This is a genomic window from Pseudomonas sp. 18058, from assembly GCF_902706155.1.
Classification (GTDB): domain Bacteria; phylum Pseudomonadota; class Gammaproteobacteria; order Pseudomonadales; family Pseudomonadaceae; genus Aquipseudomonas; species Aquipseudomonas rustica.
Genome location: NZ_CACSJY010000030.1, coordinates 1 through 57,671, shown reverse-complemented (window position 1 = coordinate 57,671; position 57,671 = coordinate 1). Strand labels below are relative to the sequence as shown.

The 57,671-nt window shown below is 58.4% G+C and carries 49 protein-coding genes and 1 pseudogene (1 of these 50 running past the window's edge); 37 read left to right on the top strand and 13 right to left on the bottom strand.

Going from position 1 to position 57,671, the window contains the following annotated elements; all coding sequences use genetic code 11:
* Nucleotides 1–450 carry the 3' portion of a peptidoglycan DD-metalloendopeptidase family protein gene (locus tag GVL50_RS17375; protein ID WP_159814462.1) on the top strand. The gene continues 447 nt to the left of window position 1, outside the view, so the window shows 450 of its 897 coding nt (coding positions 448–897); the start codon falls outside the window, past its left edge; its stop codon occupies nt 448–450.
* A 170-nt stretch (nt 451–620) separates the two neighbouring features.
* On the opposite strand, the gene GVL50_RS17370 is transcribed toward GVL50_RS17375, so the two are convergent.
* The 3 genes from GVL50_RS17370 to phoB form a co-directional block, all read right to left on the bottom strand.
* A complete protein-coding gene (locus tag GVL50_RS17370) occupies nt 621–1,961 on the bottom strand; it encodes a hemolysin family protein (RefSeq protein ID WP_053125129.1) in 1,341 nt (446 codons plus the stop codon).
* Between the two features lie 123 nt (nt 1,962–2,084).
* A complete protein-coding gene (gene phoR, locus GVL50_RS17365) occupies nt 2,085–3,371 on the bottom strand; it encodes a phosphate regulon sensor histidine kinase PhoR (protein ID WP_371926008.1) in 1,287 nt (428 codons plus the stop codon).
* A gap of 74 nt (nt 3,372–3,445) precedes the next feature.
* Nucleotides 3,446–4,135 carry a phosphate regulon transcriptional regulator PhoB gene (gene phoB, locus GVL50_RS17360; protein ID WP_007896474.1) on the bottom strand — a complete coding sequence of 230 codons (690 nt, stop codon included), beginning with the start codon at nt 4,133–4,135 and terminating at the stop codon, nt 3,446–3,448.
* A gap of 151 nt (nt 4,136–4,286) precedes the next feature.
* Between phoB and GVL50_RS17355 the strand changes: the two genes are divergently transcribed.
* Nucleotides 4,287–4,670 carry a hypothetical protein gene (locus GVL50_RS17355; protein WP_159814458.1) on the top strand — a complete coding sequence of 128 codons (384 nt, stop codon included), beginning with the start codon at nt 4,287–4,289 and terminating at the stop codon, nt 4,668–4,670.
* A 115-nt stretch (nt 4,671–4,785) separates the two neighbouring features.
* Here the strand turns inward: GVL50_RS17355 and ubiA are convergent, their stop codons facing one another.
* A complete protein-coding gene (ubiA, locus tag GVL50_RS17350) occupies nt 4,786–5,676 on the bottom strand; it encodes a 4-hydroxybenzoate octaprenyltransferase (RefSeq protein ID WP_159814456.1) in 891 nt (296 codons plus the stop codon).
* A complete protein-coding gene (locus GVL50_RS17345; protein ID WP_159814453.1) occupies nt 5,676–6,236 on the bottom strand; it encodes a chorismate lyase in 561 nt (186 codons plus the stop codon). Before GVL50_RS17345 ends, ubiA begins: the two co-directional genes overlap by 1 nt.
* Before the next feature lie 200 nt (nt 6,237–6,436).
* Here GVL50_RS17345 and GVL50_RS17340 point away from each other — a divergent pair, with 200 nt between their 5' ends.
* From GVL50_RS17340 to GVL50_RS17175, 33 genes are all read left to right on the top strand, one after another.
* A complete protein-coding gene (locus GVL50_RS17340; RefSeq protein WP_007954349.1) occupies nt 6,437–6,604 on the top strand; it encodes a rubredoxin in 168 nt (55 codons plus the stop codon).
* Between the two features lie 21 nt (nt 6,605–6,625).
* Nucleotides 6,626–7,774 carry an NAD(P)/FAD-dependent oxidoreductase gene (locus GVL50_RS17335; RefSeq protein ID WP_159814451.1) on the top strand — a complete coding sequence of 383 codons (1,149 nt, stop codon included), beginning with the start codon at nt 6,626–6,628 and terminating at the stop codon, nt 7,772–7,774.
* Nucleotides 7,775–7,966: 192 nt separating this feature from the next.
* Nucleotides 7,967–8,242 carry an HU family DNA-binding protein gene (locus tag GVL50_RS17330; protein WP_003213368.1) on the top strand — a complete coding sequence of 92 codons (276 nt, stop codon included), beginning with the start codon at nt 7,967–7,969 and terminating at the stop codon, nt 8,240–8,242.
* Nucleotides 8,243–8,883: 641 nt separating this feature from the next.
* Entirely contained in the window at nt 8,884–10,446 is a 1,563-nt protein-coding gene (gene tssA, locus GVL50_RS17325; protein WP_159814449.1) for a type VI secretion system protein TssA, read from the top strand.
* A gap of 32 nt (nt 10,447–10,478) precedes the next feature.
* Nucleotides 10,479–10,982, top strand: a complete 504-nt coding sequence (tssB, locus tag GVL50_RS17320) for a type VI secretion system contractile sheath small subunit (RefSeq protein WP_053125115.1) — start codon at nt 10,479–10,481, stop codon at nt 10,980–10,982.
* Nucleotides 10,983–11,008: 26 nt separating this feature from the next.
* Nucleotides 11,009–12,484, top strand: a complete 1,476-nt coding sequence (gene tssC / locus GVL50_RS17315; RefSeq protein WP_042561804.1) for a type VI secretion system contractile sheath large subunit — start codon at nt 11,009–11,011, stop codon at nt 12,482–12,484.
* A gap of 9 nt (nt 12,485–12,493) precedes the next feature.
* A complete protein-coding gene (tssE, locus tag GVL50_RS17310) occupies nt 12,494–12,901 on the top strand; it encodes a type VI secretion system baseplate subunit TssE (protein ID WP_053125113.1) in 408 nt (135 codons plus the stop codon).
* Nucleotides 12,902–12,912: 11 nt separating this feature from the next.
* A complete protein-coding gene (locus GVL50_RS17305) occupies nt 12,913–13,437 on the top strand; it encodes a PAAR domain-containing protein (protein WP_159814447.1) in 525 nt (174 codons plus the stop codon).
* 39 nt (nt 13,438–13,476) lie between these two features.
* A complete protein-coding gene (locus GVL50_RS17300; protein WP_159814445.1) occupies nt 13,477–14,442 on the top strand; it encodes a DUF6402 family protein in 966 nt (321 codons plus the stop codon).
* On the top strand, nt 14,439–14,852 hold the full coding sequence (locus GVL50_RS17295; protein ID WP_159814443.1) for a hypothetical protein: 414 nt from the start codon (nt 14,439–14,441) through the stop codon (nt 14,850–14,852). Before GVL50_RS17300 ends, GVL50_RS17295 begins: the two co-directional genes overlap by 4 nt.
* Before the next feature lie 7 nt (nt 14,853–14,859).
* On the top strand, nt 14,860–15,285 hold the full coding sequence (locus GVL50_RS17290) for a hypothetical protein (RefSeq protein ID WP_159814441.1): 426 nt from the start codon (nt 14,860–14,862) through the stop codon (nt 15,283–15,285).
* Complete coding sequence (locus GVL50_RS17285) at nt 15,282–15,635, top strand: hypothetical protein (RefSeq protein ID WP_159814439.1); 354 nt, start codon at nt 15,282–15,284, stop codon at nt 15,633–15,635. The genes GVL50_RS17290 and GVL50_RS17285 overlap by 4 nt, the downstream gene beginning before the upstream one ends.
* On the top strand, nt 15,632–16,015 hold the full coding sequence (locus GVL50_RS17280) for a hypothetical protein (protein ID WP_159814437.1): 384 nt from the start codon (nt 15,632–15,634) through the stop codon (nt 16,013–16,015). Before GVL50_RS17285 ends, GVL50_RS17280 begins: the two co-directional genes overlap by 4 nt.
* 62 nt (nt 16,016–16,077) lie before the next feature.
* On the top strand, nt 16,078–16,530 hold the full coding sequence (locus tag GVL50_RS17275; protein WP_159814492.1) for a hypothetical protein: 453 nt from the start codon (nt 16,078–16,080) through the stop codon (nt 16,528–16,530).
* 27 nt (nt 16,531–16,557) lie between these two features.
* The gene (gene tssF / locus GVL50_RS17270) at nt 16,558–18,345 is read left to right on the top strand and encodes a type VI secretion system baseplate subunit TssF (RefSeq protein WP_053125099.1); all 1,788 of its coding nucleotides are present in this window, start codon (nt 16,558–16,560) and stop codon (nt 18,343–18,345) included.
* Nucleotides 18,309–19,316 carry a type VI secretion system baseplate subunit TssG gene (gene tssG, locus GVL50_RS17265; protein WP_053125097.1) on the top strand — a complete coding sequence of 336 codons (1,008 nt, stop codon included), beginning with the start codon at nt 18,309–18,311 and terminating at the stop codon, nt 19,314–19,316. Before tssF ends, tssG begins: the two co-directional genes overlap by 37 nt.
* Nucleotides 19,317–19,327: 11 nt before the next feature.
* Complete coding sequence (tssH, locus tag GVL50_RS17260; RefSeq protein WP_159814435.1) at nt 19,328–21,985, top strand: type VI secretion system ATPase TssH; 2,658 nt, start codon at nt 19,328–19,330, stop codon at nt 21,983–21,985.
* A 10-nt stretch (nt 21,986–21,995) separates the two neighbouring features.
* Entirely contained in the window at nt 21,996–23,516 is a 1,521-nt protein-coding gene (locus GVL50_RS17255) for a sigma-54-dependent Fis family transcriptional regulator (protein ID WP_053125093.1), read from the top strand.
* 330 nt (nt 23,517–23,846) lie between these two features.
* On the top strand, nt 23,847–23,987 hold the full coding sequence (locus GVL50_RS17245) for a hypothetical protein (RefSeq protein ID WP_053125091.1): 141 nt from the start codon (nt 23,847–23,849) through the stop codon (nt 23,985–23,987).
* Between the two features lie 18 nt (nt 23,988–24,005).
* Nucleotides 24,006–25,202: a type VI secretion system-associated FHA domain protein TagH gene (gene tagH / locus GVL50_RS17240; RefSeq protein ID WP_159814430.1), complete on the top strand. Its 1,197-nt coding sequence runs from the start codon at nt 24,006–24,008 to the stop codon at nt 25,200–25,202.
* Nucleotides 25,203–25,207: 5 nt separating this feature from the next.
* Nucleotides 25,208–25,708: a type VI secretion system lipoprotein TssJ gene (gene tssJ / locus GVL50_RS17235; protein WP_053125087.1), complete on the top strand. Its 501-nt coding sequence runs from the start codon at nt 25,208–25,210 to the stop codon at nt 25,706–25,708.
* 2 nt (nt 25,709–25,710) lie between these two features.
* Nucleotides 25,711–27,042, top strand: a complete 1,332-nt coding sequence (gene tssK, locus GVL50_RS17230; protein ID WP_053125085.1) for a type VI secretion system baseplate subunit TssK — start codon at nt 25,711–25,713, stop codon at nt 27,040–27,042.
* A 5-nt stretch (nt 27,043–27,047) separates the two neighbouring features.
* A complete protein-coding gene (gene icmH, locus GVL50_RS17225; protein ID WP_053125083.1) occupies nt 27,048–27,923 on the top strand; it encodes a type IVB secretion system protein IcmH/DotU in 876 nt (291 codons plus the stop codon).
* A 13-nt stretch (nt 27,924–27,936) separates the two neighbouring features.
* Nucleotides 27,937–31,476, top strand: a complete 3,540-nt coding sequence (gene tssM, locus GVL50_RS17220) for a type VI secretion system membrane subunit TssM (RefSeq protein WP_159814428.1) — start codon at nt 27,937–27,939, stop codon at nt 31,474–31,476.
* Nucleotides 31,476–32,204, top strand: a complete 729-nt coding sequence (locus tag GVL50_RS17215) for a PP2C family serine/threonine-protein phosphatase (protein ID WP_053125079.1) — start codon at nt 31,476–31,478, stop codon at nt 32,202–32,204. The genes tssM and GVL50_RS17215 overlap by 1 nt, the downstream gene beginning before the upstream one ends.
* The gene (locus GVL50_RS17210) at nt 32,201–33,202 is read left to right on the top strand and encodes a serine/threonine-protein kinase (protein WP_159814426.1); all 1,002 of its coding nucleotides are present in this window, start codon (nt 32,201–32,203) and stop codon (nt 33,200–33,202) included. The genes GVL50_RS17215 and GVL50_RS17210 overlap by 4 nt, the downstream gene beginning before the upstream one ends.
* A 28-nt stretch (nt 33,203–33,230) precedes the next feature.
* On the top strand, nt 33,231–35,267 hold the full coding sequence (gene tssI, locus GVL50_RS17205; protein ID WP_159814424.1) for a type VI secretion system tip protein VgrG: 2,037 nt from the start codon (nt 33,231–33,233) through the stop codon (nt 35,265–35,267).
* A gap of 10 nt (nt 35,268–35,277) precedes the next feature.
* Entirely contained in the window at nt 35,278–36,291 is a 1,014-nt protein-coding gene (locus GVL50_RS17200) for a sel1 repeat family protein (protein ID WP_178124200.1), read from the top strand.
* A gap of 15 nt (nt 36,292–36,306) precedes the next feature.
* Complete coding sequence (locus tag GVL50_RS28775) at nt 36,307–39,423, top strand: hypothetical protein (RefSeq protein ID WP_256671879.1); 3,117 nt, start codon at nt 36,307–36,309, stop codon at nt 39,421–39,423.
* The gene (locus GVL50_RS17190; RefSeq protein ID WP_159814422.1) at nt 39,413–40,321 is read left to right on the top strand and encodes a type IV pilus biogenesis/stability protein PilW; all 909 of its coding nucleotides are present in this window, start codon (nt 39,413–39,415) and stop codon (nt 40,319–40,321) included. The genes GVL50_RS28775 and GVL50_RS17190 overlap by 11 nt, the downstream gene beginning before the upstream one ends.
* A 268-nt stretch (nt 40,322–40,589) precedes the next feature.
* On the top strand, nt 40,590–41,339 hold the full coding sequence (locus GVL50_RS17185; protein ID WP_256671878.1) for a lysozyme inhibitor LprI family protein: 750 nt from the start codon (nt 40,590–40,592) through the stop codon (nt 41,337–41,339).
* Between the two features lie 168 nt (nt 41,340–41,507).
* A complete protein-coding gene (locus GVL50_RS17180) occupies nt 41,508–42,902 on the top strand; it encodes a TIGR01777 family oxidoreductase (protein ID WP_159814420.1) in 1,395 nt (464 codons plus the stop codon).
* A gap of 9 nt (nt 42,903–42,911) precedes the next feature.
* Nucleotides 42,912–45,362 (top strand): alpha/beta fold hydrolase, encoded by a 2,451-nt coding sequence (locus GVL50_RS17175; protein ID WP_159814418.1) that lies wholly within the window; start codon nt 42,912–42,914, stop codon nt 45,360–45,362.
* A gap of 686 nt (nt 45,363–46,048) precedes the next feature.
* Here GVL50_RS17175 and GVL50_RS17170 read toward each other — a convergent pair.
* A complete protein-coding gene (locus GVL50_RS17170; RefSeq protein ID WP_256671877.1) occupies nt 46,049–47,473 on the bottom strand; it encodes a DNA sulfur modification protein DndB in 1,425 nt (474 codons plus the stop codon).
* A gap of 668 nt (nt 47,474–48,141) precedes the next feature.
* Nucleotides 48,142–48,513 carry a DUF6124 family protein gene (locus GVL50_RS17165; protein WP_159814416.1) on the bottom strand — a complete coding sequence of 124 codons (372 nt, stop codon included), beginning with the start codon at nt 48,511–48,513 and terminating at the stop codon, nt 48,142–48,144.
* Between the two features lie 583 nt (nt 48,514–49,096).
* On the opposite strand from GVL50_RS17165, the gene GVL50_RS17160 reads away from it, so the two are divergent.
* Nucleotides 49,097–49,480: a helicase gene (locus tag GVL50_RS17160; protein WP_016985803.1), complete on the top strand. Its 384-nt coding sequence runs from the start codon at nt 49,097–49,099 to the stop codon at nt 49,478–49,480.
* Between the two features lie 152 nt (nt 49,481–49,632).
* Here the strand turns inward: GVL50_RS17160 and GVL50_RS17155 are convergent, their stop codons facing one another.
* The 6 genes from GVL50_RS17155 to exbB form a co-directional block, all read right to left on the bottom strand.
* Nucleotides 49,633–51,033: an aminoacyl-tRNA deacylase and HDOD domain-containing protein gene (locus tag GVL50_RS17155; RefSeq protein WP_053125066.1), complete on the bottom strand. Its 1,401-nt coding sequence runs from the start codon at nt 51,031–51,033 to the stop codon at nt 49,633–49,635.
* A 79-nt stretch (nt 51,034–51,112) separates the two neighbouring features.
* A complete protein-coding gene (gene recG, locus GVL50_RS17150; RefSeq protein WP_053125064.1) occupies nt 51,113–53,188 on the bottom strand; it encodes an ATP-dependent DNA helicase RecG in 2,076 nt (691 codons plus the stop codon).
* Nucleotides 53,189–53,197: 9 nt separating this feature from the next.
* Entirely contained in the window at nt 53,198–54,127 is a 930-nt protein-coding gene (locus GVL50_RS17145; protein ID WP_053125062.1) for a hydrogen peroxide-inducible genes activator, read from the bottom strand.
* Nucleotides 54,128–54,385: 258 nt separating this feature from the next.
* On the bottom strand, nt 54,386–55,132 hold the full coding sequence (locus tag GVL50_RS17140; RefSeq protein WP_038359287.1) for an energy transducer TonB: 747 nt from the start codon (nt 55,130–55,132) through the stop codon (nt 54,386–54,388).
* Nucleotides 55,129–55,557, bottom strand: coding sequence for a TonB system transport protein ExbD (exbD, locus tag GVL50_RS17135; RefSeq protein WP_053125060.1), 429 nt, complete (start codon nt 55,555–55,557; stop codon nt 55,129–55,131). Before exbD ends, GVL50_RS17140 begins: the two co-directional genes overlap by 4 nt.
* Before the next feature lie 6 nt (nt 55,558–55,563).
* Entirely contained in the window at nt 55,564–56,535 is a 972-nt protein-coding gene (gene exbB, locus GVL50_RS17130) for a tonB-system energizer ExbB (protein WP_159814414.1), read from the bottom strand.
* Nucleotides 56,536–56,723: 188 nt separating this feature from the next.
* On the opposite strand from exbB, the pseudogene GVL50_RS17125 reads away from it, so the two are divergent.
* Nucleotides 56,724–57,551: pseudogene (locus GVL50_RS17125) on the top strand (SDR family oxidoreductase); the annotation flags it as partial.
* Nucleotides 57,552–57,671 lie beyond the last annotated feature (120 nt).

The window sequence follows — 57,671 nt, the reverse complement described above, 5'->3', positions numbered from 1 at the left end:
CCGCTACCGTGGCGCGGCGGGCCGTTTCGCTTGAGTCAGGGCGCTGAGGGGCAGTACAGCCACTTCGGGCCGAAGAATCGTTACGCGATGGACATCGCCATGCCGGTCGGCACGCCAATCATCGCGGCGCGCGCGGGCGTTGTGGTGAAAGTCGAAAACTCACAGAGCGGTCGCGGCACCGACCCGTCCGGCAACTTCGTGCGCGTGTTGCACAATGACGGGACGATGGGTGTGTACCTGCACCTCAAACAGGGTTCGGTGAGCGTCAGGGAAGGGCAGCAAGTGACGGTCGGCAGTCCACTGGCGCTGTCCGGCAACACCGGCAACAGCAGCGGCCCGCATTTGCACTTTGTGGTGCAGCGTAATACGGGGCAGGGGCTGGTATCGATTCCGTATCAGTTCAACCAGCCACTGGGCGCGTTGCCCAACTTTGCGTTGGGCAAACAGTGAAGGCAGAGGAGATCAACTGTGGCGAGGGGATTTATCCCCGATGGGCTGCGAAGCAGCCCCAAATCCTACAACCTCGCCATACCTGACAGATCGCGTTTGCTGGCTTTGGGAGGGCTGCGCCCTCCAACGGGGATAAATCCCCTCGCCACAAAAGCCGCCCGCCATCCTGATCAATCCAGCATCAACACCTTCGCCAGCACAATCTTCGGGCCTTTCATCTTTTTAATGATGATTCGCAGGCCTTCGACTTCCAGCACTTCTTCCTCTTCCGGCACGCGGTTGAGGGTTTCATAGACCAGGCCGGCGAGGGTTTCCGCTTCGATGTGATCGAGGTCGATGCCCAGCAGACGTTCCACCTTGAACAACGGCGTGTCGCCACGCACCAGCAGCTTGCCCGGCTGATAGGCGAGGATGCCGCGTTCAGCCTTGCGGTGTTCGTCCTGAATGTCGCCGACCAGCACTTCCAGCACGTCTTCCATGGTCAGGTAGCCGATGATGTTGCCGTCAGCCTCCTCGACCACGGCGAAGTGCGAGCCGCCCTTGCGGAACTGCTCCAGCAACTGCGACAGCGGCATATGGCGCGACACGCGCTCCAGCGGACGGGTGAGTTCAGCCAGGTTGAACGACTCGGGAATGTGATCCAGCGCCGCCAGTTCCAGCAGCAGATCCTTGATGTGCAGCAGGCCGACGAACTCCTGACGCTCGCTGTCGTACACCGGATAACGGCTGAATTTATGGCGACGGAACATCGCCAGAATTTCCTTCAGCGGCGCGTTGAATTCCAGCGAGATCAGGTCTTCGCGGGAGTTGGCCCAGTCGACCACTTCCAGCTCGCCCATTTCCACCGCCGAAGCCAGCACACGCATGCCTTGGTCGCTGGGGTTCTGGCCACGGCTGGAGTGCAGAATCAGTTTCAGTTCTTCGCGGCTGTAATGGTGTTCGTGGTGCGGGCCGGGTTCGCCCTGGCCGGCGATGCGCAGAATCGCGTTGGCGCTGGCGTTGAGCAGGTAAATGGCCGGGTACATCGCCCAGTAGAACAGGTACAGCGGCACCGCCGTCCACAGCGACAGCAGCTCCGGTTTGCGGATTGCCCACGACTTGGGGGCCAGCTCGCCGACGACGATGTGCAGGTACGAAATGATGAAGAACGCGGTGAAGAACGAGACGCCTTTGACGACCTCGGCCGATTGCACACCGACCGCGCTCAGCAGCGGCTCGAGGATGTGCGCGAACGCCGGCTCACCGACCCAGCCCAGGCCCAGGGAGGCGAGGGTGATACCGAGCTGACACGCCGAGAGGTACGCATCGAGCTGACTGTGTACGGTGCGCAGGATATGCCCGCGCCAGCCGTTCTGTTCAGCGATGGCCTCGACGCGGGTCGAGCGCAGTTTGACCATGGCGAATTCCGCCGCAACGAAAAAACCGTTGAGCAAAACCAGGATCAGAGCAAATAGGATCATGCCGAAATCGGCAAATATTGTTGCGAGGGACAAGCCAGGGGAAGGGTCCATGATGGAGTTTTGCGGGTTCCGTATGATTCAAAAGAAGGTAAAAGCCGCGCCTGAAAGGCAGGCACAAGTCAGCCAATGTAGCGGCTGACCGGGCGATTGCCTAGTGGCGCGTGCCGGGCGGCATCATTCGCTGGCGCTGATCGCCCGTGCATGTGCCACCTGAGCCGGGGCGAAATGGCAGGTGAACGTGCTGCCGTGGCCGGGCACGCTGCTGATCTCCATCCGTGCGCGGTGGCGCAGCAACACGTGTTTGACGATGGCCAGGCCTAGCCCGGTGCCGCCGGTGTTGGAGTTGCGGCTGGAGTCGACGCGGTAGAAGCGTTCGGTCAGGCGCGGCAGGTGTTTGCTGTCGATGCCGATCCCGGAATCCTGCACGCTCAGGTGCGCGCCTTGATCGTCGCCCGACCAGCGAATGCGGATATTGCCCTCGGCCGGGGTGTACTTCACCGCGTTGAACACCAGATTGGAAAACGCGCTGCGCAACTCCGCCTCGCTGCCCTTGAGCAAAATGCTCGCATCGGCTTCGAGGGTGATGTGCTGGTTTTTCGCGCCGGACAATTGCTGCGCATCGCTTTTGATCGATTGCAGCAACGTGTCGATCTGCACTGGCTGGTTGTCCGACGGGTAATCAGTGGCTTCCAGTTTCGCCAGCAGCAACAGGTCGTTGAGCAGCGTCTGCATGCGTCCGCCCTGTTGTTGCATCTGCTGCAGCGCTCGGCTCCAGCGCGGGTTCACTTCTTCGACGTTATCGAGCAGGGTTTCCAGATAGCCGCAGATCACCGTCAGCGGTGTGCGCAGTTCGTGGGAAACGTTGGCGATGAAGTCTTTGCGCATCTGTTCCAGCTGATGGATGCGCGTGACGTCGCGCACCAGCATCAAGTGTTCGTTGTTGCCGTAGCGGGTCAGATACAGCTGAATGCGCACGCGATCGTTGGTCGGCGAGGGGATTTCCAGCGGCTCGGCGTAGCTGTCCTGCTCGAAGTATTCCTTGAAGCGCGGATGCCGGACAAGGTTGGTCACCGGTTGGCCGCTGTCTTGCGGAGTCTTGAGGCCGAGCAAGGTTTCGGCGGCGCGGTTCCACCATTCCAGATTGCCGTCGCTGTCGAGCATGATCACCGCGTCTTTCAGCGCGGCGGTGGACTCCTGAACCCGGTCGATCACCGCTTGCAGGCGCCCGCGCACGCGTTGGTCGCGGCGTTGCAGGTGATAGATGCTGTCGAACACTTCGCCCCACAGACCGTAGCCGTCGGGCGGTGCTTCATCGGGTTTATGCAGGCGCAGCCATTCATGCAACCGCAGCAACTGCTTGAGCGTCCAGGCCAGATAAATACCCAGACCTGCAGCAAGGCTCCAGCCGTAATAGCCGGTGATCAGGCCGATCACCAGGCAGGCGGTGACCAGCAACAGCATGTGGCGAATCAGGGTGCCATGCCAGTTTTGATTCACGGAAAATACGATCCTTGTCAGCGAGTCTGGCGGTCGGGTCAGGCCTTGGTGGAAAACCGGTAGCCAGTGCCGCGCACGGTTTGTACCAGATTTTCGTAGGCGTCGCCGAGGGCCTTGCGCAGGCGGCGGATGTGCACGTCGACGGTGCGCTCTTCAACATAGACGTTGCCGCCCCAGACCTGATCCAGCAACTGGCCACGGGTGTAGGCGCGTTCCTGGTGGGTCATGAAGAATTGCAGCAGACGGTATTCGGTCGGGCCCATCTCGGCCGGTTTGCCGTCGATGGTCACGCGGTGGCTGATCGGGTCGAGCAGCAAGCCACCGACTTCAATCGGCGCTTCGCCATCGGTCGGGCCGGCGCGGCGCAGCACGGCTTTGAGGCGGGCGACCAGTTCACGCGGGGAAAACGGTTTGGTGATGTAGTCGTCGGCACCGACTTCCAGACCCTGGATCTTGTTGTCCTCTTCGCCCTTGGCGGTGAGCATGATGATGGGGATATCCCCGGTCAGCTCGTCACGCTTGAGGCGGCGGGCCAGCTCGATGCCGGACGTGCCGGGCAGCATCCAGTCGAGCAGGATCAGATCCGGCTTGCGGTCGACAATGATGGCGTGCGCCTGCTGCGAGTTCTCTGCCTCGAGGCAGTCATAGCCGGCCATTTCCAACGCAACGGCGATCATTTCGCGAATGGGCGCTTCGTCGTCGACGATCAGAATGCTCCTGCCAACCATGCCTTAATCCTCTTGTCATTTAACTGTCTTGCGCCGCATTAGATAACGGAATTATTGCAGTCGTGTGACAGTATTTTAGTCGCCCGGCGATTGGCGCGATCCTGAACTAAGCTTTAAGTCCGAATCCTGACAACCACAAAAGAAGGTTTCCATGACTCAAATGACTGTTTCTTTCAAAGCGCTGATGCTTGCCGCTGCCCTCGCATTGCCATCGATGGCATTCGCCGCCGACCCGGCAATGGAAAAGGATGGCATGTACACCGATCACAAGGGCATGACCCTGTACACCTTCACCAAAGACACTGCGGGCAAGTCGATGTGCAACGACAAGTGCGCAACCAACTGGCCGCCGTTGATGGCGACGGCGGGTGACAAGTCGATGGGGGACTGGACTGTCATCAAACGCGACGACGGCTCAATGCAATGGGCCTACCAAGGCATGCCGCTCTACACCTTCGTGATGGACAAAAAGGCCGGTGACATGACCGGTGACGGCAAAATGGACGGCGCCTGGAAAGTCGCCAAAGCCAAGTAACCGCAGTGCCTTTGTAGGAGCTGAGCTTGCTCGCGAAAGCGGTGTGTCAGTTAACGCATGTGCTGACTGACACGACGTCTTCGCGAGCAAGCTTTGCTCCTACAAGGTTCTATGTTTAGCGCAATGCGTAATCCAGCACGATCCCGACGAATATTGCCAACCCGGCCCAGTGGTTGTGCAAAAACGCCTTGAAACAGCGCATCCGGTCGCGATCCCGCGTGTACCAGAACTCCCACGCATAGCAACCGGCAGCGACCAGCAAACCAAGGTGAAACCACGTCCCCAACTCAAACTTCGACCCTGCCAGCAACAGGCAGCCCAACGACAACGCCTGCAAACTCAGGATGATCACCCGATCCGCTTCGCCAAACAGAATCGCCGTCGACTTCACGCCGATCTTTAAATCGTCGTCGCGGTCGGTCATCGCGTAATAGGTGTCGTAACCCACCGTCCACAGCAGGTTGGCGATCCACAGCAGCCACGCCGCCGCCGGCAGTTCGCCGGTCTCGGCGGTGAACGCCATCGGCATGCCCCACGAGAACGCCGCGCCCAGCACCACCTGTGGGTAATAGGTGTAGCGCTTCATGAACGGGTAAGTAAACGCCAGCGCCAGACCGCCCAGCGACAACCAGATGGTCGGCGCGTTGGTGCACAGCACCAGCAGAAAACTCACGCCCATCAACAGCGTAAAGAACACCAGCGCTTCTTTCGAACTGATTCTGCCCGCAGCCAATGGCCGTTGCGCGGTGCGTTTGACGTGGCCGTCGACCTTGCGATCGGCCCAGTCGTTGATCACGCAGCCGCCGGCGCGGGTGAGGATTACGCCGAGGACAAAAATCACCACGTTGGCCAGCGATGGCGAGCCTTTGCCGGCAATCCACAGCGCCCACAGGGTCGGCCACAGCAGCAGGTAAATGCCGATCGGCTTGTCCATCCGGGTCAGCTGAATGAAATCCCAGGCGCGCGGGTTCAAACGGTTCAGGGACTTGAGCAGGCTCTGATACATCAGCAGTTCTCCGGATGGGCGCGGGCGGTGCGCCACAGGCTCGGCAGGAAGATTTCCGCGACCAGCACGCTCAGCGCGCCACGGTCGAAACGCGAACGACGGCCCCACAGCTCAGGCGCTTTGGCGGCGGTCGGCAGCCATGCTTCAGGGTAGTGGCAGACTTCGAGTGCGCGGCGCTGGAAGGCCTGATCGCAAAACAGCAATTCGCCTAGTGAGCGGCTGCCGAGTTCGTCCATGTGCAAACCGTCGCCCTGCAACGCGGCGCGCGAAGCGACGCTGCGGGCGAACACCCAAGCCTCGCCATGGCCGCGCAAATACACCTCGCGCACCCAGCCTTCACTGCCTGCGGCCAGATCCAGCGCCGCGCATTCGTCGGCACGCAGGGTGTCCCAGCCTTCGAACAGGGGCGTCACGCTAAAGCCGTCGTTAGACAAACGGGTGAGTCGGCGGGTCAGAGAGCCTTCGTCGAACAGCCAGTCGAGGGTCAACGAATCGGGGAGGGGCGTCAGTCGGCTTTGAGTCAGCCAGAGCGGGGCCGGGGAGGAATTTGTCTGTTGCACAATGAGTCATTATTGGCCGCAAATGAGGCGGCGAGCTTACCATGGCGAGCTGCGATATTGAGCGATCCGGGTCGCCGTTGCGCCGAACAGGCTTGCATCTGCGCGGCTCCATCAGTACAAAACGCGCTGAGCCGGACGGCAGCGCAACACCCATCGACCGTCCGCGCCGGCAAAAGCCTGAACCCTGAGGAAGTACCTGAATGAAAAAGTGGCAATGTGTGGTCTGCGGCCTGATCTACAACGAAGCCGACGGCTGGCCGGATGACGGCATCGCGCCGGGCACTCTGTGGCAGGACGTGCCGGAAGACTGGCTGTGCCCGGACTGCGGCGTCGGCAAAATGGACTTCGAAATGATCGAAATCAACTAAGTAAATCCAAAGGAGTAAGGCATGAGCGCACCTGTCGTCATCATCGGCACCGGCCTGGCGGGCTATAACCTCGCCCGGGAATTTCGCAAGCTCGACAGCGAAACCCCGCTGCTGTTGATTACCGCCGATGACGGCCGCTCTTACTCCAAGCCGATGCTCTCTACCGGTTTCGGCAAAAACAAAGACGCCGATGGCCTGAGCATGGCCGAGCCGGGCGTCATGGCCGAGCAATTGAAAGCCGAAGTGCGCACCCACACGCGCATCAGCGGAATCGATGCCGGCCACAAGCGTCTGTGGATCGGCGAAGAAGCTGTCAGCTATCGCGATCTGATCCTCGCTTGGGGCGCGGAAACCGTGCGCGTGCCGGTCGAAGGCGATGGCGCCGAACTGGTGTTCCCGATCAATGATCTCGAAGACTACGCGCGATTCCGTGCCGCGGCCGCCGGCAAGCGCCGCGTGCTGCTGCTCGGCGCCGGTCTGATTGGCTGCGAATTCGCCAACGACCTGATCCTTGGCGGCTATGAAGTGCAACTGGTCGCGCCATGCGAGCAGGTCATGCCGACCTTGCTGCACCCGGCCGCTGCCGCCGCCGTGCAGGCTGGACTGGAAAGCCTCGGCGCCAAGTTCCACCTTGGCCCGGTGCTGACCCGTTTGCAGAAAGTCGCTGAGGGTCTGGAGGCGCACCTCTCCGACGGTCAGGTCATCGCCTGCGATGTGGTGGTCTCGGCCATCGGTCTGCGCCCGCGCATCGATCTGGCGGCAGCTGCCGGCGTGCAGGTCAATCGCGGTGTCGTGGTTGATCGCCATTTGAAGACGTCCCACGCCAATATCTACGCCTTGGGCGATTGCGCCGAGGTCGATGGGCTGAATCTGTTGTACGTAATGCCCCTCATGAGCTGTGCGCGTGCGCTGGCACAAACCCTGGCGGGAAACCCTACAGCGGTGACCTACGGCCCGATGCCCATCACCGTGAAAACCCCGGTGTGCCCTTTGGTTGTTTCGCCGCCGCCACGCGGTAGCGAAGGCGTCTGGACGGTCGAAGGGCAGGGCGCCGACGTCAAAGCGCTGTGCCATAACGCAGACGGCCAGTTGCTCGGTTATGCGCTGACGGGCGCGGCGGTGATGGAAAAACTCGCCCTGAACAAACAGCTTCCAGCCTTGCTGGCGTAAATACCGGTCGTTCTGTCGGAATCACCCCGCTTTTGCCCCCACAAAGATCCGGGTGAGACTGGCGCAGGCTTTAACCGCGTGCCATCCTCACTCCCGTCTGCCGCAGAGTAGAGCACCTGCGGCGCCTTGGGCGCTGTTCCAACGAGGACAGCACGGACATAACAACAAAAAACCGTCAAAGGGGCTTCACTAATGCGTAAACCAGAACTCGCCGCTGCAATCGCTGAAAAAGCAGATCTGACCAAAGAACAGGCCAACCGCGTTCTCAACGCCGTTCTCGAAGAAATCACCGGCGCTCTGCACCGCAAGGACAGCGTCACGCTGGTGGGCTTCGGCACCTTCCTGCAACGCCACCGCGGCGCCCGTACCGGCAAAAACCCGCAAACCGGCGAGCCGGTGAAAATCAAGGCCAGCAACACCGTTGCGTTCAAGCCAGGCAAATCGTTGAAAGACAGCGTCAATCCATAATTGCAACGAACTCCCTGAATAATGGGGAGAACGGTTGCGGAAAAATGGGCATACCGATTGAATCGGATGCCCATTTTTTATGCCTGATGGTTTCTACATATCGTTGTATGGCGATCGCCATTAATACTCTTGCAACAATATGCACATTGTATGCAATCCAGTCGGCTGATAATCCCTTCTATATAAAAGCCATCATTGTGATGGCACTTTTTTAATTGTCTGTTGTCACGCGGCGTTTAATTGAAACACCAATGAAGTCTTTCAGAATTTTCCTACATCGGGATTTTTCAAAACTTGTCATGCTCCGCTCTGCTTCCGGCGACTCGTCCGGCTCCTGTTTTCAAGGGCGCTGGCGACAGCTCTGGATCGAGGCCTTGCGGCCGGTTCGATCAGAGCGATGCTATTAAAATGGCATCGGGGATTCCCTGGCGGAATATAGGGAAAGCTCCTACGTGATTTAAAGAACACTTCGTCTTGTTGTTTAATCAGATGCTTGCTAGTGGCCATCATAGTGATTACGATGCGCGCACTTGAAAGAGCACAAACTCAATTGGATGAGTCCCGTACCCGCTCTTCGATACTGTCCCGCGCCGATGCAATTCCAATAGGCGCATGACCGTAATCCTTAATAAAGGCCATGGATGTCCTACTCAAGCAAACTTTCCGCTCATTACCTCGAACTCGCAAAAGTCTCTGTTTCCAAAGAGAATTTCGCGGGCGAAGACGTTCGTTTTTCGAGCGAATTCGAGGCATTGGAAAGCGAGCTGAGCAAAGCCTCGTCGATGCACGAAAGCGGGCAGATCGACTGGCTGAAAATCCGTGAGAACAGCGAAAACCTGCTGCGTACCCAATCCAAGGATTTGCGTGTCGGCGCCTGGCTGACCTGGTCGTTGTACCAGCGTGAATCCTTCCCCGGGCTGCTGGCCGGCCTCGGTTTGCTGCACCATCTGTCGGAAAACAACTGGGCCGACGTCCACCCGCTCAAACCCCGCACCCGTGCCGCCGCCATCGGCTGGCTGGTGCCGCGTCTTGAGCAGGTCATCACCGAAAACATTGCGATCAAAGAGCAGTTGCCGATGTTTCGGCAGCTCTCCGATCACCTGACTGGTCTTGAAGCCGCTTGCGCTGAGCACTTGGGCGACGAGTCGCCGTTGCTGCTGCCGATCTCCCGTCGCCTGAAAACCATGATCCAGCGCGCTGCCGACAACCAGCCGGCCCCCGGTGTGGTGGGCGCAGCGGTGGCGCAGGTCAAGCAGGCCGCGACCCAGTTGCTCACTCCAGGCGCGCCGATCGATAACGAAAAAGACGCGCACAAAGCATTGCGCGCCCAGCAAGACAGCGCTCGCCCGTTGTGTGCCTGGTGGCTCAAACAGAAAGCCACTGATCTTCGCGCCTTGCGTCTCAACCGCACGCTGTTGTGGATGACCATCGACGCCGTGCCTGAGCGCAACGCCGAGCAGATCACTGTGTTGCGCGGCCTGCCGGTCGACAAACTCAAGCTCTATCAGGATCGTTTCGATCAGGGCAAATACGCGGATTTGCTGGTGGAACTGGAGGCGAGCCTGGCGAAGGCGCCGTTCTGGTTCGATGGCCAGAGGATGGTCTGGGAATGTCTCCAGAACCTCAACGCCGAGCTGGCCATGCGCGAAGTGGAAATCCACTTCGCGCTTTTGGTTCAACGGCTGCCCGGCATTATCGAACTGCGTTTCCATGACGGCGCACCGTTTGCCGATCCCGCTACTCGGGCGTGGATCGCCGCTAACGTCATGCCGCATCTGCAAAGCGCCAGCGCGCCGCGCAAGGTCGAAAGTGACAACGTCGAAACCCAGCCTGCCTGGGAAAAAGCCCTCGAAGAGGTGCTGCCGATTCTGCGCAAGGAAGGCCTCAAGCCTGCTGTGCAGATTCTCAAGCAAGGACTGCAAGCCGCTCAGGGTGGGCGGGTGCGGTTCTTCTGGCAGTTCGCCCTCGCACGGTTGTGCTTCATGGCCAAGAAATACGAACTGGCCAAGAACCAGCTGGAAACCCTCGATCAGACATTACAGGACTCAGGCCTGCACGCCTGGGAGCCCGATCTTGCATTGGAAGTGCTGCATTTACTGCATAGCTGCTGCGAGTTGTTGCCGCAGAACCATGCCGTACGTGAACGCAAGGAAGAGATTTATCGCAGGCTGTGCCACCTCGATCTCGAAGTGGTACTCGAATAGGCCCCAGGGCCACAACCGCAAGGAGAAAAGCCATGGCCAAAGAAGGCTCGGTAGCCCCCAAGGAACGCATCAACGTCACCTTCAAACCCGCCACCGGCGGTGCTCAGGAAGAGATTGAACTGCCGCTGAAGCTGCTGGCAATCGGTGACTACACCCACCGCAAGGACGAACGCAAGATCGAAGATCGCAAGCCGATCAGCATCGACAAGGTGACCTTCGACGAGGTGTTGGCCAAGCAAGAGCTGAGCCTGTCGATGAACGTGCCGAACCGTCTGCAGGAAGAAGGCAGCACGGAAGAGTTGGGCGTGCAACTGCGCGTCAATTCGATGAAGGACTTCAACCCGGCCAGCCTGGTCGAGCAAGTGCCTGAGCTGAAAAAACTGATGGAACTGCGCGATGCGCTGGTGGCCCTCAAAGGCCCGCTGGGTAACGCCCCTGCGTTCCGTAAAGCCATCGAAGGCGTGCTCGCCGACGACGAATCCCGCGGTCGCGTACTCGGTGAGCTGGGCCTGAACGCCGCAGCCCCGGACGCCTGAACCCAGCAGCCAAGGAAGCCAACACAATGAGCACTAGCGCAGCACAAGAGAAAGGCGCCGCGAGCGGCGAGTACAGCATTCTCGACAGCATCATCGCCGAAACCCGTCTGACCCCGGACGACGAAGCCTACGACATCGCCAAACGCGGCGTGTCGGCCTTCATCGAAGAACTGCTCAAGCCGCAGAACAACGGTGAGCCGGTCAAGAAAGCCATGGTTGACCGCATGATCGCCGAGATCGATGCCAAGCTCAGCCGTCAGATGGACGAAATCCTGCACCACCCGGATTTCCAGGCGCTGGAATCGTCGTGGCGTGGTCTGCAGCTGCTGGTCGACCGCACCAACTTCCGCGAAAACATCAAGATTGAAATCCTCAACGTCTCCAAAGAAGACCTGCTGGACGATTTCGAAGATTCGCCGGAAGTCATGCAGTCGGGCCTGTACAAGCACATCTACACCGCTGAATACGGCCAGTTCGGTGGTCAGCCGGTGGGCGCGATCATCGCCAACTACTACATGTCGCCAAGCTCGCCTGACGTGAAACTGATGCAGTACGTGTCCAGCGTTGCCTGCATGTCTCACGCGCCGTTCATCGCTGCGGCCGGCCCGAAATTCTTCGGTCTGGAAAGCTTCACCGGCCTGCCGGATCTGAAAGATCTGAAAGACCACTTCGAAGGCCCGCAATTCGCCAAATGGCAGAGCTTCCGGACTTCGGAAGACTCCCGCTACGTTGGCCTGACCGTGCCGCGTTTCCTGCTGCGCAACCCGTACGACCCGGAAGAAAACCCGGTGAAATCGTTCGTGTACAAGGAAACCGTTGCCAACAGCCACGAGCACTACCTGTGGGGCAACACTGCTTACGCGTTCGGCACCAAGCTGACCGACAGCTTCGCCAAATTCCGCTGGTGCCCGAACATCATCGGCCCACAGAGCGGTGGCGCTGTTGAAGACCTGCCGCTGCACCATTTCGAAAGCATGGGCGAAATCGAAACCAAGATCCCTACCGAGGTTCTGGTCAGCGACCGTCGTGAATACGAACTGGCCGAGGAAGGCTTCATCTCCCTGACCATGCGCAAAGGCTCCGACAACGCGGCGTTCTTCTCCGCCAGCTCGGTGCAGAAGCCGAAGTTCTTCGGCATCAGCGCTGAAGGCAAGGCTGCAGAGCTGAACTACAAACTCGGCACTCAACTGCCGTACATGATGATCGTCAACCGCCTGGCTCACTACTTGAAAGTGCTGCAGCGCGAGCAACTCGGTTCGTGGAAAGAGCGTACCGACCTCGAGCTGGAACTGAACAAGTGGATCCGTCAGTACGTTGCCGACCAGGAAAACCCGAGCGCCGAAGTACGTGGCCGTCGTCCGCTGCGCGCTGCGCAAATCATCGTCAGCGACGTTGAAGGCGAGCCGGGCTGGTACCGCGTGAGCTTGAACGTGCGTCCGCACTTCAAGTACATGGGTGCCGATTTCACCCTGTCGCTGGTTGGCAAGCTGGACAAAGAGTAAGAGCGACTCATGGACGGATACGGCAGCCTTTTCGAACGCCTTAATGGCGACGCAGAAAAACGCAGTGGTTGGAGCCGCGAGGTTTCCGCCATGGCGTCCGTGGCTGCCCATCTGGCCAAAATGCTCAGCACCCGGGCCGGCAGCGTGCAAACGCTGTCCGACTACGGGTTGCCCGATCTCAATGACATGCGCCTGAGCCTGCACGACTCTCTGAGTCAGGCCCGCCTGGCCATCGAATGCTTCATCGAAGCCTACGAGCCGCGCCTGAGCAACGTGCGTGTCATTTCCCTGCCGCGTGATCACGATCAACTGCGCCTGGCCTTCAGCATCGAAGGCCTGCTGGAAGTTGATGGTTTCAAGCGACAGGTCAGTTTCGCCGCGCGCCTGGATGGCAGCGGTCAAGTGAAGGTCAACTAAGGAGATTCCCGATGTCTGGCAAACCCGCAGCACGCGTATCCGACCCCACCGCTTGCCCGCTCCCCGGCCACGGCACCAACCCGATCGCCGCCGGTTCCGGCGACGTGTTCTTCGACGGCCTCGCGGCCGCCCGCCAAGGCGATGCCTCGGCGTGTGGTGGTGCGATGTCGGGAGGTTTGGCGACCACTGTGTTGATCAACGGCAAACCTGCCGCGACGGTTGATTCGGTGGGGACACACGGCAACAAAGTTACAGCTGGATCCGGGACGGTGATTATCGGCAATTCGCATTCGCCTGTGGCGTTTGTGCCACCGTTGCCGGTGGAGATTCAGTGGCCGTTTAACGAGCACTTTGTGATCAATTGCCAAGAATCCGGGAAACCGCTGGCTGGTGTTGAATACACCCTCAAGACCTCCTCGGGAAAAGTTATCAATGGTGTGACTGGTGCAGACGGCAAGACTCAGAAAGTGTTCTCTGAAACGGCGGAAGCTGTGGAAATGATCATTCATCCGCAATCCAGGGTCGTGCTGGCTTAGGTTCCTTGAGCATCAACGGATATCAGAAAGGATTTTAAAATGGCGACAACAGTAGCATCGACCATGACTCCGGCTAACAATAAAACCGGACAGGCTGTAACTACGCGGCTGTATAAAATCACTGATATCCCGGACACCATGAATCAGATGAATTGGCCGGTCGCTGCTGCCTTGATGACGCATTGGTTCGAAGGGGAGCCGTGGCCAAATGAAGATGGCGGTATGGATGAAGAGGTAAAGAGTCATCGCCAGTTTGCGCCGCAAAAATATATCGAAGACTCTATCGTCAAAATGGATTGGGCGATGCAATTTGATCGAACAAAAAATGCGGTCGATCATCTGAGAAAGAACTGGAATAACACGCCGGCACTAAAAGAGATTAAAGCTAATATCAAGGCCGCCTTCGAGAGTAGCCCGGTTGGTGTTTATCCTCTTTCGTTTGGCGGCTCGGCAGTTAAGGCTGAAAAGTTTGGTTATTTTAACTTCGTTACAGTCAAGTTTGACCAGTGGGGCACTGATGATGTCAATGAATTAAGGGGCGCACTGGCAAACTTTAACGTTCATGTCATTGCAGAAGGGGCAGTTGAGGTTACGGAAAAGCGCATCGTGTTCATCCCGACCCAATTGGCTTTCTATCTTGAGGACTCCTATGACTTTAACGATGGCGGCATCGTAATCGTCAGCCAGGTATTGGGTTACTGGGGCTTTGGCGGATTAATCGCTGATCCTGTCGAAGGCATGAATACAAACCTGGAACTGAATAGAGAAATGAATAGTATCTACTTTGGTGCCGGTGCTGGCGCGACTCCCGAGCAGGTAGCCAGGAAAAAAGAAGACTCCGAGCGCCGATACCGTGAATTGGAAAGTAAACATTATCTGCTTGTGCAAAACAGTGACTTTCGCGAGTACCGGGACTCCGAGAAGAAGGGCGGTGATTTCCGTGTTTACTCGGATATTTTATATGAGCCTGTTGCAGCGGAACCCATAGAGATACTTGTCAAATGACCTCCACAAAAAAATACATTATGTGGGCAGTTGCCTGTGTTGTCGGGCTGGTTGCTTTTGCGGCGTTGGTGGTCATCGGTGTGTTAACGCGCGCGGCCTCTGTGTCAGATGTCAGTCCGTCCGGTAAATATATCATCGAGTCTGTCTCTGCAAGCTCTTTGCTTACGCCCAGGAACACCGTTTATTTGCGAATTAAAGATCGTGATCATGCGGATCAGGTTTACAGGTCGCCAATTTTTTCTCAAGACGCTCTTGATATGCGTTTTCGTGAAGATGAGGGGACGGTCGGAGTGGTATTTATTGAAATGGACAAAGCGACCAAAAAATACACGCTCTGGATATCGGGTACGGAAGAACATTGGCTGAATTTTGTTATCAGTAATACACCCTACGATATTTTGGAAAACTGATAGCCACATGAACAGCTACGTACGTCTCGCGTTATGCCTGTTAATTCACGTCATTGGATGCGTGGCTTACGTGTTTTTGAATGACGCGGTTGTTGTGGCCTACAAAGCATTCAACGGCGGGTTCACTACCCGTGGCGTGGGCATCGGTATCGCTCATTACATGTTTATTTATATTTTTTTCGCGGTGAACGCATTGGCCGCAGTTATCCCGAAATTATGGGCCAAGCTCGGTTTACTTGCGCTGATGGTTGCCTGGATTTTGTTCATGATGGCGCCCGACAACCCGTTGCGTGCGCTGTTCTACACCGTGGCCCAAGGCGGCGTCACGTTGTTGGCGATTTTGGTCACGCAGGTCATTGAGCTGCGCTGGGAAAAACGCGCGCTGATGCGGCAGACGTTGTCTGCGGGTCCTGTGCAGGAGGCGGTCGCATGAACCGCTCAAGTCGCCTCGGAATGATTTGGCTACAGCGCTTCGTAATGGCGATGGGCGCGCTCGCCTGTGTGCTCTATCTCGTGCTCAATAATTCTGTCACGCAGATGCTTTCCAACGCCTTGATGTTGCTCATGGACCGCGCCAATTTCATCCCGGCGGAGTCATCCATCTGGACCTTCGAACCATACGAAATCAATCAAGGCTCCTCATCCTACTGGCTCTATGGTGAGGATCGGGTCAACTTTTACTACTTTGCCTACACCCCCGAAAACGCTTACCGAGTGATCGCCAAAAGCAATCAATGTGCGGGCTTCGACAAGCGTGATGTGCGCACATGGTGCACGCCATGATGCCGTGGCTGCGGGTCTGGAAATGGCTCAATCACCTGCTGAGCCTGATCGGTGCGTTGGCCGTCATCGTGGTCGTGGTGTTCTGGGTCGGGTCGATTCGCAGCAAAGTTAAGCGAGTATTGCCCGAGTATCCCGATGCGGTGTGGCGCGGTGCGGAGGATGGTGGCGACTTCATCGAGATTACCCGGTCGGCGCCGCCGGACTATTTCGTTGAGGTTCGCTCAGAAGGCGGCAGTCTCGTCAGAGAAGGCTGGGTGCGCTTCGTCACCCACGATGACAAACCGTTGACGATGAACCGTGTCAGCGCTTCCGACGGTGAATACCTCTTCATCGACTCGTACGTGCCGATCACCGCAAGCAAGGGAGGGCAGACTCAGTGAAATTTCGCTCTTGCCAGACAGTGGTGCTGTCGGTTTGCCGAGCTGAGGATGGCGGCTCGCCAATGATCGACGCAGGGGACGAGATGCCCAAGCTCAGTCGCGCTCAACTGAGCTTCTTCATGGTCGCCTTGTGGTGGTCATTGTTGGTGGTGCTCGCGATTTCTTCCTACGACCTGTGGAGTGGCTTGTACACGACATACGATTCATCCCATACCTATTGGGAATTCCTCTTGTGGTGGGGTATTCCCGGGCTTTTGGGGTTTGCGCTCTGGATGTCTCGATCCGCGAAAAGCAGAACCGAACAACAAGCGCTGCGGATGGTCTGGTGGGCGCCCGTGAAGTTCATCCCCTTTTACATCGTGCCATGGGTGATTTATGGCGTGCGCTGTTTGATCGCTGGGCAGTCTCAAGACGCCTATATGGCGTTCGGCATGATCATGATTGTGCCTTACCTACTCATCGGCGGTTACGTGTGTGCCGCAGCAACGGTCGCGCTCTACAGGATATTTTTTTGATGCGTTCCACTACCAGGCAGGTACCCCGTGTCCTTTAACCACTACTACCAAAGCGAACTCACCGCACTGCGCCAACTCGGTCGCCGTTTCGCCGAGCGTAGTCCGGCGCTGGCACCGTATCTGGGGCAGGCCGGGCGGGATCCGGATGTGGAGCGGTTGCTGGAAGGCTTTGCGTTTCTCACCGGGCGTTTGCGCCAGAAGCTCGATGACGAACTGCCGGAACTCAGCCATTCGCTGATGCAATTGCTCTGGCCCAACTACATGCGCCCGCTGCCGGCGTTCAGCATTTTGCAGTTCGATCCGCTCAAGCGTTCGGGCCCTGCGCTGGTGGTCGAGCGTGATACGCCGGTGGAGAGCAAGCCGATCGAAGACGTGCGTTGCCGCTTCCGCACTTGCTACCCGACCGAGGTGTTGCCGCTGGATCTCGCGGCGTTGAATTACTCGGTGAAGGGCGACGGCTCGCTGCTGAGTCTGCGTTTGGAAATGAGTGCCGACGGCCACCTCGGTGAGTTGGAACTGAGCAAGCTGCGTCTGCACTTTGCCGGTGAGCGCTACATCAGCCAGATGCTTTACCTGAGCCTGCTGCGCAACCTCGAAGGCATTGAGCTGATCCCGCTCGACGGCGCCGGCAAGCCAATTGATGGCGTCAGCGGCAAGCCGATGGCGTTCAAGATTCCCGGTGACCGGGTCACCCCAGTGGGCTTTGCCGAAGAAGAAGCGTTGATCCCGTATCCACTGAACACCTTCCGTGGCTATCGCTACCTGCAGGAATACTTCGCCTTTCAGGACAAATTCCTCTTCGTCGACGTCAACGGTCTGGACATCCTCAACGCGCTGCCGCAGGACACCCTCAAGCAGATGCGCGGCCTGGAATTGCGCTTCGACATTCGCAAGAGCGGCATCCTGCGCATGCGCCCGACGCTGGATAACGTAAAGCTGTTTTGCACGCCAATCGCCAACCTGTTTGCCCACGATGCCTTGCCGATTCGTCTCGACGGCAAGCAGGACGAATACCTGCTGCTGCCGGCGGAATACGATCTGGAAAATTGCGGCGTGTTCTCGGTGGAAACCGTGACGGGCTGGAAGCCCGGCGGCCTCGGTTATCAGGAATACGTGCCGTTCGAATCCTTCGAGCACGACCCGAGTTTCGACGTGCCCAACAGCCGTCCGCATTACAGCATTCGCCAGCGCTCGTCCTTGCTGCACGACGGCCTCGACACTTATTTGAGCTTCGGCATTCGCCACACCGAAGCCCACGAAACCCTGTCGATCGAGCTGATTTGCACCAACCAGAATCTGCCGCGCAAGCTCAAGCTCGGCGACATCTGTGTGGCCTGCGAAGAGACGCCGGAGTTTCTCAGTTTCCGCAACATCACCCCGGCCACATCGAGTTTTGCGCCGCCGCTGAACCGTGACTTCCTGTGGAAGCTGATCAGCAACATGTCGCTTAACTATTTGTCGCTGGCCGACGTCAATGCGTTGAAGGTGATTCTCGAAACCTACGACCTGCCGCGCTACTACGACCAGCACGCAGAGAAGGTCAGCAAACGCCTGCTCGGCGGCCTGAAAAACATCAAGCATCACCACGTCGATCGCTTGCACCGTGGCTTGCCGGTACGCGGCTTGCGCACCGAGCTGACCATCGACCCGGAAGGGTACATCGGCGAAGGCGACCTGTTCGTTTTCGCTTCGGTTCTTAACGAGTTTTTCGCGCTTTACGCCAGTCTCAATTCATTCCACGAGCTGCGAGTAAAAAGCACACAGGGAGAGGTGTACCAATGGACACCACGTATGGGCCTGCAGCCCCTGCTTTAAGCGGGCTCACCAAGGCGATACGCGAGTACTCGCTGTTTCAGGCAGTGCTGCTGGTGATCGATCGGCTGCGCGAGGCACACCCGTACCTGAGCGAAGACGATTTGTACGATCAGCTGGAATTCCAGGCCAATCCGAGCCTGGGTTTTCCCGGCAGCGACGTCGATCGCGTGGAGTTTTTCGAAGAGCACGGGCAGATGCGCGCGCGCATGCGTTTCAACCTGATCGGCCTGGTCGGTTCCGGTTCGCCGCTGCCGGCGTTCTATGGCGAACAAGCCCTGGGCGATAGCGAAGACGGCAACCCGACGCGCAACTTCCTCGACCTGTTCCACCATCGTCTGCAACGGCTGATGCTGCCGATCTGGCGCAAATACCGCTACCGCGCAAGCTTCCAGAGCGGCGCGCTCGACCCGTTTTCGGCGCAGTTGTTTGCGCTGATTGGCCTCGGTGGCGAAGAGATCCGCAAAGCTAAAGAACTCAACTGGAAACGCCTGCTGCCGTACCTCGGTTTGCTCAGCCTGCGCGCGCACTCGGCGGCGCTGATCGAAGCCGTGCTGCGTTACTACTTCAAGCACGAAGACCTGGTCATCGAGCAGTGCATCGAGCGCCGCGTCGAGATTCTCGAAGAACAGCGCAATCGTTTGGGCCGCGCCAACAGCCTGCTCGGCGAAGACCTGGTGCTCGGCGAGCACGTGCGCGACCGCAGCGGCAAATTCCGCATTCATATCACCGAACTCGACTGGCAGCGATTCCATGAATTTCTGCCGATCGGTTTCGGCTACCAGCCGCTCTGCGCGCTGGTGCGGTTCACCCTGCGTGACCCGCTCGATTACGACATCCGCCTGGTGCTGCGCCAGGAAGAAATCCGCGAACTGCGCATCGGTGAGCAGAACGCCTGTCGCCTCGGTTGGACCAGTTGGCTGGGCCGCGAAAAAGCGGACGGCGTGGTGACCCTGGGCAGCAAAATTCATTAAGGACGTGAGCCATGATCAACGTAGACCTGCAACAACTCATCCAGGCGCTGGACGCCGAAACCCGTCGTGATCTGGAGCGTTCGGCCGAGCGTTGCGTCGCCCGTGGCGGTAGCAAAATTCTTGTCGAAGACTTGATGCTCGGCCTGCTGGAACGTCCGAACGGCTTGCTCGCCCGCGCGTTGCAAGACGCCGATGTCGACGCCGGTGAACTCAGCGCGGCGCTGCAATCGCGCGTCGAGCACAGCGCTTCGCGCAACCCGGTGTTCGCCCCGGAACTGGTGCAGTGGCTGCAAGATGCGTTGCTGGTGGCCAACCTCGAACTCGGTCAGACCCAGGTTGAAGACGCCGCGCTGATCCTCGCGCTGCTGCGCAACCCGATGCGTTACGCCGGCAGCCGTTATCAGCCGCTGCTCGCCAAGCTGAACATTGATCGCCTGAAAGAATTTGCCCTGTCGCAACAGGAGCAGCCGGCGGCCAATGGCAAACCGGCCGCGCAGGGCGAGTCGCTGTTGCAGCGTTTCACCCACAACCTGACCCAACAGGCCCGCGACGGTAAACTCGACCCGGTGCTGTGCCGTGACGGCGCGATTCGGCAGATGGTCGACATCCTCGCCCGTCGCCGCAAGAACAACCCGATCGTGGTCGGTGAGGCCGGTGTCGGCAAGACTGCCATCGTCGAAGGTCTGGCCTCGCGCATCGCTGCCGGTGAAGTGCCGCAAGTGCTCAAAGGCGTTGAACTGCTGTCGCTGGACATGGGCCTGTTGCAGGCCGGCGCCAGCGTCAAAGGTGAGTTCGAGCGTCGCCTCAAAGGCGTGATCGACGAAGTCAAAGCTTCGCCAAAACCGATCATTCTGTTTATCGACGAAGCGCATACGCTGATCGGCGCGGGCGGCAATGCTGGCGGTTCCGATGCGGCCAACCTGCTGAAACCGGCACTGGCCCGTGGCGAACTGCGCACCATCGCCGCCACCACGTGGGCCGAGTACAAGAAATACTTCGAGAAAGACCCGGCACTGGCCCGTCGTTTCCAACCGGTGCAATTACACGAACCGACCGTCAGCGAAGCGGTGACCATCCTCCGTGGTTTGGCCCAGGTTTATGAGAAAAGCCACGGTATCTATCTGCGTGATGACGCGGTGGTTTCGGCGGCGGAATTGTCCGCACGTTACCTGGCCGGTCGGCAACTGCCGGACAAAGCCGTCGATGTCCTCGACACCGCTTGCGCCCGCGTACGCATCAGCCTCGCCGCTGCCCCGGAAAGCCTGGAGCGTCTACGTGGCGAACTGGCTGAAGGTGGCCGTCAGCGTCAGGCCCTGCGCCGTGACGCCGAGGCCGGTCTGCTGATCGATCACGAAGCGCTGGAGGCTTTGGAAGCACGTCTCAACGACGCCGAAGACGAAATGGTCGCACTGGAAACCCAGTGGACTGAACAGAAAGCCTTGGCCGAGCGCCTGCTCGATCTGCGTCAGCAACTGGCCAAGGCCCGCGAAGCCGCTGCCGTTGAACCGGTGCTCAGCGTTGAAGAAGACGCCGAAGGCACCGTCATCGAAACCCTCGTCGCCGAGGTCGAAGAAGGCCAGAGCGTCGAAGCGCTGGAAGCGCAGCTCAACGAAACCCACAGCGCCCTGACCGCCGCCCAGGTCAAAGAACGTCTGGTCAGTTTCGAAGTGTGCCCGCGTCTGGTCGCCGAAGTGATCAGCGCCTGGACTGGCGTGCCGTTGGCGCAACTGGCCCGCGAGCACAACGCCAAAGTCGCCAGTTTCGCCACCGATCTGCGCACGCGCATTCGCGGTCAGGAACAAGCCGTGCACGCACTGGATCGCTCGATGCGCGCCACCGCTGCCGGCCTGAACAAACCTGATGCGCCAGTCGGTGTGTTCCTGCTGGTCGGCCCGAGCGGCGTCGGTAAAACCGAAACCGCGCTGGCCCTCGCTGACCTGCTGTACGGCGGCGACCGTTTCATCACCACCATCAACATGTCCGAGTTCCAGGAGAAGCACACCGTCTCGCGCCTGATCGGCGCACCGCCAGGCTACGTCGGTTACGGCGAGGGCGGCATGCTCACCGAAGCCGTGCGGCAGAAACCGTACTCGGTGGTGCTGCTCGATGAAGTCGAGAAGGCCGATCCGGACGTGCTCAACCTGTTCTACCAAATCTTCGACAAAGGCGTGGCCAACGACGGCGAAGGTCGCGAGATCGACTTCCGCAACACGTTGATCCTGATGACCTCGAACCTCGGCAGCGATCGCATCAGCGACCTTTGCGAAAACGGCGCACGGCCGACCGCCGAAGTGCTCGAAGAAACCATTCGCCCAGTGCTCAGCAAGCACTTCAAACCGGCGCTGCTGGCGCGGATGAAAGTGGTGCCGTACTACCCGGTCGGCGGCCCGGTATTGCGCGAGCTGATCGAGATCAAACTCGGTCGTCTCGGCGAGCGCCTCAACCGTCGTCAGCTGGATTTCAGCTGGTGCCAGAACCTCGTCGATCACCTGTCCGAGCGCTGCACGCAAAGCGACAGCGGTGCGCGCCTGATCGATCATCTGCTCGATCAACACGTGCTGCCACTGGTGGCCGATCGTCTGCTCGACGCCATGGCCACCGGTGAAAGCCTGAAGCGCGTGCACGCCACGCTCGACGGCGAAGCCAGTGTGACGTGCGAGTTCGCCTGAGGTGGGCGTGATGTTCACTCAAGTGCCGCAGCCGCTGGTGTATGCCGAAGCGTTGCTGGCGCAGTTCGCCAGTCTGTCGCGCGCGGCGGACGGTGCTGCGCTGCTGGGTGACTTCGTGCGCGGCTTGGCCGAGTTGAGCGGTTGCGAACTGGCGCAGTTGTATCTGCTCGACGCCACCCACACCTGCCTGGGGATGAACGCCGAATGCCTCGACGGCGCCCTGCAACCGCGTGAAGCGGCGAGCCTGCCGGCGGATTACAACGGTGAACAACTGCTGCAATTTGCCCTGTGCCAGAACCGCGTGGTGTGCCTCGACGACTTGAGCGGCAGCCTGCACGAAACCAGTTTTCTGCCGGCGGTGGCCTCGCCGTGGCAGTCGCTGTTGTGCGTGCCGCTGGTCAATCAGCACAAGGCTGTCGAAGGCTTGCTGCTCTGCGCCAGCCGCCGTCGCACCGACCTGCAAGGTTTCGCCGACTCGCTCGGTCAACTCGGCTCGTTCGTGCTCGGCCAACTGCATTTGCTCCAGCGTCTGCGTCAGCCTCGCGATGTATCGGCACCGGTGGCGCGCAGCGTGCCGAGCATCAGCGGTTACGGCTTGATTGGCAAAAGCACCGCGATGCGCCAGACCTACTCGCTGATCGGCAAAGTCCTGCACAGCCCGTACACCGTGCTGCTGCGTGGCGAAACCGGCACCGGCAAGGAAGTCGTCGCGCGGGCGATTCACGATTGCGGGCCGCGTCGCTCGCAGGCGTTCATCGTGCAGAACTGCGCGGCGTTCCCTGAAAACCTGCTGGAAAGCGAGTTGTTTGGCTATCGCAAAGGCGCCTTTACCGGCGCCGATCGCGACCGCGCCGGGCTGTTCGACGCGGCCAATGGCGGCACGCTGTTGCTCGATGAAATCGGTGATATGCCGCTGTCGCTGCAATCGAAATTACTGCGCGTGTTGCAGGAAGGCGAGATTCGTCCGCTGGGCTCCAACGACACGCACAAGATCGACGTGCGCATCATCGCCGCGACTCACCGCGATCTGTCGGTGCTGGTCAGCGAAGGCAAATTCCGCGAGGACTTGTACTACCGCCTCGCGCAATTTCCGATTGTGCTGCCGGCGTTGCGTCAGCGCGAAGGCGACATCCTCGACCTGGCGCGGCATTTCGCCGAAAAGGCCTGCGCGTATTTGCAGCGAGATCCGGTGCGCTGGTCGGACGCGGCGCTGGAGCATCTGGCGGGTTACACCTTCCCCGGCAACGTCCGCGAACTGAAAGCGCTGGTCGAACGCGCGGTGCTGTTGTGCGAGGGCGGCGAGTTGCTGGCCGAGCATTTCTCCCTGCGCATGGAGCCAATGCCCGAAGACAACAGCAGCCTGAATCTGCGCGAACGCCTGGAGCAGGTCGAGCGCACGTTGTTGCTCAACTGCCTGCGCAAAAACGACGGCAACCAGACCCTCGCCGCCCGCGAACTGGGCCTGCCCCGCCGCACGCTGCTATACCGCCTCGGCCGCCTGAATATCAATTTGGGTGACTTCGATGGTTGAGCAGAAATTGATCGCCTTGTCCCGCACTCCCACGGCCAATGAATTCCTTAAGGCTGTTGATTCCCCTGTGGCGAGGGGATTTATCCCCGTCCGGCTGCGCAGCAGCCGCAGTCCGGTAGATACGGTCTCACTGAAAGATCGCGCTGGCAGGTTATGGGGGCGCTGCGCACCCCATCGGGGACAAGTCCCCTCACCACAGGGGATCAACATTCCTCCCAAAAGTGGCTGGAGGCTGCGATCTAGAGCCCCCCAAACCAACAAATTCGCTAATAACGGCGCCGCCCGCAAGGGCCGGCGCTTTGTGCTTTGTCTACCCCTGGAGACCCTCTGATGTCTGTTCGTCACTGGCACGCAGTCCTGCTGACCCTCGTCGTTCTATGCGGCCTTGGCGGCTGTAGCGGCAACTACAAATTCAACGACAACGACTATCGCCCGCTGGGTGATCCGCAAGCGGCCAATCGCGGTAAGTGATTGCAAGGAGCAGCAAACATGGAATTGGTTTTCGAAATGCTGAACACCAAGCAATTCGTGCCCACCGAGTTGTGCCAGAAGACCTTCAAGCAGGCCGGCGGCGTGATCGGGCGAGGCGAGGATTGCGACTGGATCATCCCTGACCGCAAGCGTCACCTGTCCAATCACCACGCGATTGTCAGCTACCGCGAAGGCTCGTTTTTCCTGACCGACAGCAGCAGTAACGGCATTCAGGACGGCGGCAGCGGCGCGCGTCTGCACAAGGGCGAACCGGTGCGCATCGAGCACGGCAGCACCTACGTGCTGGGCGACTTCGAGATTCGTGCGCGACTGGTGCGTGACCCGGCCATGTTCGACGGTGAAGCCGGCCGTCCGCGCGCGGCGGGCAGCATCATTCCCGACGACGCGTTCCTCGACCTTGACCCGCTCAATGCCATCGAACAGCAAGAGCGCGTGTACTCGGAAATCGACGAACTGCTGGCGCCGACCGCCAAACCCGAGGATTCCCGTCAGCGTGCCGACTATGCGCGCATCGACATGGAAAGCCTGATGGTGCCGGAGCTGATCGCCGCCCCCGTCGAGCCTGAACCCGCGCCGGCGCCGAAGCCTGTTGAACGGCAAAGCGAAGGTTTCTGGGAGCACTTCGGCGCCGCGCTGGGTGTCGACGTCAAAAACCTCAACCACGACGAACGCGAAGCGCTGGCACTGAATGCCGCGCGTTTGCTGCGTCAGAGCGTCGGCGGTTTACAACAGAGCCTGCGCACCCGCTCGGAGCTGAAAAACGAGCTGCGTCTGGCGCAGACCATCGTCCAGGGCACCAACAAGAACCCGCTGAAATTCGCCGTCGATCCGAGCGAAGCGCTGGAGATTCTGTTGCAGCCAAGCAAACCCGGTCATCTGCCGGCCGAGCAAGCAATCTCCCGCGCGTTCCGTGATTTGCAGGCGCATCAAGTGGCGCTGCTGACCGCCAGCCGCGCCGCCGTTCGCGGCACGCTGGAGCACTTCTCGCCGGAGCAATTGACCCTGCGTTTCGAGCGCGACAACAAGCCGCTGATCGCAACATCGGGTGGGCGCTGGAGAGCGTTCGGCCGTTATCACCAGGCACTGCGTCAGGACGATGACTGGAGCGAGCGCCTGTTGGCCCGCGACTTCGCTCAGGCCTACGAAGAACAGATCCGCCTGATTTCCACCCTCCACACCGACCACCAAGGATGATGCGCATGTCTCGCCGCTCGACCGCTTTTTTCCAGACGCTGACTGCGCTCACTTTGCTGGCGTTGCTCGCCGGTTGCTCGTCGCTATCGCCGTATTCGAACGTGACCAAGGTCAACCTGAAACTGACTGGCAGCGATCAGTTGAACCCCGATCTCAACGGCCGTCCTTCGCCGATCGTGGTGCGCCTGTTCGAACTCAAACACCCGGTGACCTTCGAAAACGCTGACTTCTTCAGCCTCTACGAGCGCGCCAAGGAATCCCTCAACCCGGATCTGGTGGCCACCGAAGAACTCGAACTTCGCCCGGGTGAAACCGTCGAGTTGAAGCTCAGCGTGGAGGAGGGCAGCCGTTACGTGGGCGTGCTCGCCGCTTACCGCGATCTGCCGGAAACCGAGTGGCGCTACACCGTGCAGGTCACCCCGCAGGAACTCACCGAGGCTGATCTGACCCTCGATCAGACGGGTATCCGCAACAGCCAAGAAACGCTCGCCAAGGCGGATAACTGATCATGAATACCCATAAAGTCATTTGGCAGGAAGGCATGCTGCTGCGGCCGCAGCACTTCCAGCACAACGATCGCTATTACGATCACCAGATGAAAACCCGCACCCAGTTGCTGGGCAGTTACACCTGGGGTTTCCTCAATCTGGAGATCGACCTGCAGTTCCTCAACATGGGCAAACTGGTGGTCAGCCAGGCTTCGGGGATTCTTCCGGACGGCAGCCTGTTCGAGCTCGGTGGCAACACCGAACCGCTGGCGCTGGACGTACCGCCGAACACCGGCAACACCCCGATTTTTCTGGCGCTGCCGCTGGTCACCGGTAACCACATCGAGGCGCGCCGTCCGGAGCAGTCCGACGTGCTCGCGCGCTTCACCGCGTACGACGCTGAGGTAGCTGACTCCAACGCCGGCGACGATTCCGCCAGTCAGGTCAGCTGCGGTCGCCCGGATTTCAAACTGATGCTCGGCGAGCAGCAGAGCGATCAGGCGTATGTGAAGCTGAAAATCTGCGACGTGCTCGACACCACGCCCGACGGCGTGATCAGCCTCGATCCGGATTTCGTGCCGACCTACATTCAGGCTCACGCGTCCAGCTATCTGCTGTCGTGCCTGAAAGAAGTCATCAGCATGCTCAACCACCGTGGCGACACGATTGCCGAGCGGATTCGCTCCAACGGCAAGGTCGGCGGCGCTGAGGTTGGCGACTTCATGATGCTGCAACTGATCAACCGCACCGAGCTGCTGCTGCGTCACTATCTCGGTCTGGAGCAAGTGCATCCGGAAGAGTTGTACCGCACGCTGCTGACCATGCTCGGTGATCTGGCGACGTTCTCCGGCGAGAGCAAACGCCCGCGTCTGGACAGCCGTTATTCCCACGCCGATCAGGGCGGCAGCTTCCGCAAACTGATGGAAGCGATTCGTCAGGTGCTGTCGATGGTGCTCGAACAGCACGCCATCGAACTGATCCTGCAAGCGCGTCAGTACGGCATCATCGTTTCGCCGTTGCACGACCACAAACTGCTCGGCACCGCGTCGTTCGTGCTGGCAGCGAGTGCCAACTGCGATTCCGAAGAACTGCGCCACCGCTTGCCGGCGCACCTCAAGGTCGGCCCGGTGGAGCGCATCCGCCAACTGGTCAACCTGCATTTGCCGGGGATCAAGGTCAAACCGTTGCCGGTGGCCCCGCGGCAGATCGCGTTCCACTCCAACAAAACCTATTTCATTCTCGAACTCAGTTCCGAAGACCTGGCACAACTGGAACGCTCCGGCGGTTTCGCGTTCCACGTGTCCGGCGAATTCGCCGAGCTTGAACTGAAATTCTGGGCCATCAGGAACTGACCGACATGATCAAGGACATGGAACACAACCAGGACGACAAAACCGTCCTGCTCGACCGTCAGGGCCACGGCCCGGCGTCGAGTCCGCTGACCGACTTCGCCGCGCCACCGCGCTTCGAACAACTGGAAGAACGGATGATCTACGCCGCGCGCCTGCGCCCGGCAGAGTCGTTCAATATCAGCCTCAATTCGCTGGTGGCGGCGTCCTCCGATTTGCTCTCGGAAGTGGTGCGCCTCAAGCACAGCGAAAGCCGCGAAGACTTGTACGCGCTCAACGAGCGCCTGACCGCCGGGCTCAAGTTGTTTGAAGTGCGCGCCCTGCACAACGGCGCCGAAAGCAGTCAGGTGATGGCCGCGCGTTACGTGCTCTGCACCGTGGTCGACGAAGCCGTCGTGACTACTCCGTGGGGCAACGAGAGCGAGTGGTCGCAGATGAGCCTGCTCAGCAGCTTCCACAACGAAACCTTCGGCGGTGAGAAGTTTTTCCAGCTGCTCGATCGGCTGTCGAAAAACCCGGTCAAACACCTGCCGATGCTTGAGCTGATGTATCTGTGCCTGTCCCTCGGTTTCGAGGGCAAGTACCGCGTACAGGCACGCGGCATGCTCGAACTCGAAGGCATCCGCGACGCCTTGTACCGTCAGATTCGTCAGTTGCGTGGCGACGTGCCGCGCGAGTTGTCGCCGCACTGGGAAGGCCTCAACGATCAGCGCCGCAGTCTGGTGCGCATCGTGCCGGCGTGGATGGTGGTGTTGTTCACGCTGGTCTGTCTGGTGGTGATGTATTCGGGCTTCGCCTGGGTTCTGGGCGAGCAGCGCGACACCGTTCTGCAACCTTATCAGCCGCTTGATCCGGCCGCGGTGCAACCGCAGTCGCAGCCGTAAACAGGGACGTGTGATGAAAAAGTTTTTCAAGAAAGTCGGCGCCTTCCTGCGCCAGACCTGGGTCTGGACTCTGCTGCTGGTGCTGTTCGTGGCGCTGTTGGTGTGGTTCGTCGGCCCGTTGTTGGCGGTCGATGACTACAAGTTCTGGGAGAGCCCGACCTCCCGCCTGCTGACCATTGCCGTGCTGTTCCTGATCTGGGGCCTGGTCATGGTCTTCGTCAGCTGGCGCGCCGGTATCCGCAAGAAAGCCGAAGAAGAAAGCGAAGACGGTCAGGATCGCATCCGCCGTGAAGAGTTGATCGACGAAGAGCAGAAAGAGTTGAAGGCGCGCTTCAAAGACGCGCTGAAAACCCTGAAGACGTCCAGCCTCTATCGTGGCCGCAGCGAGCGCTGGCGCAGTGACTTGCCGTGGTATCTGCTGATCGGCCCGCAGGGTTCCGGCAAGACCAGTCTGCTGGACTTTTCCGGTCTGGAATTCCCGATCAACAAAATCGACCGCAAGCTGACCCGCGACACCCTCGGCACCCGTCATTGCGACTGGTACTTCGCCGATCACGGTGTGCTGATCGACACCGCCGGCCGTTACCTGACGCAGCCTGACGCCGAAGTCGACAGCAGCGCCTGGACGACCTTGCTCGAGTTGCTGCGCAAGCGCCGCCGTGGCCGTCCGTTGAATGGTGTGCTGGTGACCATTCCGGTGGAAACCCTGCTCGGCGGTAGCGAGCAAGACATCGACACCCTCGCGCGTCAGGTGCGTGGCCGTCTGCAAGACGTGCATCAGAAACTGCACGTCGACGTGCCGGTGTATCTGGTGCTGAGCAAGGCTGACAAGCTGCTGGGCTTCGACGAATTCTTCGATCAGCTGAGCCGTGAAGAAAGCGATCAGGTGCTCGGCACCAGTTTCCGCAAGGATCAGGTCGGCACCGACGTCGCGGTACTGCGCAACGAATTCGAAGAGCTGCTGCGTCGCCTCAACAGCCAGGTGATCATGCGCATGCACTCCGAGCGCGATACTCAGCGCCGTGGCCGCATCCTCGACTTCCCGCATCAACTCGGGCAGATCGGCGAGCGCCTGTGCCTGTTCGTCGACATGGCGTTCACTGGCAACCGTTATCAGCGTGCCACGCAACTGCGTGGTTTCTACCTGACCAGCGCACCGCACCTGACCCAGGAAATGGATTCGACCACCGCCGGCATCGGCGCGAGTCTGGGCATGAGCGCCGGTGTATTGCCGACGCTGCGCAGCGGTCGTTCGCGCTTCATTCACCACTTGCTCAGCCGTGTGATCTTCCCCGAGGCCGATCTGGCCGGTCTCGACAAGCGTGAACGCAGCCGCATCCATTGGGGCCAGCGTGCGTTGTACATCGGCGCACTGGCGTCGTTGGCGCTGTTCGGCGTGCTCTGGGCCGGTGGTTTCTCGGCCAACTACGAGCGTCTGGAAAACCTTCGTACGCTGGCGCAAAACTGGACGCAGCAACGTTCGGCACTGACCCCGCGAGATGACGCGATGGGCGTGCTGAAAACCCTCGACACCAGTTATGCCGCGACCCAGGTGTTCCCGAAAAAGGGCGACGTGTCGTACCACGAGCGTGGCGGTCTGTATCAGGGCGAAGACGTCAATCCGCCGGTCGCCGACGCCTACGAGCGTGAGCTGCAAGCGCAGTTGCTGCCACGGGTTGCTTCGCAGCTCGAAGGGCAGATCCGCGCCAACCTGCAGGATCGCGAAAAGCTGCTGAACAGCCTGCGCGCGTACCTGATGCTGAACATGAAGGATCGTCGCGACGCGGCGTGGCTCAAGGACTGGATCGCCACTGACTGGTCGCAGCGCTACACCGGCAACACCGCGGTGCAGAACGGTCTGAATACTCACCTCGAACGCCTGCTCAAGCAGCCTTTTATCTATCCGCTTAACGACCAGTTGGTCGCGCAGGCGCGGCAGGTATTGCGCAGCGAATCGCTGGCCAACGTCGTGTATCGCATGCTCCGCGAGCAGGCGCGTAACCTGCCGGAATACCGTTTCAGCCAACACCTCGGCCCACAAGGCTCGTTGTTTATCGGCACTGATTACGTGATTCCGGGCTTCTACACCCAAGTGGGTTATCAGCAGTATTTCTCGGTGCAAGGCGCGACTCTGGTCACCGACATCCTGCGTGACAACTGGGTGCTGGGCGAAGGCGCGGGCATCAGCGACATGGACTTGCGTCGTCTGATGGTCGAGCTTGAGCAGTTGTATTTCCGTGACTACGCCAACTACTGGAGCGAAGCCGTTGGCCAGGTGGCACTGCCGCCGATCAACGACGCCGGTGAAGGCGCCGAGCAACTGGCGGGCCTGACCTCGGCCAACTCGCCGGTGCTCGCCTTGCTCACGGAAGTGCGCGAGAACACCCGCTTCCAGGCTGTTGCTGACCCGGTGGATCAAGCCGCCGATGCGGCTGATGCGCTGGCCGAGCAGAAAGGCAAACTGGGCAAGGTCGGTAAACTGGCGGCCGCCGCAGCAGACAAGGCTTCGGCCCTGACCGTTGCGAAGAACCTGCCGGACACCGCGAAGAAGTCGCTGCAACGTCGCTTCGAGCCGCTGCATCGTTTGCTCGATGACAACAACGGCCCGGCCGCTGACCTGACGCCGGCGCTCAACGCGCTCAACGACCTGCAACTGCAACTGGCCAGCCTGGCCCGTTCCAGTTCGCCGGAACAAGCCGCGTTCGAACTGGCGAAAACCCGCATGAGCGGCCAGCGTGATGCGCTGACCAACCTGCGCAATGCGTCCGGTCGTCTGCCGCGTCCGCTGAGCGTGTGGTTCAACGTGCTGGCCGAAGACTCGTGGCGTCTGGTGCTGAACGATGCGTACCAATACATGAACGGCCGTTATCAAAACGAGCTGTACAGCGTGTATGGCAAAACCATCAGCAAGCGTTATCCGTTCAGCGCTACCAGCACCAGCGACGTGGCGATCGCCGACTTCCGCGAGTTCTTCAAGGATCAAGGCATCGCTGACCGTTTCTTCGACAACTACATGCGTCCGTTCGTCAGTGGCGATCCGGGCAACTACCGCATGCGTAGCGTCGATGGCCACAGCCTGCCGGTGTCCAAGGTTTACCTCGATCAAATGGCCGCCGCACTGACCATTCGCAAGAGCTTCTTCTCGATCAACCCGGCCGAGCCGACCGTGCAGTTCAAACTCGAGCCGTACACCCTCGATCCGGCGGTCAGCCGTTCCGAGTTCAAGTTCGGCGACAAGACCATCGAATACCGTCACGGCCCGATTGTGCCGGTGTCGTTCAAATGGCCAACCGATGCTGAAGACGGTCGCACCAGTCTGGTGATGGACAAGATGTCGGGGCGTCCGATCGGCATCGAGAAAAACTCCGGCCCGTGGTCGCTGTTCCGTCTGTTTGATCTGATGCAGACCGAGTACCTCAACGGTCGCGACGTGCTGGTGCTGAAAGCTGACGTGGGTGGCCTGCGCGCCAACTACCTGCTGACCAGCCAACGCTCGCCGAACCCGTTCGACATGGGCGTACTGCGCACCTTCCGTATGCCGGTGCAGCTCTGATGCTCGTGGCCAGTGCCTGGCGCAGCGCGGCGCGTACCGACCCGGGCAAGGTGCGGGCGCGCAACGAAGATGCCTTCCTCGACTCACCACAGCAGGGGCTGTGGGTGGTCGCGGACGGCATGGGCGGTCATCAGGGTGGCGACATCGCCAGCCAGTTGATCGTCGCCAGCCTGGCTGAACTGCCGCAACACGACGACTTCGACGAACGCCTCAAAGCCATTCGCCAGTGCCTGCATTGGGTGAACCGGCGTTTAGGGCAGGAGTTGACCGTCACCGCCGGCCGTCACGACAGCGTCATGGGCAGCACCGTCGTGGCGCTGCTGGTGGAAGGCAATCGCGCGGCCTGCATCTGGGCCGGCGACAGCCGTTGTTATCTGTGGCGCGGGCAGCGTCTGTATCAGCTGTCCAAAGACCATTCGCTGCAACAGCAACTGATCGACGAACAGAAAATGAGCGTTGATCAAGCGGCGGCGCACCCGGCGGCTCATGCCTTGACCCGAGCCGTCGGCGCGGCCGAACAACTGACCCTGGATGTCCTCGAACTCGAGGTCTATCCGGGCGATGCGTTTTTGCTTTGCAGCGATGGTTTGTACCAAGGCCTGAGCAGCGATGCCCTCGGCAACGCCCTCAGTCTCAGCGCGCCGCACGTGGCGCTGGAACGTTTGTTCGACGGCGCCCTGCGGGGCTCCGCGCGGGACAACCTGACTGCCGTGGTGATCCGCCAATGAGTGAAATCGAATCGCCAATCGATGACCTGTTGATCAGCGAAGAACAGGCCAGCAACCTGACCTACTTCGCCTTCGCCAAGTCGCACAATGCCGAGCCTGCGCTGGCCCCTAAAAAGGCCAGCATCGGTGTGCTGCCCGATGTGTTGGCCGGTCGCTACCGCCTCGAGCGGCTGCTCGGGGCTGGTGGCATGGGCGCGGTTTACCGGGCGCGGGATCTGCTGCACGAACAGTTTGGCGATCCCGACCCTTACGTTGCGCTGAAAATCCTCAGCGAAGAATTTGCCGAATCGCCGGACGCCAGTGCCTTGCTCTACAGCGAGTTCGCCCTGACCCGACGCCTGCGCCACGACAACGTCGTGCGTGCACACACTTTTGAAGTCGACACCGACTGCCAGCGGGCCTTTATCACCATGGAATACATGCGTGGCCTGACCCTGGACAAATTGCTCTGCGAGCGGCCCCTCGGCCTGCCGTGGAAAGAACTGCGCGACATCGTCCTGCCGCTGCTCGACACGTTGGCGTATGCCCACGGTCGCGGCGTGCTGCACGGTGATCTGAAACCGAGCAACGTCATGCTCAGCGAAGACGGCCTGCGCCTCTTCGACTTCGGCCTCGGTCAAGCGGAGGAGGGTGTGCTGCCCGGCCTGCCGCATCTGAGCCGTGAACGTTTTAACGCCTGGACACCGGGCTACGCCGCCCCCGAACTGCTTGAAGGCCAACCGTTGTCGGCCGGCGCGGACGTGTACGGCGTGGCCTGCGTGATTTACGAACTGGCGGGCGGCAAGCCGCCGTTCCGCCGCGTGGCCTCGACCCTGGCCCGCGACGAACACCTGGAGCGCGAGCTGCACGCGCCGAAAAACCTACCGAAACACTGCTGGCCCGCGCTGCGCAAAGCGCTGAGCTTCAATGCGGCAGAACGCAGCATCACTGCCGGCCAATTGCGTGACGCCATGAGCGCCACTTCGTCCTGGCGGCAACGCCTGCGTTTTCGGGCGTAACGGATGACATTCGAACAGGGAGCACACAATGTTCAACTCAGCTAACGAGACCCACTTCAGCCTGACGGTGGAAGACTATGTCGGCGACCTGCAAGTGCTGTCGTTCACCGGCACCGAAGGCGTCAGCCAGCCGTATCGTTTCGACCTCGAACTGGTCAGCGAAAACCCCGATCTGGATCTGGAAAAACTCCTGCACAAGCAGGCCTTTCTCGCGTTCGATCCGCAGGGCTCCGGCATTCATGGGCAGATTTATCGCGTCGCTCAAGGCGATGCCGGCAAGCGCCTGACGCGCTACAAAATCTCCATCGTGCCGCAACTGCAATACCTGCATCACCGCACCAACCAGCGCATCTACCAGCAGATGTCGGCGCCGAAAATCATCGCGTTGATCCTCGACGAACACGGCATCAAGGGCAACGCCTACAGCTTCCAGCTCAGCCAGCCGTGCCCGGATCGCGACTACTGCGTGCAGTACGACGAAACCGACCTGCATTTCGTCCAGCGCCTGTGCGAAGAGGAAGGCATTCACTACCACTTTCAGCACAGCGAAAAAGCCCACCTGCTGGTGTTTGGCGATGACCAGACCGTGTTCCAGAACCTCGGCCAGCCGACCGCGTACGTGCAAGGCAGCGGCATGGTCGCCGACGAGCCGGTGATCAAAGGTTTCAAACTGCGCCTGGAAACCCGCACCACACGCACCATGCGCCGCGACTACGACTTCGAAAAACCGCGCCTGCAAATGGAAGCCGCCTACAAACCGGATGGCGAGAGCACGGAACCGGATCTGGAAGACTACGACTACCCCGGCCGTTTCCTCGACCGCGCGCGCGGCAAGTTCCTCAGCCAGCGCGCCCTCGAACGCCACCGCGCCGACTACCGTCAGGCCGAAGGGCGTGGCGACCAGACCAAACTGGTCAGCGGCCACTTCATGGAAATGTCCGACCACCCGCGTAGCGAATGGAACGACCTGTGGCTGCTCACCGAAATCGTCCACGAAGGCAAACAGCCGCAAGTCCTCGAAGAAGGCGTGACCAGCGACACCACCAATAACAAGGACGACTTCCATCAGGGCTACCGCAACACCTTCCTCGCCACCCCGTGGGACGTGTTCTACCGCCCGGCTCTCGAACACCCGAAACCGCGCGTACTCGGCAGCCAGACCGCCATGGTCACCGGCCCCAAAGGCGAAGAAATCCACTGCGATCAATACGGCCGCATCAAAGTGCAATTCCACTGGGATCGCGAAGGCCTCGCCGACGACAAAACCAGCTGCTGGCTGCGCGTCTCCAGCTCCTGGGCCGGCGACCGCTACGGTGCAATAAGCATCCCGCGCATCGGCATGGAAGTCCTCGTCACCTTCCTCGAAGGCGACCCCGACCAACCACTGGTGACCGGTTGCCTTTATCACAAGGAAAACCCGGTGCCGTATGCACTGCCGGCGAACAAGACTCGCAGTGTGTTCAAAACGCTTAGCTCACCTGGAGGCGCGGGGTACAACGAACTGCGCATCGAAGACAAGAAAGGTGCGGAGCAGATCTACATTCATGCGCAGCGTGATTGGGATGAGAACGTTGAGCACGATCAGAAGATTCGGGTCGGGAATGAACGTCACGACACGGTTGAGAAGAACACCTACACCGAGCTGAAAGCTGAAGAACACCGCACCACGATCGCTGATCGCAAGATTGAAGCGAAGGCTGACGATCACCTGACGGTGGGGCAGAGCCAGCACGTCAAACTGGGTACGGCGCAGCTGACCAGTGTCGGGAATGAGATCCACCTGAAGGCGGGTGACAAGATTGTGATCGAGGCGGGATCGGAGCTGACGATTCTGGGTGGGGGGAGTTTTATCAAGCTGGATGCGGGCGGCGTGACGGTGGTTGGGCCGGTGATCAAAATCAATGCGGGTGGCTCGGCTGGCTCCGGTACAGGGATCGGGATTAAACCGCCGGTTCTGCCGGGGGCGGCGGATATGGATAAGGCGGGGAGTTTGATGGATCAGGCGTTGTTGAATGCACCGCCTGAGAAGGTTAAGCCGAAAGCTTTTTTTGTGTTTTCTGAGTGATGAGTTCGTGATGACAAAGAACAATCGAGTGCGTCAATTCAAGCTGCAATGTCTGGCGCTGCTAGCGTTCGGGTTGTGTTCAGGAGCCTTTGCGGCGCAATCGAGCACTGTGCAATGCCCGAGTGACAACTTCGCAGATTTCGTAAAAGAGTTCTCGTCCAAGCCTGAGGTGCAGCAAGCGTTTATCGCCTCGCCCGTGATCGTGCAAACGGTAGTCTTCACCGAGTCAAAGCCGCGAGTGGTGGAGCGAAAGTCGAGGGTGTTGGACCTTCCATCGTTGGTGATGCTTGCTCCCGATAGCATCGCGAAGTCCGGGTTGAGCATGCAAGTCCAACTGCCGAACCATATAGTTGTTCGCGATTACAATGGTGAAGTGCTGAATATCTTCACTTTCAAACATAACGACTGTTGGGTATTGACCCGTGCTGAAGACTGGTCGCTTGAGGCTGTACTTGATGCTCAATACCCGAACTTAAAGGCTTCACCGGGTGAGCGCGCACTAAAAAGAGGGGCGATATATAACCACCTGGGTATCGATACCGAGTCCTCTTCTTCCAGTCAGTTGTACATTTCTGCTCTGAACAGTTATTTACATGGGGCAGACCAAGGCTCCGCAGAGGCTGCCTTTGCAGCGGCGGGGATCAGCCTTTCAGGTCAAGCTCCACGGTTGGAAAACGTAAAGATCCTTCAACTACTGGAGTCAGCTGCCAAGAGCGTACCTGAAGCAGGGATCGCCCTTGCTGACTTCTATTGCGATGAAGGCAATTACGAAGAGAAGCGAGCCTGTGTAAATCCAGAAAAGTCATTGGGGGCTCTTGTAAGCTCTGCCTGGCTCGGTTCCCCGAGTGCATTTATTCAACTAGGCGGCGCCTATGAAACCGGCGCAATCATCCCTAGTGATTTGGCCCGGGCGATGGCGTGTTATCAGGAGGCCGACAAGAAAGGCAACGAGGCAGGTGCTAGAGGCGTCGAACGACTTAGCATCCAAGGCATCACCGCAAATAATTCAATTCATTGCCTTTAAAGCAGGATGCTATCGATGAGCACGGGTCTACTTGAACAGCGCGCCAAATACCCTTACAGCGGATACGAATACGGTTATGGTAAGGGCGGATCTGCGGACGAAGACGGTAACGGTCGGAAGGAAATTGATTGTTCTCATTTACTAAACCTAATGCTCAGTGATGCGGGGTATGACATCCCTTACCGCACTACAAGTCAACTTGCGACAGACACCACGCATTTCGAGTTCATTGCCCTCAACAGCGTTCAGCCGGGTGATATCGCGCTATGGACAGGTATGCACCATACCGGCGTGATCGAGGACATGGACGTTAACCGGGTCAAGGGGAATTTTTTCGGCTCACAGAGTTCGACCGGGCCAAAGTCCGCCAAATACGGTGAGGGCAGCGGCTACTGGCCGATGCCGAACAAGTATCTCCGGCCGAAGGTGGAGTACAAGAGCGGGGCGCAACCGACGCCCGCTCCCGCGCCAGCAGCAACCCCTGCTCCAACAGGGTCACCGCTGATGAGCTTTCAATATCCATTTAGAAAGGCGGACGGGAAGCAGTTTGAGAGTGCCGACGAAATATATAAAGCGTTAGAAAAAGAAACGTCGGGCCACTATCTTCTTGGCAGTAATAAGTTCTGGCATGGTGGTATACACATCAGCAATGCCAGCGCTCCTCAGTGCATCTTGAACGAACCAATTCGATGTATGGCCGACGGTGAAGTCGTGGCCTACCGACTTAACGAAGATTATTTGGAGTCTACGTTCGGTGAAAATGAGAAAAAACTGAAGTATTCCAACTCGTTTTGTTTGGTGCGACATGAGTACAAATCTGCGCCAAATCCAGAAGACGGACCGAATAAAGGCAAGCAAAACAAGCTGAATTTCTACAGCTTGTACATGCACCTTCTGCCCTTCAAGCGTTATCCGCTGACTGAGGAAGAAACTCCGAAACCTCAAGTGACCATGAAAGTAAGTGACTTCAACGCGTACGACGATTTCCCTGAATCTAGTAGCGTTCAGAACGTTGGCAAGCTCGTTGCGGGGACCAAACTTGAGATATTGGATCAAAAGGAGTTAGGCAACGTTACCTATGCGAAAGGGAAAATCCTGTCAGGTAGCGTTAAAAAGAGTGGCCACAAAGTTCGCGAGGCTGGCAAAGAGGTCTGGTTCGCATACTTGAAGGATGGAGAACCCTACAAAAACTCCAAACCCGCACGTATATGGCTGGCAGACCCGATCCCTGAGCGTTTAAAGCCCAAATATTGGCAAGGTAAGGTGAAGGGAACCGCGTTGAAGAGATTGGATCTTTATCAGGATCCTGTCTCTGCCCAAAATGGGCAGACTGCCGGTGCCAAAATGGGCTCGCTGCAACTTACGCCTCAAAGTACGGTGGAGTTTGAAAGTAAAGAGGTACTGAACCTCAATGTCTCAGGGACAATTCGTCGAATGGCGAAATGTACCAGCAGCGGTAGCTTGGCTGGGACGGGAAGCCTTCCTTCCAGCTTCTGGGCGATTGTGGAAAACGACTACGTTGCCTGGGATGTAATCCCGAGTAGTTTCAATTCTGTAGAGCCTGCAAGTACCGGTATCAAGGCGGGAGATCCGATTGGCTATCTGGGGTTGACTGAAAATCTGACTGGCGAAGATGGCGGTGTAGCGAGTAAGTATCAAGTGCACGTCGAGATATTCACTGCCGAAGCAGACGTAAAAGACTTCCTCAAGAATACGGCTGGTCTGAAGGTCGGCAAGCAATACCTGTACTTGCCAGCCGGAAGCGATCTGAAGAAAAAAGCACCTGCGACAGACAGTACGGTGCTGAAAACGGAACATGCAGTGGATTTGAACAAGACGCCGGTCATCAAAGTGGGTACCGACGATTACTACGATGTGAACGTTACTGACAATGCTCAGGCCATGAATGGTCTAGTCAAGAAAGTGGGTGCACAGATTATCACTCAGCATGATTGGGAAAAGCTGGGGTTTCAGGTCGTCGAAGAAACCAATGCGACAGCGGACGGGTTTCTCGATCCGAAGGACATGCCTGCGTTCTTTCAGGATCTGTTCACGAAGGTCGATAAAGACCAGAGCGGGGACGTCGATCCGGCCGAGTTGGCCGAGGCGTTGAAAAACGTTGATACACGGTCGCAATGGTCCAAGCTGGTTGCACATCATCCGACGGAGTGGAAAGCGAAAGCAGATGCTCCAAAATGGAGCCGGCTTGATACTGAGCTTGAGCACGCCCCGAAGACACTGAAGCATGAGAAAGAAAGGATCAGCAGCTATGTGTTTTGGGATGAACTGAAAGAAAAGGCTGCTATCAGTACCGACTTGATATGGCATTTCCATTCGATTGCCTTTGTAGCGAATGCGCTGTCGGCCGTTTGCATTCCACTCAACAAGGCCAAAGAAATCGCACTATTGGTTTCCTCCGGATACGAAGGAAAGAGCAAGTTGGATTATGAGGCACTGGCCGGCAATTTCGATGGTCAAGGTATGTCTTTCGGTGTTATTCAGTGGAACTTCGGGCAGGGCACGTTAGGACCAGTTCTGCTGGAGATGCGTGGAGCAGATCAAGCCACGTTTGACGGATGTTTTGGTGCCAACATGAATTTCCAGACACTGATAAATTCTTTGAACTCTGCGAATACCGCCGCCCAAATGAGTTGGGCGACGGGAGTAATCGCCAGCAACAATGCAGGATGGAAATCGGCTTTCAAGAAGCTTGGTGAGGTCGAAGCGTTTCAAAAGATTCAGCTGAATCATGCGGCGAAATATAATGAGAATGTGACGTCTTGTATCAAGTTGATGCGCGAATTGGCACCGAATCTGATGGTGAAGATTCGACTGCGTACTTACTGTGCGCTATACGACTTGTGTGTTCAGCAAAATCATCTCGCCAAGGCGGAGCAGCTTATTAGAGCCGAATTCCCTAGTGCTAATATTACTACCCAAAAAGAGCTACTGATTTTTGTCTGTAAAAAACGAGCGGAAAAAGCCTCAGAGGCGTATAGGGCCGATGCTTTCAGTCGCCGGATGGGAATCATTCAGGGACAAAAGTATACCGCAACAATGAGTGGCAATACTGCCACGCGAGAAAACGGCAATTACGGAATAATCGTAGAGGGTGACATCTGTGAGCTATAAGTTTCGCTGGTTTATTATTTTGATTTTGTTTTCGTCTCCAGCGTGGAGCGAAGGGAAAAAGCTGGCATGCGATCCTGATACCAATATTTGCTCAGTGACTATTTCGGAGAACTTCTGTGGTTCTGATGGCGTTCCAAAGGCGAAGTTTGATATCAGGAGCCAGCGTTATATATTGAGTTGTGAATGTGACTGTAGCTCTCAGGAAAACACCTTCTGGATTTTGAGTGCTGACGGAAAGGTGCAAACACTTGATGCAAGCAAGATCGTAAGTAGCGTGGATATTATCAAGAATAAATCCGGAGTGCCTGACGCTTTCGGTGTGGTTCCTTATTGTCAACCAATTAATGCGAGTGGTGAAAATCTGGTGTATCTACAGAAAGGTCCTGGCTCCGCGGGGCAACCACAACCATATTGCTATTCAGTACTTGAACATGATGAAGCGCAGAAATGTGAAAGCGCTGAATGTCTGAGTAAGATAGAAGTAGTTTCTGGTGTTGAGAAAAAAATAAAAGAAGAACTTTTAGTCGAGTTTAAAAACGCCACGTCGCGCGTTTATAAGGATAGAGCAAGATTTTCTGGCTTTCCGAAACGTGATTTTATTGAACGCTACATTGGTGAGTATGGTTACTCTTCTGCCAGCCAACAAGTGTTCAATGACGTAGCATTTTTTTGGCAGCAAGCAGGCTTCAACACCGACGCAATTTGGCTTTTGAAAAAAGTTATTTCAGAAAGCCCGACGCGGACAGTTGCCTATCTTAATCTCGCAGATGCTTATTGGGAGACGGGTGATAAAGCATCCGCGGCAAAGAACTATAAGGTATACACCGATCTCATGAGCGAGAATGGCAAGCAAGTCAAGGTTCCTGATCGGGTTAGGCAGCGTGCTACAACGCAGTAATAGAAGAAATTGCAGACTACTCTCCTTCTGTTAACGCTCAAGGGTCATGACTAGTCCTTGGAAATATTATTGTTTGATGGGACCTTTGCTAAGGGACTTTACTGGATCTGTTCTGGTAAAGGGGGCGGATTTATTTGTTGCGCTCGACCGATTTGAATTTGGTTGAGAACTTAAATAGATCTGGCCGGTTTGTCGGGTCTGACTCTATCTTCTGTCGCAAGCCCGTTCAGAATTGAACGGATCACTGACTTTTTACGGACGCCAAGGAATGCAGATTTTCAGATTCAGCCTCATTTTTTTACTTTCAATACTGTCGCCTGTGGTTATGGCTGAGGGCACGATGATTGCCACCATCCTTCAGGCCGACTTTTCCAAGGACCCGGAAGTCCGGTTGCTTGTCAGAGTCGTTGATGTGGGTGGCGGTTCGGATACCCCTTCCATGGCGGTTCGTAATCAATGCCTGGAGAGGAAGGCGTCCGCAGAACGTCCTGGGCCGGATCCGTGCTTTTCGATAGAGATAACTGAGAGCAAAAAGCAACGGGCCATTGTTCGGCAAATGCTATTGAATGATCCTCAGCGCACAACCGATCCTATCTATTTGGAAATTGTTTATCGCTCGGAGGTCAGCGAGAGCGATCCGACGAATCACCATCAGCGATCCGCCACACTGAAGATCGAAGAAAACGGCCTCTACAATTGGAACAATGAGAGCGAACAGGCATTGGCGGACGTTGAGTGGTTTCCCTTGGGAAATGGTGTTCTTGATCTGATGGTTCCTGACGCGGATGCATTGTTGAATTCTGTGTATCGGGATCGTATGAGCCGGCTGGACGAAGGCGGTCAGAAAGCACTGAGGGAAACTCAAAGAGCCTGGATGAAATTTCGAGATGCGGAGTGCGAGGCCGACCCGAAATCGCATAAATCAGTTTTCGGTGAGTGGTCCGATGCCTGCCTAATTCGCGCGACGATAGAGCGTGCTCGCCAACTGGCTTTGGCACCGGACAAGAACAGACGTTGAAACGGACAAGCCAGTGCATTCGCGCGGAAGCGTCGACTTGGATGTCTGATGCGTTTTCGCAGTCGTTTGGTCTGAATCCGTCCGGTAAAACGTTTAGTTTTTGAGCATCTGACGACCACCATTTTCCTTTAAACTCCCCACCCCCAAGGAATGCGCTCAGGACACGGAATGCCAGCCCCCTCGATTTCCCTTCGCCCCGCGTTAGTGCTCTGGCTGTACGCCGCCGCAATCGTGCACATCCTCGCCGGACTCACCCTGACCTGGGCCGGGCATTCCGGATTACTCGACGGCTATCTGCATACACTCGAACTCGCATTCTGGGGCGCCGATCCGGTGCCCACCGCCGGCCACGAACAACAAGTCTGGTGGCTCGCGCTGTTCGGCGCGACGCTGCAAAGCTATTCGCTGTACATGCTCGCGCTGGTGCACTTGGGCAATCGCTTGAAAGCCCCGACAGCGTGGGGCTGGTTGATCGCCGGCATCCTGTTATGGGCGCCGCAGGACATGTGGCTTTCAGCGCAACAGCAGGTCTGGTCGCACCTGTGGCTTGATGGTTTTGCGTTGCTGGTGTTGTTGCCTCCGTTGTTCTGGCTGTATCGGCATGACCGCATAAAGTCGCCACCAGAAAAGATGCCGAGTCAGTCCAACCCGTTTGCCGGTGGCGCCTACAAGCGAGTGCTGATCACCGGCGGCACCGGGTTCATCGGTCAAGCCTTGGTCAATCAATTACTCGACGCGGGCCATTCGGTCAGCGTACTGACGCGCGATCCGTTGAACGCGGCCAATCTATTCAACGGCCGCGTCCGCTGTGTGCATTCGCTCAACGAACTCAGCCACGACGACGCCTTCGACGTGGTGATCAATCTGGCGGGTGCGCCCGTTGCCGGCCCACGCTGGACTGCCAAGCGTCAGTCGCAACTGCTCGCCAGCCGGGTCGGCATCACCGAAGCGTTGATGACCTGGTTGAAGAACACAAAGCAAAAACCAGCACTGTGGATTCAAGCCTCAGCCATCGGCTACTACGGCGTACGCGATGCCAGCGAAAGCCTCGACGAACATGCCAGCAAGGGCGAGGGTTTCATGGCCGAACTCTGTGCGCGCTGGGAAGCCGCCGCGCAACCGGCCACCGAATTTGGCGTGCGTCCGGTCGTGCTGCGCCTCGGCGTGGTGTTCGGACCGGGCGGTGCGCTGACGCCGTTGCTGCTGCCGTTTCGTCTGGGTTTCGGCGGGCGCATGGGCGACGGTCGGCAGATCATGAGCTGGGTGCATCGCGACGATGTGCTTCAGGTGATCGCTCGATCCTTCCACGATGAAAGTCTGCGCGGTACCTACAACATGGTCGCGCCCGAAACAGTTAGTCAGGCCGCGTTCGCCGAGCAGGCCGGCAAGATCCTCAAACGTCCAGTGTGGTTGCACATTCCCGCCGCGCCAGTGCGTGCGCTGGCAGGGGAGATGGCGCAGTTGTTTTTCGACGGTCAGCGCGTGGTGCCGCAGCGTTTGACCGAGGCCGGCTACACCTTCCGCTATCCAACCCTCGACGCCGCTCTGCGCGATCTGACCTGAGGATCGCTCATGAGCAAGCCGTTGATGTACCTGCTGGCCGGCAACGGCAGCGCCGCCGATTGGTGGGACGACGCACTGCCGCACTTTCAGCGCTACGACGTGGTGCCGCTGGAGTTGCCGGGCTTCGGCGCCAATCCGCAACCGCCCTGCGAGGATCTGGCGGACTACGCGCAGACCTTGCTGGCGATGACGCAGAAGGGCAGCGCGATCATGGCGGTCGGGGTCAATGCGTTGCTGGTGTTGCATGCGCTGCAACGCCGGCCCGGACACTTTTCCCGCAGCGTTTTGCTGGCGCCAGTCGGTGCGTTTCTGTGGCAGCGGCGCTTGCCGGCACTGATGTCGCCACTGCCGATCCGCAAAACCATTCACTGGTTGCTGTCGAACAAACCCAAGCTGTTTGCGCACAAGTTCTCCAGGCAGACCTGGACGCCTGCGCAGTATCAGCGCATGGGCGCCGGTTATGCGCGTTGCCGAGCTTTTGTGCCGCATTGGGATCTGGTTCGCGCGGACACGGCGTTGCCGCTGCTCGAGTGGATCACTGATCCGGTCGAACTGGTCTGGGGCGATCAGGACGCCGTGCTCGGCATCGAACAAGCCGCCGCTTGGTCGGCGATTCTGGCCCGCGCGGATCTGACCATCAGCCTGAAAACCGGTTGGGGGCACTACCCGTGGATCGATTCGCCCGCCGAATTCGCCGCGTGGCTGGAGTCGGGCGAGCGCGGTTTTGTCGCGCACACCAAGGGCGGGCGTTTGCGCTTGGCTGAACTGGCGCGGCAACCAGTGCCGGCGGCGCTGACCCTCAACGATTGCAACGATCCGCGTATGTCAGCCTTTCTTGCTGCGCAGCCCGATGTGACCTGGGCGGTGCGCTCCTCCAGTTACGGCGAGGATCAGGCCGATTCGGCGAATGCTGGTTTGAGCACAACCTATTTGCGCGAGCCGACCGCCAATGTGCCGAAACGCATCGCCGAATTGATGGCCGAAGGCGTCGAGGAAGTGGTGGTGCAGCGCTTCATTATGCCAACGGTGTCGGGCATCGCATTTGTCCGGCATCTATCGGTAGAACTGGAGTGGGTAGAAGGGCATCTGGAATCGCTGGCCGATGGTCGCGTCAGCCCCTCGCGGGCAACGCTGTCGCGACTCGGCGATGCTTGGCGCAGCGGCACGTTCACGCCATGCCACGGACTGACCGAAGACTTGCTCTGGCGCTTTCTGCAAGACGTGTTGCGCGTATTCCACTACGTGCCCGGCGACGTCGAATGGGCCTGGGACGGCGCACAATTGTGGCTGCTGCAATACCGGCCGATCAGCGACTACGGCTGGCGCCGGCACCTGACCGCCGCGAACATCGCCGAGATCCTGCCGCCGCAACCGAGCGCACTGGTGGAATACGCCCAGCGTCGAGCCGCCGCGAGCATCCCGGCGATCATGGCGCGTTGGGATGCGCGGGTGCTGCAGGACAACGAGCCGTTCACTGCGGTGTTCGGCGGCGCGTCCTACATCAACAACGACCTTTTCCTCGCCCGACTCGCCGACTGGGGCATCAGCTCGAATAATTACGCCGGTGAGGTCGGTGGCGCAACTCCGCATCTGCCGTGGCAACCGATGAAGATGCTGCGTTCTTTGCCGTTATTTTTGCGTATGCAGCGCGAGGCTCGGGGCCATTTGCTGAACCTTGAACACGGCTTGCAGCGCTTCGATCAGGAACTGGCCGAACTCGTCGCGCAACATGCCGATGGCCAACAACTGGCGGACTGGTTCACCCGGTTTTACGTGTTCGTGGTGCAAGGCAATCTGTGCATCGCCACGGCACTGGCCAGCAGCGGCGGTGACGCACTGGGCCGCCCGCCGACGGCTTACGACAACCTTGAAAACAGTCCGCATCGATTGCCGTGGGAGACCGATCCGGCCACTCCTCGACCTACGGCGACTGAGCTGCCGTTACAGGCATTCCCGCAATGGCCAGGGCTGATCCGCCTCGCGCACTCGACTGGCCTGCCGGGCCTGCGCGGTTATTACCTGCAAGTGCGCGAGTGGTACCGCGACAACCTGATGCGCATTTTCTTCCGCCTGCATCACGCCATGCCACTGTCCGACCGCGAACACTGGTTTGCACCGCATCCGGATGTGCGGACGCGCGATGGTAGCTTCTGGCAGGACGGTCGCGAAGGTGCGGAGCAGGCCACCGGGTTCATGATTTATCCGGGGCAGGTGCAGGGCATTCTGGGCGAGGATATTTTGCTTGAAGACACCCTCGATCCGGGGCGGCACGCGCATTACCAAACCGCGCGGGCGGTGATTGCACGGATGGGTGGGCGGCTGTCGCATGGCTCGACTCTGTTGCGCGAATTGCGAAAGCCGTCGGCGGTGATGCCACAGGTGGATCCGGCGTGGGTGGGGTGTGAGGTGTTGTATCGGGATGGTGACTTGGAATTGATCAATTCGAAGGGCGTGAAGTGAAACTACTGTTGTTCTGATGAGTTGGCTGCCGCGGGCAGCGTTTACTTCCTCGGATTTGTCTTCCGGCATGGCTTTTGCTGGCGGAGCAGCATTCACGGATTTCAACGACACGCCAGTTTTCACTGGCCCCAACCATGAAGCTGGCTCCGTAAGAAAACGGCATCCCGATACCTAGATCAGGCACGGGTGAGATCCCTGCAAAGCGAGATCCACTTCACCGGCATTACATTTTTCACAGGCTGTGCTGCGGCGGCAGCTCCATTTGCGTCGAAATGCTGGACGCTCAGACTGTGGAGTCGTTGGCGGACTGTCGAATGCCCAAGACGGCCACACCCTCGGTACGTTCTACCGGCCCGATATTCGCTTGTCCACCGTATCTGGCATCACGCTCCACCGCGACGAAAACGGCCAAGAGAATGTATTGGAAATCAGCAAAAGGGTCGGTGCAACGGTTTAATGGGCGGTGAGTTCTGCTGATGATGAAACATGCGAAAATATGCCGCTTGATTAAGGGTAATCTGATATGCCGGTATCGCCGTCAGCTAGAGTCTTTTGGATAGTGCTGGGAAAAATTCTGTAGCAAAGTCCCCAAGTTCCAACGCTGAAGCATTTGGGTTCATATAGGTTGTGCGAAGCCATTAATAAAAAAGGCACCTAAGTGCCTTTTAGTTTCCGATTTGTAATTGTTACTTGTTTCTTGAAGGCAACCCCATCATCCAGCGAACCATATCGCCAATCAAGGGGTAGATATCGTTATGCTTTGAACCAAAACGCATGTGCTCACCTTGGAATGAACCAATATCGCGGTTAACTGATGAATCATCCTTGGGTAAATAATTGGCAGCACCATCAATACCAGCATCCACCCGTTCTTGTTCTGTCATGGTGTAATACTGCCATACTGGATTGCTATGGCTGAAATCTATTTCAGAAAGCTCATCATAAAACTTATCAATTAACTCCTTGCTGTTTTCCGGTTTTCGATTGCTGAAAGCCAAATCAAAAACTATTTTTGCCAAAGCTTTCAAAACCACCGGCTGGGCAACTACAGTGGTCAGCTTTGAGTGTTCTTGACCAAAGCCGGGGATGGCAGAGACTTCTTCCCAAAATCTGTCTGTGACTTCTGTTTTATCAATTACCTCACTTGCTTTAGCCCCTGAAATATTGGATTTATTCAGGAAAAGCCTTGCATTTACGGCGACGAGATCCTTTCGTGAAATTGCTCCACTATCATTGGCCCAGTCAGTCTGATCTTTCTCTTCTACCTTCATTCCCAATTTATCAATCAAATTTTCCTTGATGTAAAGATTGACTGGGTTTGAGTTGTCGAATTGAAGAGCTAAGCTAGTGTCTACCTTTTTTCCTAGACGATTCAAATCATGGAAAAGCTGACGTTCTTGGTCAATATTTAGTCCGAGGTGAACTTCGAGAGAGACAGTGCAAAATGTTCTGGCAACAGAAAAACATTCTTGCCACAGTTCAAGTTCACCTGATGAGCACTCTCCTCCTTGGTAGAGACTCCCTTTTTTTGGGTAAGCTTTATTTTGAGTAACATCTCTTAAGAAGCTAAACACCATCTCCATGCCTTGTCGACGATGCTGACCATCAACTACCCAAAGTACATGGCGCTGAGAAAGATAAACTTTAAAGGAGGCAATTTCTTCATTCGACTTTAGTGCAATTCCGTTGATGTCACCACCAGCTGGATTACATTCACGAATGTTAACTACAACTGGTTGAAGGGACATATACGGTTGTTTACCAATATCTGTCTGTACTTTTAAAAAAATTTCAGGTACTGGTTTGTTATCAATCAGCCGTTTACTGATTGCAGAGCTGACTAGACCTTTAAGCACGTAACTTGCAAGTTTTTGAGCATGCACTGGATCTAGTTTTCGCTGGGCAAGCTGATCACCGTCTCGCGCAGGATCGTTAGCGACAGCTGAGAGCTGATAGAACTCATACATAGGAACATTCATAGTGAATGTTCGAAAGCCCAAATTGTGCCCAATAAACACTTTTACAGGCTTTTCTGAGCTGTCTCCAACGCTGACTAGGGCATCGAGGCCTGAAAGAGGGGTTGGTGCTCCGTTTGAATTTGCTGGGTACATTTTTTTCTCCTGGTTATTTGTTGTGCCAGGGAAATATACAAAACATCCCTGGGAACATCAATCGATATCCCAGGATTTAAAGCTATTGCTCCAGGGATATTTGATAGATTTTTCCTATAAAGCCTGTGTATGTCATTTTTGTGAGAACGGCCGTGTATTGTAAAAGCAACCAAGCCGTCGATCCGGAGTTAGAAAATCTGGCAATCTACGTGAGGCTCACAGACATTGCCTCGTATCGAAAGATGAAAGGCATTTTTCGTTTTGATGTGCATCGGAAGTGATCCCGCATCCAGGCTAGCCTGTTCCCGGTTTCGCAGAAAAAATGTTCTCCAGGATCACCTCGCTCGAGTCATTAACCTGAATATTCCAAGCTGGACTTGGTGAATTTGGACTTCTGTAAGGTGTTGCCTAGATGCCCATTGATCTACTAAAACTTTATCTATAGCTCTTTTAGTGGAATTGCTGTCGCTTCGCTTCGAAGCCAAATACCAGTGCAGTATCGAAGTAAAAGGGCAGATCAGAGAGCAGAACCCGAAACCATCATCGAGTGTTTTTTCTGGCACAAAAGCAAACGCCCCGCATAAATTGGGGCGTTTAGCGGGCGAGCACTCCAGTGCGTTTGCGGAGTCAGTAGTGCCCCCTTTATCTAATCAACGTACCTTCGTGGGTTAGCCGGAGAGGGCTCGCGCCTCAATATGATCCAGCGCTCCTTCCACCATCAAATGAACACCATCTGCCATTCTACTCAGTGCTAATGCAACTGAGCGGCGTGAGCCATCAATGTCATCGGCTAAATCTGCAGCGATGGCGCTAATGGATAGCAAGTCTTCCGAGGCATTGGCCAGGAGAGCCTCGGTGTCGATATCGTCGCACACACTGAAAAGGCTGCCCTCACGGCGTTTGAGTGGCTTTTTGGTATGAGTGGGGAAGTAGTGAGTGAACGCTCGCTCTGCGGCTTCTTTGTCGAGGGCTACTTCGTCTACGGGGTCGGAGGGCGAAATTTCAGCTGTTACGGGGGGATTGGGTGTTGGTTTGATCATTCGGTCTTACTCCAGATTTAGGAGCCGACACCGTTTCGCTCGCACTTCGAAAGTGGTGGCAGCTGTGCATAGGTGTGCAAGACCGGTGGAGTCACCCGGCAGGCCCGAAGGCCTCCCATACACAGCAGCCATAACGAGTCGCGAGCATAGGAAAACGCTCGGTGAATTGCCATAACCAATGTGCACTCCAACGGACTTGCACGTCCGGCCACCGATTTTTCGGTGACTTACTAAGCGTATCGATGAACCTTCAACTCGCCTAGTTCACGCATGCCGCCGCGCTTTGCGGGAAATTTCCTAAGGAGTTGCAGGGGGGAAGATCAAAAGATCGCAGCCTTCGGCGGCTCCTACAGGGTTGTGTTTCAACAGGTGTAGGAAAGGTGAAGGGTGAGACGCGGAGCGTCTCGGGATGCATTCTCACGCGGAGCGTGGGAACGATCATAGGCGGAGTTGGGAATCGTGACTTGGCGGTCATCGTGCGGGAAATTGGCTGCATCATCTTCCAATAACGTCAGATACTGGCGTTATCGTCCGAATCCCTTACACTGCCCCGGCCGTTCATTTTCCTTTTGAGGCTGTGCGCATGAAATTTCGTTTTCTTCTTTGGATGATGGGTTTGTTGATGGGTAAGGCCAGCCGGACAAATCCTGCGTTCCAGCAGCAGTTGGGTGACAAGGATCTGGTGTTTCAGCTGCAGACGCTGGACGGGAAAGTGGCGCGGCATTTTGTGGTCAAGGATCAGCGCATCACCAGCAAGTCTGGCGTGGTGGCGGAGCCGGCGTTTGCGATTGCGTTTAAAGATGCCGGTTATGGCTTTGCGACGATGCAGGCGAAGAACAAGCAACTGGCGTTTATGCAGGGGATTCAGGACAAGTCGATTCAGCTGAAGGGCAATCCGGCGCTGGTGATGTGGTTTCAGGGGTTGATGAAGTATTTGGTGCCGAGGAAGGCTAAGCCTAAGGCTTGAGCCTTTGGTGACGCGGAGCGTCACGGGATGCATTCCCACGCGGAGCGTGGGAACGATCAGGGGCGGTCTGATAGATTGAGTTGGATTTTTCGCGAGCAGGCTCGCTCCCACAGGGGTTTGTGTAAATCCTTGGGGGAGCGGGCCTGTTTTGTTTAGCCCTGGCTGAATTGCGAAGCCAGTTCGCGCAGCAGGACTTCGGCTTCGAGGACTTTGCTGACGACGTCGTTGGCTTTTTCGCGGGTCAGGCCAACGCGTTCGAGCAGGGCGTCTGGAATGTCTTCATCCGGGCCCGAACCGATCCCGCGTCCACGCAGTAGGCGTACGGCCAGGCAGACAAGGTTCGGGTATTCAGCGTAGGCGCCGTCATAACTCGGATCGTGCTGGAAGCGCAGCGCGGTGGCCAGTTCGTCCGGCATGTCCCAGTAGCGCATCAGCCACGAGCCGATCTGTTCACGGCTGATACCGAGCAGGTGTTGCTCGATGTAGCTGTGGCACAGGTGCGGGTTGACCTCCAGGTGGCGGCAGATCAGCGAGAAGTGCGGCGGAAAGACGTGGGCCAGCAGCAGATAACCGAAGTTGTGCAGCAGACCGGCGAGGTAGGTCAGGCCGGCTTCCGGGCGCTGGGCGCGCGGCATGGCGCGGGTCAGGCCTTCGATGACGGCGGCGGTGTAGATCGATTGCTGCCAGTACGGCGTCGAGTGTTGCGGATGGTCTTTGGGCAGGCTCAGGGTCTTGCCGAGGGCCAGGCCCAGCGCCAAGTTGATCACCAGATCGAAACCGAGCACGCGGACGATCGCGTCTTCTACCGAGCGAATCTTGCCCGGCGAGGCGTAGTACGGCGACGCCGCCCAGCTCACCACTTGTGCGGCCAGCGCCGGGTCGGTTTCAACGACGCCGGTGATGTCGTCGATGGTGGCGTTGGGGTCGACGCGCAGCTTGATGATTTTTTGCGCGGTTTCGGCCAGCGGCGGAATCTCGATGGTCGCTTCCAGGCGCTGCTGAATGCGCCGTGCGGTAAACGCTTGCACGGCCTGGGTGATTTCCTCGCGGTCATCGTCCGGGCGGTCGAGGTTCGGGCGGATGCTGTTCAGCGCTTCGCCGAAGTTGGCGGCGCTGGCCTTGGTCAGCATGCTTTTGAAGGCTTCGCTGGTGATTTCCAGCAACACGCCCGGCTCACCGGAGTTGATCAGCAGCTTCGGCTCGCGCAGCAGGCTTTCTTCGTAGAGGCACGGCGAACTGGTCAGTGCCGGCAGGCCTGGCAGCAGGCTCAGGCTGTGTTTGCCGAGCATCTTTTGCAGGCGCTCGGTCGACACGGCGGTCAGGCGACGGCCCGTCAGTTCGGCGAGGCGATTGAGGTCGAGCAACTGGCTCTGCGGAAACAGCACCATCAGCGCGCCGACAGCGTCGTCCAGCAACACGGCTTGTACTTTGCGCGAGGCATTGAGGCCGTGGTGGTCGAGCACTTCTTCGTAGGCGATCCCGAGCTTGTCCAGCAGCAGCCGAATGACAGACGGCGCGTGCGGGGATTCGGGGGCGAGAGCGGCTTCGGTCATGGTCTGTATCCGTTTTTGAAACAATGGCAGGAGTATAACCAGCTTGGTCAGAACGAGCTGTCAGAAACTGCGACGGTGCTCACACTTGGCCGTATTGCTGCCCGTGGCGCAACCAGCGGTCAAGCAAGGGGCTGACGTGGGTCGGCCAGCGTTCCAGCAGCGCTTGCGCCGCGTCACGAACGGCGGGCAATAAGTCGGCGTCGCGCATCAGATCCGCGACCTTGAATTGCAGCAATCCGGTCTGGCGGGTGCCGAGCATTTCACCGGGGCCGCGCAGTTCGAGGTCTTTTTCGGCGATGACGAAACCGTCGTTGGTCTCACGCATGATGCCCAGACGCTGGCGACCGATCTGCGACAGCGGCGGATGGTAAAGCAGCACGCAATGGCTGGCGGCGCTGCCCCGACCGACACGGCCGCGTAACTGGTGCAGTTGCGCGAGGCCGAGGCGCTCGGGGTTTTCGATGATCATCAGGCTGGCGTTGGGTACGTCTACACCGACTTCGATCACCGTGGTCGCGACCAGCAGTTGCAGGTTACCGGCCTTGAATTCGGCCATGACGGCGGCCTTCTCGACGGGTTTCATGCGCCCGTGGATCAGCCCGACTTTCAGTTCGCCGAGCGCAAGAGTGAGGTCTTCGAAGGTGGTTTCGGCGGCCTGACAGGTCAGCTCTTCCGACTCTTCGATCAGCGTGCACACCCAATAGGCCTGACGGCCCTCGGCGCAGGCACCGCGCACGCGCTCGATGACTTCGACGCGGCGGGTGTCGGTAACCAGCACGGTGTTGACCGGGGTTCGACCCGGCGGCAGTTCGTCGAGGATCGAGGTGTCGAGGTCGGCGTAGGCGCTCATCGCCAGTGTGCGTGGAATTGGTGTCGCGGTCATGATCAGTTGATGCGGACACATGCGCCCACCGACGCCTTTCTGCCGCAGCGCCAGACGTTGCTGCACACCGAAGCGATGCTGTTCGTCGATGATCACCAGCGCTAGATTCTTGAATTTAACTTCGTCTTGGAACAGCGCGTGGGTGCCGACCACCATCGGTGTGCCACTGGCGATCTGTTCCAGCGCGGCGACGCGGTTCTTGCCCTTGAGCTTGCCGGCCAGCCACGCCACTTCAATGCCCAGCGGTTCGAGCCAGCGCTTGAAGGTGATGAAGTGTTGTTCGGCGAGAATCTCGGTCGGCGCCATCAGCGCGACTTGATAACCGGCTTCCAGCGCTTGCAGAGCGGCGAGGGCGGCGACCACGGTTTTACCCGCGCCGACGTCACCCTGAATCAGCCGCAGCATCGGTTCGTGCTGACTGAGGTCGTAGGCGATTTCGTTGCCGACGCGCTGTTGGGCGCCGGTCGGGTTGAAGCCAAGATTCGCCAGATATTTCGGCGGCAGCTTTTTCGCTTTCGGCATCGCCGGCGCGCGCAACGAGCGCATGCTTTCGCGCAGACGTTGTTGCGACAGTTGATGCGTCAGCAGCTCTTCGAAGGCCAGACGATGCTGCGCCCAGTGATGACCGAGGGCGAGTTCGTCGACGTCGGCATCGGCGGGCGGATTGTGCAGGTAGCGGATCGCATCGGCCAGCGGTGCGAGTTGATAGTCGCGCGCCAGTTCGGTCGGCAGCCAGTCGGGCAGGGTGTCGGGCTTGAGCATCGTCAGCGTCTGCATGCACAGTTGACGCAGACGCGCTTGGGTCAGGCCTTCGGTCAGCGGATAAACCGGGGTCAGGGTTTCATCCACTGGCGGCGGTTCGTCGCCGGTGATGGCGCGATATTCCGGGTGGTAGATTTCCAGACCTGAGGCGCCGGGCCGGGCTTCGCCGTAGCAGCGAATCCGCGTGCCGCGTTTGAGGCCTTCTTTCTGCGCGTTGCTGAAATGGTAGAAGCGCAGGCTCAAGCCGCCGGTGCCGTCCTGCATGCGCACGACGAGGCTGCGACGGCGGCCCATGACCACGTCGGCGCCGCTGACGGTGCCTTCGACCACGGCGTCCTGACCCGGTCGCAAATGGCCGATTGGCACCACGCGGGTACGATCCTGATAACGCAGCGGTAGATGAAACAGTACGTCCTGGAGATTTTCCAGACCGACCTTGGCCAATTTCTCGGCCATGGCTTCACCGACACCCTTGAGTGCCGTCACCGACACTTGCGACAGCTCAGTCATGACGCTCGCTTAACCGGCCGTAACCGGTGTCGCTGGCTTGGCCACCGAGCACAGGCGAATGGAGTCGGCGAGGATTTCGATGGCTTTCGGCCGTGGGAAACTCGCACGCCAGGCGATGGCCACGGTGCGGAACGGCACCGGTGGCGACAGCGGACGCACTGCGATCACGCCGGGGGCGTAGTGATGGCTGTCAACAGCCGACAACGGCAGGATCGAGATGCCCAGACCGGACGCGACCATGTGGCGAATGGTTTCCAGCGAACTGGATTCGACCGTGGTGTGCTTGGCGCCGTCGCCGCCCTTGGTCAGGGTCGGGCAGGCTTCGAGTACCTGATCGCGGAAGCAGTGACCTTCGCCGAGCAGCAGCAGGCTCTTGTCGTTGAGCAGGCCGGCGTCGATGGTTTCTTTTTTCGTCCACGGGTGCTGGGCCGGCATGAGCACGTAGAACGGCTCGTCGTACAGTGGCAGGGTCAGCACGTCGGCTTCGTTGAACGGCAGGGCGATAATGATCGCGTCGAGTTCGCCGTTGCGCAGTTTGTCGCGCAGCACGTGGGTGAAGTTTTCTTCGATGTACAACGGCATCTGCGGGGCGACCCGGTGCAGTTGTGGAATCAGGTGCGGGAACAGGTACGGGCCGACGGTGTAGATCGCGCCGACTTTCAGCGGTGCGGTCAGCTGATTCTTGCCGGCCTGGGCCAGTTCGCGGATGCCTTGGGCTTGCTCAAGAACTTTCTGCGCCTGGGCGACGATGCCTTCGCCGACCGGGGTCACGCGCACGGCGCTCTTGCTGCGCTCGAAAATCAGCACACCGAGTTCGTCTTCAAGTTTCTTCACGCCCACCGATAGGGTCGGCTGGCTGACGTGGCATTTCTCGGCCGCGTGGCCGAAATGCTGCTCTTGGGCGAGGGTAACGATGTAGCGTAATTCTGTGAGGGTCATAGCAAAGCGTCCATGAAGATGCGGGCCAAGCATACCGGCTGCAATCGATAGACGCACGTTATCAGACTGAGGGCGACATGCGACACCGGGCAATGTCGGTTTGCCGCTGGCAGATATGCAAAAGGCACCTTTCGGTGCCTTTTGGGCTTTGCGCAGACCTTGTAGGAGCCGAGCTTGCTCGCGAAGGCAGCGTGTCAGTCAGTACATCTTTCTCTGACACATCGCTTTCGCGAGCAAGCTCAGCTCCTACAGACCGCGTTAACGGCGGCGTTCGAGGGAATAAACAAACGGTGCAACAATTTCGATCGAGCCGTTGTTCAGCATGTCAGCCGGTGGCTTGGGTAGCGGTTGTGCGCGGCGGATCATTTCCAGGGTAGCCCGGTCAAGATCAGCATTGCCAGAGCGGCCCACCAGTTCGAACGACAGCACGTTACCTTCGGCATCCACCACGAAACGCAAACGGTTCAAGCCTTCCTTGCCCCGTGCCTGAGCACTGGCCGGGTACTTTTTGTACTTGGCCAAATGCGCGAGCAGGGTGCCTTGCCAGCTGGCTTTGGCAGCCATCTGGGCCGGCGACGGGCCTGGCGCAGGCTGGGCGGATTTCTCCGTCGGTGCCTGAGTCGGCTGGGTGTCGGCCGGTTTTTCCTCGGAAGGTTTTTCCTTCGGCGGATCGGGCAGCTTCTTCTCGACCGGCTTCGGCGGTTTAGGCTTGGGCTTCGGTTTAGGTTTCTGCACCGCGATTTCAGCTTTCGGGGCTTCGGCCAGTTTCGGAATCGGCAACTCTTCAACCGGAGCCGGTGGCTGCGGCGGTGTGACGACTTTCGGCGGAGCAGGCGGTGGCGGGGCCGGAACCGGGGCCAGCTCGACCATCATTGCCTGCGGCGGCAATTCGATGGGCGGGCGGGCGGTCCAGTTCAGCGCCAGCGCGATGGCCAGCGCATGAACGCCCAGCACCACGGCCAGGCTACCGCTGTAACGCGTCAGCTTATGGCGCGTCGTGATCATTTCTTGGCTGCCGTCTCAAGTCCTACCAGGCCGACCTTCAGGTAACCGGCGGAACGCAGGTTATCCATCACGCTCATCAGGTCGCCGTAATCCACGCCTTTGTCAGCCTGGAAGAAGATGGTGGTGTCTTTCTTGCCCTTGGTTCTGGCGTCGAGTGTGGCGCCCAGTGCTTCGGGCTTCACTTCGTCTTCGCCGAGGAACAGGCGCTGATCAGCTTTTACGCTGAGGAACACCGGTTTCTCTGGCCGCGGCGCCGGTTTGGCGGTCGAGGCAGGCAGGTCGACTTTGATGTCCACGGTGGCCAACGGAGCGGCCACCATGAAGATGATCAACAGCACCAGCATCACGTCGATAAACGGCGTGACGTTGATTTCGTGGTTCTCGGCCAGATCGTCGTCTGCGCCTTCTTTCAAATGCAGGCCCATGGCCGATTACCCCACTTTAACCATGTGCGGCTGCGAGCTGCGCTCAGGCTGGTGGTCGAGGTCGCGGCTGACCAGCAACAGGACTTCTGCCGAAGCATCGGAAACCTGCGCCTTGTAACCGGCGATCGAGCGGGCGAAGACGTTGTAGATCACAACCGCTGGAATCGCTGCAACCAGACCCAGTGCGGTGGCCAGCAGCGCTTCGGCGATACCTGGCGCCACAACGGCGAGGTTGGTGGTCTGGGTTTTGGCGATGCCGATGAAGGAGTTCATGATGCCCCACACGGTACCGAACAGACCGACAAACGGCGCGGTGGAACCGATGGTGGCGAGGACGCCGGTGCCGCTGCTCATGTTGCGACCGCAGGCTGCAACCAGACGCTCAAGACGGAAGCTGACGCGTTCCTTGATACCTTCTTTCTCGCGGCTGTTGACCGACAGGCGCATCTCTTCGAGCGCGTCGTGCACCAGCAGGTTGGCGAGGGTGCCTTCCTTGCCGGCCGTGGCGCTGGCTTCTTTAAGGGTGGTGGCTTTCTTCAGGGCGGCGATTTCGCCACGCAGACGACGCTTGGCGCCCATCAGCTCAAAGCCTTTGGCGATCCAGATGGTCCAGGTGATGATGGAAGCGATGGCCAGACCGATCATCACGATTTTCACGATGATGTCGGCGTTCTGGTACATGCCCCACGGCGACAGGTCGTGGGCCATGCCCAGCGTGTTGTCGGCTTCGAGAACTTCAGGAACGTCGGCAGCGTCTACCGCTTGCACTGGATCGGTTGCAGTCGGTGCGGCAGCCGGGGCGGTGGCAGGCGCGTCAGCCGCAGGTGCGTGCTGTTCGGTCGCGGCCGGTGCGGCTGGCGCTTGCGCGTCGGCGAAGGCGGCGGTCGGTGCCAGCATCAGGCTGAGCAGCAGAGCCGCCACTGCGCTCCAGGCGCGAGGTCGTTGGGTTGGCGAAGCGGGGATTTGATTACGTGTCATGCTGGCCGGACCTGAGATAGAAAAACGATGATGCTCTTCCAGGCCTCGTGAGGCCGAGAACAAAAGTGGCAGGCATTATTGCAAGTAATTCTTGTTAACAAAAGTAATAGAGTATCTTTTTTTCCTTGATTGCTAGCCGCTCGTCACTCGCCGGGCCTAGTCTGTCGCTTTCCGATGGGAGTTTTCTGATGTCTGCGCCTTCTGTTCTGATTGCCGGTTGTGGCGATATTGGTAGTCGTCTGGCCACGCAATTGCTGGCCGCTGGCTGGGAAGTCCATGGCTTGCGCCGGGATGTGTCACGTCTGCCTGAGGGTGTCATTGGTGTTGCCGGGGATCTCTTTAATGAAGATTGCCCGGACACCTGGCCGATCGGTGCGGTGGATTACCTGGTGTATTGCGCTGCTGCGACCAATCACGATGAAGCCGGGTACCGCGCGGCTTACGTGCAGGGTTTGCAGAATGTGTTGAGCTGGCTGGATGACTACGGACAGGTGCCGGAGCGGCTGTTGTTTGTATCCAGCAGCAGTGTTTATGGGCAGATGGATGGCGAGTGGGTGGACGAGACCTCAGCGACAGTGGCCAGCGGTTTCTCCGGACGGTTGATGCTTGAGGCTGAGCAAGTCGCGCTCAAAAGCGGTATCCCGGCGAGCATCCTGCGCCTGACCGGTATTTACGGCCCTGGCCGCGAGCGTCTGCTGACGCAAGTTCGCGAGGGTTATCGCGTCGCCGTCGAGCCACCGCTGTATGGCAATCGCATTCACGCGGACGACGCGGCGGGTCTGCTGAAGTTTTTGCTCGAGGCGGATCGGCAGGGGACTGCGCTGGAAAGCATCTACATCGGCGTCGACGATGCACCGGCACCGTTGGCCGAAGTGGTCGACTGGTTGCGCGAGTATCTGGGCGTAACCGAGTGGGCAGATGAGGCGAGTGTGCGGCGTACTGGCAGCAAGCGCTGCAGCAATGCCCGGGCAAAGGCCCTCGGCTGGACGCCAACATACCCAAGCTACCGCGAAGGCTGCGATCTTTTCAGCGGTTTACTGTTTCTCGAGCAACCACTTGCGAGCACCCGGTGTGAACTGCGGCTGTTCATCCGCCAGCGCGGAGTTCACCGCTTGCAGGATTTCCAGCTCTTTGCC

Coding starts and splice junctions, on each gene's coding strand:
- GVL50_RS17370 (WP_053125129.1), bottom strand. CDS start 1,961: ATGGACCCTTCCCCTGGCTTGTCCCTCGCAACAATATTTGCCGATTTC.
- phoR (WP_371926008.1), bottom strand. CDS start 3,371: ATGCTGTTGCTGGTCACCGCCTGCCTGGTGATCGGCCTGATCACCGGC.
- phoB (WP_007896474.1), bottom strand. CDS start 4,135: ATGGTTGGCAGGAGCATTCTGATCGTCGACGACGAAGCGCCCATTCGC.
- GVL50_RS17355 (WP_159814458.1), top strand. CDS start 4,287: ATGACTCAAATGACTGTTTCTTTCAAAGCGCTGATGCTTGCCGCTGCC.
- ubiA (WP_159814456.1), bottom strand. CDS start 5,676: ATGTATCAGAGCCTGCTCAAGTCCCTGAACCGTTTGAACCCGCGCGCC.
- GVL50_RS17340 (WP_007954349.1), top strand. CDS start 6,437: ATGAAAAAGTGGCAATGTGTGGTCTGCGGCCTGATCTACAACGAAGCC.
- GVL50_RS17335 (WP_159814451.1), top strand. CDS start 6,626: ATGAGCGCACCTGTCGTCATCATCGGCACCGGCCTGGCGGGCTATAAC.
- GVL50_RS17330 (WP_003213368.1), top strand. CDS start 7,967: ATGCGTAAACCAGAACTCGCCGCTGCAATCGCTGAAAAAGCAGATCTG.
- tssA (WP_159814449.1), top strand. CDS start 8,884: ATGTCCTACTCAAGCAAACTTTCCGCTCATTACCTCGAACTCGCAAAA.
- tssB (WP_053125115.1), top strand. CDS start 10,479: ATGGCCAAAGAAGGCTCGGTAGCCCCCAAGGAACGCATCAACGTCACC.
- tssC (WP_042561804.1), top strand. CDS start 11,009: ATGAGCACTAGCGCAGCACAAGAGAAAGGCGCCGCGAGCGGCGAGTAC.
- tssE (WP_053125113.1), top strand. CDS start 12,494: ATGGACGGATACGGCAGCCTTTTCGAACGCCTTAATGGCGACGCAGAA.
- GVL50_RS17305 (WP_159814447.1), top strand. CDS start 12,913: ATGTCTGGCAAACCCGCAGCACGCGTATCCGACCCCACCGCTTGCCCG.
- GVL50_RS17300 (WP_159814445.1), top strand. CDS start 13,477: ATGGCGACAACAGTAGCATCGACCATGACTCCGGCTAACAATAAAACC.
- GVL50_RS17295 (WP_159814443.1), top strand. CDS start 14,439: ATGACCTCCACAAAAAAATACATTATGTGGGCAGTTGCCTGTGTTGTC.
- GVL50_RS17290 (WP_159814441.1), top strand. CDS start 14,860: ATGAACAGCTACGTACGTCTCGCGTTATGCCTGTTAATTCACGTCATT.
- GVL50_RS17285 (WP_159814439.1), top strand. CDS start 15,282: ATGAACCGCTCAAGTCGCCTCGGAATGATTTGGCTACAGCGCTTCGTA.
- GVL50_RS17280 (WP_159814437.1), top strand. CDS start 15,632: ATGATGCCGTGGCTGCGGGTCTGGAAATGGCTCAATCACCTGCTGAGC.
- GVL50_RS17275 (WP_159814492.1), top strand. CDS start 16,078: ATGATCGACGCAGGGGACGAGATGCCCAAGCTCAGTCGCGCTCAACTG.
- tssG (WP_053125097.1), top strand. CDS start 18,309: ATGGACACCACGTATGGGCCTGCAGCCCCTGCTTTAAGCGGGCTCACC.
- tssH (WP_159814435.1), top strand. CDS start 19,328: ATGATCAACGTAGACCTGCAACAACTCATCCAGGCGCTGGACGCCGAA.
- GVL50_RS17255 (WP_053125093.1), top strand. CDS start 21,996: ATGTTCACTCAAGTGCCGCAGCCGCTGGTGTATGCCGAAGCGTTGCTG.
- GVL50_RS17245 (WP_053125091.1), top strand. CDS start 23,847: ATGTCTGTTCGTCACTGGCACGCAGTCCTGCTGACCCTCGTCGTTCTA.
- tagH (WP_159814430.1), top strand. CDS start 24,006: ATGGAATTGGTTTTCGAAATGCTGAACACCAAGCAATTCGTGCCCACC.
- tssJ (WP_053125087.1), top strand. CDS start 25,208: ATGTCTCGCCGCTCGACCGCTTTTTTCCAGACGCTGACTGCGCTCACT.
- tssK (WP_053125085.1), top strand. CDS start 25,711: ATGAATACCCATAAAGTCATTTGGCAGGAAGGCATGCTGCTGCGGCCG.
- icmH (WP_053125083.1), top strand. CDS start 27,048: ATGATCAAGGACATGGAACACAACCAGGACGACAAAACCGTCCTGCTC.
- tssM (WP_159814428.1), top strand. CDS start 27,937: ATGAAAAAGTTTTTCAAGAAAGTCGGCGCCTTCCTGCGCCAGACCTGG.
- GVL50_RS17215 (WP_053125079.1), top strand. CDS start 31,476: ATGCTCGTGGCCAGTGCCTGGCGCAGCGCGGCGCGTACCGACCCGGGC.
- GVL50_RS17210 (WP_159814426.1), top strand. CDS start 32,201: ATGAGTGAAATCGAATCGCCAATCGATGACCTGTTGATCAGCGAAGAA.
- tssI (WP_159814424.1), top strand. CDS start 33,231: ATGTTCAACTCAGCTAACGAGACCCACTTCAGCCTGACGGTGGAAGAC.
- GVL50_RS17200 (WP_178124200.1), top strand. CDS start 35,278: ATGACAAAGAACAATCGAGTGCGTCAATTCAAGCTGCAATGTCTGGCG.
- GVL50_RS28775 (WP_256671879.1), top strand. CDS start 36,307: ATGAGCACGGGTCTACTTGAACAGCGCGCCAAATACCCTTACAGCGGA.
- GVL50_RS17185 (WP_256671878.1), top strand. CDS start 40,590: ATGCAGATTTTCAGATTCAGCCTCATTTTTTTACTTTCAATACTGTCG.
- GVL50_RS17180 (WP_159814420.1), top strand. CDS start 41,508: ATGCCAGCCCCCTCGATTTCCCTTCGCCCCGCGTTAGTGCTCTGGCTG.
- GVL50_RS17175 (WP_159814418.1), top strand. CDS start 42,912: ATGAGCAAGCCGTTGATGTACCTGCTGGCCGGCAACGGCAGCGCCGCC.
- GVL50_RS17170 (WP_256671877.1), bottom strand. CDS start 47,473: ATGTACCCAGCAAATTCAAACGGAGCACCAACCCCTCTTTCAGGCCTC.
- GVL50_RS17165 (WP_159814416.1), bottom strand. CDS start 48,513: ATGATCAAACCAACACCCAATCCCCCCGTAACAGCTGAAATTTCGCCC.
- GVL50_RS17160 (WP_016985803.1), top strand. CDS start 49,097: ATGAAATTTCGTTTTCTTCTTTGGATGATGGGTTTGTTGATGGGTAAG.
- GVL50_RS17155 (WP_053125066.1), bottom strand. CDS start 51,033: ATGACCGAAGCCGCTCTCGCCCCCGAATCCCCGCACGCGCCGTCTGTC.
- recG (WP_053125064.1), bottom strand. CDS start 53,188: ATGACTGAGCTGTCGCAAGTGTCGGTGACGGCACTCAAGGGTGTCGGT.
- GVL50_RS17145 (WP_053125062.1), bottom strand. CDS start 54,127: ATGACCCTCACAGAATTACGCTACATCGTTACCCTCGCCCAAGAGCAG.
- GVL50_RS17140 (WP_038359287.1), bottom strand. CDS start 55,132: ATGATCACGACGCGCCATAAGCTGACGCGTTACAGCGGTAGCCTGGCC.
- exbD (WP_053125060.1), bottom strand. CDS start 55,557: ATGGGCCTGCATTTGAAAGAAGGCGCAGACGACGATCTGGCCGAGAAC.
- exbB (WP_159814414.1), bottom strand. CDS start 56,535: ATGACACGTAATCAAATCCCCGCTTCGCCAACCCAACGACCTCGCGCC.